Origin of the sequence: Tatumella saanichensis, from assembly GCF_000439375.1 — a bacterium.
GTDB classification, from domain to species: Bacteria; Pseudomonadota; Gammaproteobacteria; order Enterobacterales; family Enterobacteriaceae; genus Tatumella; species Tatumella saanichensis.
In genome coordinates, this window is sequence record NZ_ATMI01000041.1 from 230686 (window position 1) to 288356 (window position 57671).

Here is a 57671-nt window from a genome sequence, read left to right on the forward strand (position 1 = left end):
ACAAACACTGCAACCTCTGGTGCAGACTCCCATTCTCTGGTGTGCCTGGTTGGGGCTTATCAGTGCCATTGGCATTTTTCTGTGTCAAACAGTGTTAATGAGCGGCGAGGTAGAGGCCCTGTGGCAACCCCAAGTGTGGCAGGCAGTGGCCGGCACGCGCTTTGGTGACGTATGGGTACCAGGCATGCTGCTGGCGGTCCTTGCCGCGGCGATCGTCCGCTTTAAGCATCCAGCAGCGGTTTATCTCTTTTTTGTGATGACAATGGTGCAACTTATACTGGTGGCCGGTAGCGGCCATGCAATTGCCGGTGTGGGTTGGCGTGCTCCGCTGGGTTGGCTGCTGCAGAGTCTACACCTGCTGGCCGCCGCACTGTGGACCGGCGGCTTATTTCCGTTACTACGTCTGATGCGGGCCAGTGGCCAACAGCCTCTATCGCGTCATGCCATGCATAGCATGATCAATTTTTCTCGTGCCGCACACCTGGCAGTGATAGTCGTGGTGGTAAGTGGCGGGGCTGAGGCCTATTTGGTGGCAGGTTGGCCGCCGACGATGAGTGGCTGGTGGGGGGGATTGTTGTTCAAAACCAGCTTAGTGGCGCTGATGATTGCTATAGCGGTGTTGAACCGTTATTGGCTCGTCCCGCGTTTCACCCAGCTTGCACCTTACAGCCAACAGTGGTTTAGGCGGCTGACCCGTGTTGAAGGCGGGCTGGCGCTGATGGCGGTGGCGGTGGTCAGTCTGTTTTCGACCTTATCGCCCAACTGAATTCTGATATTTATCTGTTACTAAGGTCCTATACTGATGAAAAAAACGCTTCCTTTGCTATTACTCACCTTAATCAGTAGCTCTGCGCTCGCCGCGCAGGTCATTACCCTGAGCCGTTTTGAAACCGGTAAGGATCGCTGGCCACTTAATCGTGAAGAGATCATGCTAACCTGTGAAAAGGACGGCTCTTTATTTGCTATCAATCCTTCCACACTGATGAATTATCCGCTGAATAGCATTGCGCAACAGCGAGTCAGCAGCGGCCAATCACTGGGCGAGTCAATCACTCCGTTATTGCTGGATGATGTGGCGCATCCTGGGCGTAAAATGTCCCTGCAACCGCTGGTCGATAAAGCCCAGAGTCTATGCAGCCACTGATCTCAGTGATTGCGACGGCCTTGACTGGTATTTAGTGAAAGAGTGTCTATGATTAAATCACCAGCCGGCTTTGCTTGCTGTTGATCATTTTTAGCGCACGGCTCTGCCAGAGCCATTTCCCTGGACCGGACACAGGAGTTGTGTCCGGTCTTTTTTTATCTGTCAGCGAAACAGTCGACCATCGCGCACCAATTCTCGCGGGTAGCTGTTTTTGATACGTTGACCGACGCGTTTTGCTAGCCCCAACACCTGTCCCTGATAGATCACTAACATTTCTCCGTTCGGCACCTCAGTATCAGGATAAATATCTCGGCCACGGTACCATTCCTCGGCTTGTGTCTCACTGAGATGATAAACTGCCGTATGCTGCGGGTCTCCTAGTGCCACCACCGCTTCATACTGCCAGCGATAGCCTTTGTTAAAGGTTTCCGCTAACTTAAGTCCGATACGTGAAAAGCGTACTCGACCAAACAGCGGGACCGCAGCCTGTGGAAACAGCCATATCTCTTTATCACGATGCCAGAGTTCCGCCTGTTCTGGACAGCGGAGTCCGGATGCAGCAGCCAATTGACGGACTTCGCGGCTCAATTTGCCACTGAGCGGCGTAAAAGGGAATTTACCCACTTTATAACTCGGTACCGGTAATGGTTCTACGGCAGCGGTTTTACGCAGGCAGGCGACAAAGAAGCCTTCGCAGTTAAACACTTGCGGGAAAACATGCAGGTAGCCCTCAGGGGTTGCTACCCGTTCCGCCTCGGTAAATAACTCGTTGAGCGGAACCACTTCTACCGCCTGTGGATAGCGGTTCAGCAGTGACGCAAGCACCTGCTGGTTTTCTATGTGGTTCAGGGTACAGGTAGAATAGACTAGGGTGCCACCTGGTGCCAGGGCGTGGAAAGCGCTATCCAACAATTGCTGCTGGGTGACGGCGATCGCCTGACAGCTTTCTAAACTCCAGTTTCTCAGGGCTTGAGGATCCTTGCGGATCACCCCTTCGCCGGAACAGGGCGCATCCAGCAATATCGCATCAAACTGTTCGGGTAACGCTGGACCGAACACCGCGGCATCGAAATGTGTAATAGCCGCCTGAGTCACACCACAGCGGCTGAGGTTTGCATGCAACACCTTCACACGGCTGGCAGAATATTCATTGGCGAGGATCATCCCCTGGTTGCCCATGGCTGCAGCAATCTGGGTCGTTTTCGACCCTGGGGCCGCCGCCATATCCATTACATACTGTGGGCTATCGCTATGGGCAAACAGCGCACTAACGGGTAGCATTGAGCTGGCTTCTTGAATATAAAATAACCCACTCAGGTGTTCGGCGACGCTGCCGAGGGGCAGCGAGTCATCGGGACGATCTACCCAAAATCCTTCCGCGCACCAGGGAATTGGCGTCAGCTGCCAGTTGTAGCTAGCGACCAACTGCAGAAAATCAGCCACCGAGATTTTTAAGGTATTTACCCGCAGGCTACGGCGTAACGGCAAATGGCAAAAGGATTTAAATTCAGAAAAGGCAGCTTCATCGCTCAGCATTTGTTGCATCTGATCCAGGAAGCCAGCAGGGAAAAAAGAGGAAGTCTCGGACACAGCACAGTTCCGTCAGTAAATAATGGCAGCAGTGTAACATGATAACGGGCAGTGATTCTGCCCGTTATCCACAGTTAAGCTAGCGAGGAATGGCGGTTCCCCATTGCTGCCATTTGGCGGGTGCTTCGCTTTGCAACAGGAAATGTTTGTTACTGTCCGCTTCCGGTGCCAGCGGTACCGTCGGTGGTGTCGCAAACTCAATACCGCCGCGAATAAACTGCTGGAAGGTGCCGGTGGTGACCACACCTCCGGTAAGACCGAAGTTAAGTGAGTAACCGGATGCCAGCCAGAACACCGAGTTATTCCTCACCAGATATTGGTAACGCTGACTGATACGGAAAGCAATCTGTACGCGGTCTGCCAAGTTACCCAAGGAGGTACCGGTGACGGTGCCTACTTCTACGCCACGGAACAAGATGGGTGTCCCGATGGTTAAAGATCCCGCATCCAGCGCATCAACGAAGAAAGTCTTACCGTTCAGGTAACGAGAATCGGTAATGGTAGCTTGCTGCAGTTCAAAACTGCGCCGGGACGGACCTTTACCTGGGTCGACATTGACGTAAGGCTGCAATAACGATTCCAAATGGCTGACACCGGTAGACGATATTTCTGGGGTGATCACCGAGAAGCGAGTGCCGATGCGGGCGAAATCATTGACATATTCTGGGTAGAGGACAGCTTTCGCCAATACTTGGTTATTATTAGCACTTAGCGACAACGACTCGATCTGACCGACATTGATACCCAGATAACGGATTGGCATACCGGCTGACAGCTTGCTGGCATCATAGGTACTGAGGGTGATCTGACCACCTACTGCCCGGGCCTCGGTCTCGGTCGGGTAGAGGATCCGCGACTGTCCCTGGCGGTGGACAACCCCCTGAATATTATCGAAGCTAATGGCGCCTTTTAGCGCGCGGTTAAGCGGGGTGGCCTGGACGGTAATGCCGCTACCATTTACTTGAACCTTGGCGCCGCCTTCGGCCCAGAACACGGTATCTCTGGTGATCAGGCTTCGGTAAGCCGGATTGATGTGCACAGCTACTTCAAACCCGTCAGCCCGCGGGGTGACCGCGGTGATCTCACCCACCTGATAACGGCGATAAAGGACCACCGAACCGGCTTGAATATCTGGCAGGCTATTGGCGGTTAGGGTCAGGGTCGTGGATGGAGTATCTCCGGTAACCCCTTCTGCAGCATGTGCAGCATCTGCATACAGCGGATAGTTATTCGCCGGTTCGCCACGATCCCCGGTGGTCATGCGGATGCCGCCTTTTAACCAAGCGCCAGGGCTGGCACCGACCATTTGTACACCGTCAGGGCTGACATTGACGCGGATCTGGCTGTCAGCGATAAACTGGCTATTAGCATGGACAAAACGACGATATTGCGGGGCGATGGAGATCACGAAATTCACCCCCTTACCGGTCAGTTCACGGGTCGAGACCGTGCCAACGGTAACACCATTCAGTACTATCGGCTGCCCAGGAGCAATACCGTAACTGTCGGAGGCGGTCAGATGCAGGTTGAGAGCACCAGGCGTCACCATCAAGGTTTCGTCGGCCGGATAAACGCGGAAACGATCACGGGGCTCGCCACTACCAGGCACCAGTTGCAGGGTCGCGCCGGTCAGCAGGCTGCTGAGAGAAGGGTCGGTCAGTCCGAGTTTCGGGCTTTGTAGCTCAATACGGGTATTGGTGCGCATCAACTCTGTTACTGACGGATCGATGGTCAGTTCACCGGTGACGTGCTGCGGGTCTGCAAGGTTAACTGCAGTGAGAGTACCGACCTGTAGCCCCTGATACATCAATGCGGTTGAGCCGGCTGTCAGATTTTTACCGTCCGGCAGGTCAAGGGTAATTTTCACGCCGCGGTGGCTGTTCGCCAACGAATCATAAAGCTGATAGTGCTCATCAGGAACGGCGGGGGCACCGTCTGCCGGAGAATCGAAGGCAATGGCCCCATTGATCACCGCGGGTAAACTGTCCATACGAACACTTACACCGCTGAGGCTGAGGTGCGCATCAATACCGGAAACATTCCAGAAGCGGGTGTCTTTTTTCACTAACGGCGCGTAACGGCGGTCGATCAGTACATCGATAGTCACCCCTTGATCGCCATTATTAATGTTGTAGTTATAGACTTTACCCACCGGGATCTTACGGTAATACACCGTCGAGCCGGTGTTTAACGATCCGAGATCTCTAGCATTCAGGTGTAGCAGCAGTCCGTTGGTATTAGAACTTACTCTTGGCTGGGAATCGAGGGCGGTAAAGTTATCCTGCGGTGAGCCTTTACCGGGCATCATGGAGATATAGTTACCCCCGACTAGCGCATCCAGACCGGAGACCCCCGCTAACGAGGCTTGTGGGGTGACCAGCCAGAATTTTGTCTGCTGGCGCAGGGCATCTTTCATATCATTTTTGATGCTGGCGCGGATATGGATAGTACGATAGTCATCACTGAGAACAATGCCTTCCACCGTGCCGATCTGTACCCCCTGATAGCGGATAGGGGTACGCCCCGGCACGATCCCATCCGCAGATTGGAAGTTAATGGTAATGGTAGTGCCGCGTTCTTGGTAATTCTTCCACAGCAGCCAGCCGGTGATCAGCAGCGCAATTAAAGGCAGTAGCCAGAAAGGGGAGATTTTACGTTTTTTTGTTATCGCAGAATTAATCGGCATATTCGGCGTTTCCTGTGGCATAAGCGTCCCAAAGTAATCGGCTATCCAGCCACTCAACAGCAAGGATGGTCAGGATCACAGCAGAGCCAAAGTAGAAAGCTGCTGGTCCCATGGTAAAAGCCAGTAACTGGTCACGGTTCACCAGCGACATGGTCAGAGAAATCACAAATAGGTCAAGCATTGACCAGCGACCTATCCATTTTATTGCCCGTAGCAAACGCATGCGGGTTTTTAGGCCCTGCAGACAACGTAAGTGAATGCTGAGCAGCAGGCTCAGCATAATCAGAACTTTACTGAATGGCACCAGTATACTGGCAAAAAAGACCAGCAGCGCCACCGGCAGGTTACCTGAGCCGAGAGAGAGGATGGCCGAGAAAATGGTATCCGATTGCTCCGCACCGTTCAGGTAGATAACCGATATCGGCAGGAGGTTTGCCGGGAACAGAAACACAATCGACGCGATCAGCGCCGCCCAAGTTTTCTGTAAGCTGTAAGGACGGCGTAGGGTCAGTGGCGTGTGGCAGCGAGGACAGCGACCTTTTTCATCGGCCAGCCCACTGAAGTGACAATGCAGGCAGACGCGTAATTGATCCGCGGCCACGGCCACGGGCTTTTGCGGGTAAAAAGTTTGCCACAGTGACTGCGGGTTGAGATGGATAAGGGTCAGCACGCTGACCAGGCTTAAGGCGATCATCGCCACCAGTCCGTAACCCGGGGTCAGAGCCGCGTAGTCTTGAACTTTGATCCCAGCCACGGCAATTCCCACCAGATAAATATCCAGCATCACCCATTCTTTGATTTTCTCCAACGCCAGCAAAACCGGACGGAGATTCATCCCTAGCCAGTTTCCCAGCAGCAGGTAAATCAACATTAATGCCAAGGTCACCGGTGCGCCGATGGCACAGAAGGTGACCATGGCTGCGGTCAGCACGTCGTCACTGGAGATCATCTGCGAAATGCCGCCCAGTAAGCTGGCATCGATATTCATCCCCAACAACTGAATACTCATTAGCGGCCAGCTAAATGCGCAGGGCATCAGGATAAGCATGGTCACCGCAAGGGTGACCAGCCGTGTCAGAGACCAACTGTTAGCACTGCGAATTTTCGCCATACAGCGCGGACAATAGGCCGATTCGTGCGTTTTCAGCGCTGTTAAGCTAAAAACAAGGTCGCATTGCGGGCATCTGTGGTCCGCGGTATGTAATAATGCTGGCCTGATTGTGTTAATTTTCATAAAAGAAATTGATAGTTACCCGGTCAAGTACGTGAAATTCCCGAAAGGTGTCAGGGTGTCTGCTATATTCTGCAGACGGCGACATTGTGAATACCGGGACAACGGATGGTTTTGAGTATAGTCACTCTGCTATCGGTTTGATGAAGGTTGTGTATGTTTTTGTGCGTTTTGCAGGCATGCAAAAGAAAAAATAATAATTTGTTAATGTAAATGGTTGGTCTATGAGCAAACAAGCATTTTATGATGAGCTTAATCGCGATTTCAATGCCCTGACTTCCGGTGAGACATCCTTCTTGGCGTTACTCGGCAATTGCAGCGCTCTGTTATTTGAACGGCTAACGGAAGTCAACTGGGCCGGTTTCTACCTCCTCAGTGAACCCGAAACGCTGGTGCTGGGACCGTTTCAGGGGAAAATTGCCTGTGTGCGCATTCCCGTGGGACGCGGGGTATGTGGCACTGCTGTGGCCGAAAATCACATCCAACGAGTTGAAGATGTTCACGCGTTCGCCGGCCATATTGCTTGCGATGCGGCCAGTAATTCTGAAATCGTGCTGCCACTGACACTTAACGGTCAGGTAATAGGCGTGCTGGATATCGACAGTACGGCTTATGGCCGCTTTGATGAACAAGACGAAAAAGGACTGCGTCAGCTGGTGGATGGACTGTCTGAAGCCTTACCAGCCACTGAAATCGAAAGATTTTTGCAACTGAATGGCAGCTAATTGACAGGATGCATAGCATTTAGCAACGTTGTCATTATAATGGCGCCTGTTCATGCCCGTATTGGCCGGCAAAACCGTTGTAATCAGGAAATTTCATGGAAAATCAACCTAAGTTGAATAGTAGCAAAGAAGTTATCGCCTTTCTGGCAGAGAGTTTTCCGCAGTGTTTTTGCATTGAAGGTGAAGCTAAGCCTCTGAAAATTGGTATTTTTCAGGATATCGTGGAACGCGTTCCTGAAGGATCACAGATCAGTAAAACCCGTCTGCGTTCAGCCTTAAGACTGTACACCTCTAGCTGGCGTTACCTGCACGGTATCAAAGCTGGAGCCACCCGTGTGGATCTGGACGGTAATGCTTGCGGTCAGCTGGACGAGCAACACGTTGAACATGCTCGAAAACAACTGGAAGAGGCAAAAGCTCGCGTCCAGGCACACCGTGCCCAGCAGCGTGCTCGTAGAGCCGAAGCCGGTGACAACAGCGATGAAACGCGTAAGCCACGTAAATCGGCCCCACGTAAAGCGGCCAACGGTGATGCGCCCCGTAAACCACGTGACACTGCCAAAAAATCGTCCAGTCCGCGTCCAACTACCGCTGCAGCGCCACTGAAAGCGGTGACTGACACCTCAGTTCTGCAGACAGGCCAGGCGGTTAAAGTTAAAGCCGGTCAGAATGCGATGGATGCTACCGTGCTTGAAGTGGCCAAAGAGGGCGTTCGGGTTCAGCTTTCATCCGGTCTGGCAATGATTGTACGCGCAGAACACTTGCAGTTCTGAAACGGAGAGTGACCAGGGTATGAACACCTTTTTTAAGCTGAGTATGATTGCCGGCCTGCTTATGGCCGGCCAAACCTTTGCGGCGGATACCATCACCCGCGAAGACCAGATCCCGGTACTGCATGAAGAGCCACAGCATGTGACCGTCAGTGAGCGTGTTACCACCCGTTTCACACAATCTCATTACCGCCAGATTGACCTAAACACCGCGTTTTCAGAGAAAATCTTCGACCGCTATCTGAATATGCTGGACTATAACCATAATGTCTTCTTGGCGTCCGATATTGCGCAGTATTCAGGTAAAGCCGGTACCGTCGGTGAAGAACTGCAGACCGGTAAGCTGGATATTTTTTACGATCTGTTTAACTTGTCGCAAAAACGTCGCTTTGAACGTTATCAGTATGCCCTGCAGGTGCTGAAGCGTCCGATGGATTTCAATACCAACGAAACCATTAATCTGGATCGCAGCAAAGCACCGTGGCCGACCTCTGAGGCAGAACTGAACAGTCTCTGGGATGCGCGGGTTAAATTCGACGAGCTGAATCTCAAGCTGTCAGGCAAAACGGATGATGAAATCCGCGATACCCTAACTAAGCGTTATAATTTTGCTATCCGTCGTCTGGCTCAGACCAGCAGTGAAGATGTTTTCCAGACGGCGATGAATGCGTTTGCCCATCAGATTGACCCGCATACCAACTACCTGTCACCGCGTAATACTGAACAGTTCAATACCGAAATGAGCCTTTCTCTTGAGGGGATCGGTGCTGTGCTACAGTCGGATGATGACAATGTCACCATCAGTTCTATGGTAGCTGGTGGCCCGGCAGCCCGTAGTAAGCAATTGTCGGTGGGTGACCGTATCGTTGCGGTCGGAGAACCGGGCAAGCCGATGGAAGATATTGTCGGCTGGCGACTGGATGATGTGGTCGAGAAGATCAAAGGTCCAAAAGGTAGCCGTGTCCGTCTGGAGATCCTACCGGCAGGTAAAGGGACCAAAACCCGTATTATCACGCTGACCCGTGAGAAGATCCGCTTGGAAGATCGTGCGGTGCAGATGTCGGTACACACTGTCGGCAGCCATAAAGTGGGCGTATTAGACATTCCAGGCTTCTATGTGGGCCTGACTGACGATGTCAAAGTCCAATTGCAGAAGTTGGAAAAACAGCATGTAGACAGCGTTGTGATCGACTTACGTACCAACGGCGGCGGGGCATTGACCGAAGCGGTATCATTGTCCGGACTGTTTATTCCTTCTGGTCCGGTAGTGCAGGTGCGGGATAACACCGGTAAGATCCGCCAAGACAGCGATACCGATGGGATCGTTTACTACAAAGGACCATTAGTGGTACTGGTTGACCGGTTCAGTGCGTCGGCATCAGAAATCTTCGCTGCTGCCATGCAGGATTACGGCCGTGCGCTGATCGTCGGTGAACCGACCTTTGGTAAAGGGACCGTACAGCAGTACCGTTCACTGAGTCGTATCTATGACCAGATGTTGCGTCCTGAATGGCCGCCACTGGGCTCGGTACAGTACACGATCCAGAAGTTCTACCGTATCAACGGGGGGAGTACCCAGTTGAAAGGGGTTACTCCTGATCTGATTATGCCAACCGGCGTTGAAACAGTGAAAACCGGTGAGAAATACGAAGATAATGCACTGCCTTGGGACAGTATCCCAGCCGCGCAATACACTAAAACCGGAGACCTAAAGCCTTATCTGCCAGCATTACTGGCGGATCACGATGCGCGTATTGCCAAAGATCGTGAGTTCCAGTACATCCTACAGGACATTAAACGTTTTGATGCCATGAAGGATAAGATCGATATTGTTTCTCTGAATTATGCTGAGCGTGAAAAAGAGAACAAACAAGACGATACGATGCGCTTGGAGCGGATCAATGCCCGTCTGCAGGCCCAGGGTAAAAAACCGCTGACCAGCTTGGATCAGTTGCCGAAAGACTATAAAGATCCGGACCCGTATCTGGATGAAACGGTCGATATCGCCAACGATCTGGCACAGCTCGAAGCCAATAAAACGGCACCGGCTGCGGCCAAGTAAGGTTTGACCCCACAAAACACCGGCTAGAGCCGGTGTTTTTTTTTGCCGAAAATCCGTTGTAGTGGCTCACAAAATGTCAGTAATCGCACTAACGGGTGGAGAAATGTCTGTCAAAATGTAAAGTTATGTCGTTTCAGAGGTTTACAAGGGTTCGTCACTTGAAAACCGCGCTAATGCACATAGGATAGTGACAGATAAACTGCGTTAATGATGAGGAAAATAAACGTTTATGATGCGTATCGGGCTTTTCTTACTGACTAACCTGGCTGTGATGCTGGTGTTCGGGCTGATTTTGAGCCTTACCGGCATTCAGTCAGCCAGTGTTCAGGGACTGATGATCATGGCCGGTCTGTTCGGTTTCGGTGGTGCTTTTGTCTCCCTGCTGATGTCGAAGTGGATGGCACTGCGCTCTGTCGGAGGGGAGGTGATAGAGCAACCCCGTAATGCCACCGAGCAGTGGCTGATGAATACCGTTGCTCAGCAGGCAGCGCAGGCAGGTATTGCTATGCCGCAGGTAGCTATCTACCATGCGCCAGATATCAACGCCTTCGCGACCGGGGCCCGCCGAGACAAATCGCTGGTCGCCGTTTCGACTGGACTGCTGCAAAATATGAATCGTGATGAAGCGGAAGCGGTACTGGCTCATGAAATCAGCCATATTGCTAACGGTGATATGGTGACCATGACCTTGATACAAGGGATTGTGAACACCTTTGTGATTTTTATCTCACGTATCATCGCCCAGATCGCCGCCGGATTTCTTTCGTCGGATCGTGATAGTGAAGAAAACAGCAATGGTAATCCGCTGGTTTACTTTGCTGTTGCAACGGTACTGGAGTTGGTATTCGGTATTTTGGCGAGCATTATCACCATGTGGTTCTCTCGCCACCGTGAGTTTCATGCAGATGCGGGTTCGGCTCGGCTGGTAGGTCGTGAAAAAATGATCGCCGCTTTACAGCGGCTGAAAACCAGCTATGAACCGCAAGAACCTGGTAATATGATGGCATTCTGCATCAACGGTAAAGGCAAATCCTTGAGTGAGTTATTTATGTCTCACCCACCGCTGGACAAACGTATTGAAGCCTTACGCCGAGGCGATTACCTTAAATAAAGCCCTGTGACCGCCGATTTTCGGCGGTCATTTTCTTTCCGGAAGATAGTCACTGCCAAATAACAGGTTGTCACGCTTACTGAACCACGGACATTCTGTCACGCCGGTGATACCGCCGCGGGAATGTAGATAACGTGACACTGTCACTCCTTTGGCCGTCAAATACTCACACCGTAACCCTAGGCCCATAGCAATACTTTGGCTGCCGGTCAGGACACCGTATCCGGTGAATAGCATAACTAGCCAGATACCCGCCAGTATCAGAATGCTGCGCAATACCATTTTGTTATTCTCCTTGTAGAGTCAGTTCAACCTTGAACATTGTGATAGCCCTTGACAGCATGCCTGTCTGACTTTTAAAAAAGCATCGGAGATAACTGAAAGTTTTTTGAGCAGTTGCGAGGGGAACGGTGAACATCTGGTGAACATTTCCCGTTCCGAGAGTAGAATCACAGCTCTGATTATTTGCAGTGATACCGGATGTGGTGAGGCAACGATATGAATGATATGGCATCGGGCATGGGAAGCTTTATTCTCCCTGCATTAGTAGCGGCAGCAGTGATTTTTGCGCTGATCCTGTGGTTTTTTGTTAACCGTGCCAGTGTCCGTGCCAGTGAGAAAGTGGCACTACTGGAAGCGCTGCTTCACGAACAGAAGAAACAGAATGCGCTGTTGAAACGTCTGCTTGAAACCCAGTATGTTGAGGATGGGGTTGCGGCGCCTACCGCACCGATTGCTGAACCAGCGGTTGAAGAGGTGCCGGAACCGGAAAATCCTTACCTAAAATTTGTCCCTGAGCGTTAATTTTGCAAGGCCTCCTGCACAGGTTTCTTCTGCGCGGGAGATAAGAAAATCAGATTACCCGATTCAATTCGGGGGGCGAGTTAACAGACGGTGAGCATCAGCCGTAGTAGAGGCGAGCCGATGGTGACTCCTGTAATGGCGAGCGGAATCATCGCTAAACTGATATTCCTTCGGGTGCTTCGCTGTTTCGTCCATAATCTCATGTCGGTTGGCAGTGGCAGGCAAAATCATCGTTAGTTTTTTTTATCTTTTATTCATAATAAAAAGATATAACTTGCTGATTTATTCAAGTGAGGTGCGAAAATAATCGCAGCCGAAGGAGTAAATAAGCCGTAGACAAAGTCTGTTCGGCTAAACGATGCACTTCAGTGGCAATAAATCGACAAGTAGTCAGGCAACGGTATTATTGAACCTTGAACAATGAAGTGATAGCATTTTCAGGATCCATATTCCGGCAACAAGGGTATCGAGCCTGCTGAAAATGCGGGTGAAAGCCTTTGCTGCAGGGCAAGTACAAGATGCAGGTCTGTGTTGCCGGTCACTAATTGTGTCTTCAGTCTCACTTACCGGTTAAAAATGGCTTGCCATTAATTAAGGGATATGTGATAACAATTAACAGATTAATCGAGGTACGAATCTGTTTATGCATGGCATTATCAGTAAAGAAGATTTGAGTAAAGACGTTAACGTTAGAACTGCTTCCTTTGCCGAAACTAATATTAGTGCCTCATGCAGTCTGTTCCGCGTTTTTCTGTAACATCGCCTTCGGGCAAAATAAACAATTAAAGGAATTTGCAAAATGGCAAAGATCAAAGGTCAGGTTAAGTGGTTCAACGAGTCTAAAGGTTTTGGTTTCATTACTCCTGCTGACGGCAGCAAAGACGTGTTCGTACACTTCTCTGCAATCCAGGGTAACGGCTTCAAAACTCTGGCTGAAGGCCAGAACGTAGAGTTCGAAATTCAGGACGGCCAGAAAGGCCCTGCAGCGGTTAACGTAACTGCTATCTGATAAGCGACTCTTCTCCGGAAATGCGTCCGGTGTCATGAATTGCAAAACCCCGCCCATTGAGCGGGGTTTTTTCTTTCGGCAATGCTGGTGAACAGGTACACTGCCCGCTGATTTATTTCACGGAGTTTCTGCAGTGTTTATATGCCCGTTATGCCAGCAGCCTCTGCATCAGCAGTCCGGAGGCTGGCGATGTGCCGCCAATCATCAGTTTGACCAAGCCCGTGAAGGCTATGTCAACCTCCTTCCAGTACAGCACAAAGGGTCCAAAATTCCCGGGGACAGCCCAGAGATGATCCAAGCTCGGCGACAGTTCCTTGACCAAGGCCATTATCAGCCGTTACGCGATGCTGTGGGTGATATGCTGGCAGAAGTGGTTACCACGGAACAAGCTAAGGTTCTGGATATCGGCTGTGGGGAGGGGTATTACACAGCGGGTATCGCCGCACGACTGGCGGAACAGCCTAATGGTCAGGTATTTGGCCTTGATGTGGCTAAGGTTGCGATACGCTATGCGGCCAAACGCTATAAGGGTATCCATTTCTGTGTAGCGTCTAGTTACCGCTTGCCATTCGCTGATAATAGCCTGTCAGCGATACTGCGCATCTACGCCCCCTGTAAAGATGAAGAATTGGCACGAACCCTGAAACCAGGGGGATATTTACTGACCGTGACGCCAGCTCCGCGCCACTTGATGCAGCTAAAAGCGCTCATTTATCAGGATGTGCAACTGCATGAAGAGCACGAGCATCCGTTGGAAGCCTTTGAATGTGTGACCGAGCAGCGCCTTAGCTATCCTATGCACACCGAGGGCAATCATGCGCTTGCCTTACTGCAAATGACGCCTTTTGCTTGGCGAGCCAGTGAGCAGGTTCGGCAGACCTTAGCGGCCAGTACGCAGTTTGACTGCGAAGCGGACTTCCGTTTGCGTCTCTGGCGGCGGAAAGCAGACTGAGTCGCAGAGATGTCAATTGGTATATAAATGTAAAATTATTTTTGACGACGTTACGGTAACTGATACATTAGCACTCTGTTTATTATTCAGGAGTAATGGGCTTAAGCCCGGGTTATGGATCGTCACCGACGTCGTTCAATTTTCACATTAGGGTTGCTTGGCAACACCGTCTCTATGCTGGTCTCATTTTGTCCGGTTCTGTCTCCGGTTCAACACAAGGTTTCACACCGGCCGTCCGCAGTTTCCACACTCTGTTTTGCAAGGGGTAACTAATGGAAATGTTAATGGATCCCTCCGTTTGGGCAGGGCTGGTCACGCTTATCGTACTGGAAATTGTTCTCGGTATTGATAACTTGGTGTTTATTGCCATACTCGCGGACAAACTGTTGCCAGGGCAGCGTGATAAAGCGCGGATAATTGGATTGAGTTTGGCGCTGGTCATGCGCTTGGGACTGCTTTCTCTGATGTCGTGGCTGGTTACTCTGACTAAGCCGCTGTTCCAGATCAGCGATTTTGCCTTCTCCGGCCGCGACCTGATTATGCTGACCGGCGGGATATTCTTGCTGTTTAAAGCCACCACAGAATTGCACGAACGTTTGGAAAACCGGCCAGAGAGCCATAACAGCAATAAAAACTACGCCAGTTTTTGGGTGGTAGTAGCGCAGATAGTGGTACTGGATGCAGTGTTTTCACTGGATGCCGTGATCACCGCAGTTGGCATGGTCAGCCATTTGTGGATCATGATGACGGCGGTTGTGATTGCGATGGGCATCATGCTGCTGGCCTCTAAACCGCTGACCCGTTTTGTCAACGCTCATCCGACGGTTGTTGTGCTCTGTCTCAGCTTCCTGCTGATGATTGGTCTTAGTCTGGTGGCAGAAGGCTTCGGTTTCCATATTCCCAAAGGCTATCTGTATGCGGCCATTGGTTTCTCGATCATTATCGAGTTGTTTAACCAGATTGCCCGCCGTAATTTTATTCGTCATCAGTCGCGGCGTCCGATGCGTGAGCGCACTGCAGAAATAATCCTACGTCTGATGGGCGGTAAGCGTAGCCAGCAGCCTTCAGAACAGACGTCCCAACCGGGCCACGATTTACCGCTGACAGAAGCGTTCAAGGATGAAGAACGCTATATGATCACCGGGGTACTGACCTTGGCATCACGTTCAATCCGCAGTCTGATGACGCCACGTGGTGAAATCTCTTGGGTCAATGCAGAAGATCCTGCCGATGAGATCCGTCAATTACTGCTGAATACGCCACACAGCTTGTTCCCAGTAGGGCGTGGTGAACTTGATGAGATCATCGGGGTGGTATGGGCCAAGGAGTTATTGGTGGCGTTGGATCACGGCGTTGATGTGGCTGAGTTTGCTGCGGCTACGCCGGCTATCATCGTTCCAGAAACCCTCGACCCTATCAACCTGCTGGGTGTGTTACGTCGTGCTCGCGGTAGCTGTGTTATCGTCAGTAATGAGTTTGGGGTGGTACAAGGGCTTATTACGCCACTGGATGTGCTGGAAGCGATTGCCGGTGAGTTCCCAGATGAAGACGAAACCCCAGACATTACCCCGGACGGTGACGGCTGGTTGGTGAAGGGCGGAACCGATCTACACTCACTGGAGCATCGCCTGGATGTCCATTGTCTGGTAATGCCGGAAGAAGATCATGCGTCACTGGCTGGGCGGTTAATCAGCCTTAAAGGGCAGATCCCGCAGGTGGGCGAGGTGATCGATATTGAGAACCTGCATTTTACCATCGTTGAAGCCACTGATTATCGAATTGATCTGGTGCGGGTCACCCGTGACCAAGACAACAATCCCTCACAGGGTGATTGAACCCGCGGTTGAGCATGAAACAACGCCTGATTTTATCAGGCGTTTTTTTTAACCGGTACGCAGAGGTAAACGCTGGTTAATCACATTGTACTTTAATGGCTAATCCGCCACGGGACGTCTCGCGGTATTTAGCATTCATATCTTTGCCGGTCTCATACATGGTCTCGACCACTTTATCTAAGGACACCCGCGGGGCACTGGTACGGCGCAGGGCCATACGGGCAGCGTTAATTGCCTTGACCGAAGCGATAGCGTTACGTTCAATACAAGGGACCTGCACCTGACCGGCGACCGGATCACAGGTCAGGCCGAGATTGTGCTCCATACCAATTTCAGCGGCGATACACACCTGTTCAGGGCTGGCACCTTGCAGTTCTGCCAGACCTGCTGCCGCCATCGAGCAGGCTACGCCCACTTCACCCTGACACCCGACTTCCGCACCAGAAATCGATGCATTCATCTTGTATAAAATCCCGATGGCTCCAGAAGCCAGGAAGTAACGCAACGCTACATCGGGCGTGACCGGCGCGACGAACTGATGATAATACGACAGAACGGCTGGGATAATGCCACAAGCACCGTTAGTCGGGGCGGTCACCACACGTCCGCCGGCCGCATTTTCTTCGTTGACCGCTAAGGCAAACATATTTACCCAGTCGATGACATTCATCGGGTCGGTGGAATGTTGACTGCCGGAAATCAGCAAGCGCCGTAGGGCTGCTGCACGACGTGGCACCCGCAGAGGGCCAGGTAGAACCCCTTCGGTATTCAAACCACGATCAATACAGGCCTGCATAGTCTGCCAGACATGGGAAAAATACGTGTCGATTTCCTCACGGCTGTGTAAGGCCAATTCATTTTTTAGCATCAATCCTGATACTGACTGCCCGGTCTGCTGACAGTGGTCCAACAGTTGCCGAGCCGTGTTCCAAGTATAAGGCACTTGCACACTGTCTAATGGCGATTGGCCGAACTCTTCTTCACTGAGAATAAAACCACCGCCTACCGAGTAGTAGGTTTTTTGTAATAGGCAGAAATCGTTTTCCCAAGCTGTCAGGGTCATGGCGTTTTCATGTAACGGCAATACCTCGCTGCGGAATACCATGCCACCTTCGCGGGGAAAATCCACCTCATGACGACCATCAGCTAACGGCAGACGTTGGCGCTGATTGACATCGGCAACAAAGCCAGGGATAGCATCGATATCGACGCTTTCTGGAGAGGCGCCAGCCAGACCCATAATAATGGCAATATCCGTATGGTGGCCATGACCGGTCAATGACAGAGAGCCATAAACATCCACCGAAACGCGGGTGGCTCGTGTCAGCATATTTTCCTCAATAAGCGTGCTGACAAATTGTCTGCCGGCTTTCATCGGACCGACGGTATGTGAGCTCGAAGGGCCGATACCTATTTTAAACATGTCGAAAACGCTTATCACAAAAAACTCCACAACTCAGGGACATAAAGGGGCAGGAATAGCCTGTAGCGATACTGTCAGGTTGACCTCGTCCAACAGAAAGGCGGTAATAGTCGCACTTCGCCGTAGGATCTTCCAAGAAATATCAGAATAGCACGATTTTAACGTATAAAACGGATATTAACCGAGTATCTGTTTACCGAGTTGGCGAATAATACCTGCAGTCATGCCCCAGATAAAATGCTTTTGATAGTCACAGACCCAGATTTGCTGAATTTCTCCATGACGTTTGATCTGCAGGGGTAAAAAGTGGTCTTGTTGTAGCAATGGCAACAGTGGAACTTCGAAGCTGAGCGCCACTTCATCCGGCGCGGGTCGTGGTTTGACGTTAGCAGGTAGCAAGCCGACAAAGGGAGTGACCGCGAAGCCAGTGCGGCTAGCCACCACCGGTAACCGGCCAATGATCTCAACGTATTCCGCAGGGATAGCCAGTTCTTCTTGAGTTTCCCGCAATGCGGTGTGGCACAATGTCAGGTCTGTCGGGTCCGCTTTGCCTCCTGGGAAAGCCACCTGTCCTGGATGATGGCGTAAATGGCTGGCGCGTAAGGTCAGTAACAGGCAGGGCTGCGGGTAATCAATTACCGGTACCAGTACTGCTGCCTGGCGGCCTATGCAAGAGGGGGCAGCCTGTTCGGTCTCAGGCAGATGTAACATAAAGCGCTGGCGGAACTGTTCAGTATTCATCAGTGGCCTGCGCCGATAACCCTTCTAACACCGGCAGAATGCGTGACAGTTTATGAAAGGTTTCCTGATATTCGTCATCGACCTGACTATCTGCGACGATCCCGCCGCCAGCAGTGCAATACAGTTTTCCCTCTTCAGCGGTCAGGGTACGGATGCTAATGCTAGTATCCATGGTCCCACAACAGCTGAGGTAACCAATACTACCACACCATGCGTGGCGGCGATGGGGTTCCAGTTCATCGATAATCTCCATGGCGCGTATTTTTGGCGCCCCGGTGATCGAACCGCCAGGAAAGCAGGCCCTCAACAGATCGGTATTGTCGAGGGCAGCGGGCAGGCGGCCGCGTACGGTGCTGACCAAATGATGGACTGCCGGGAAGGGCTCCACCACAAAGAGTTCGGGCACCGACACACTGCCGGGTGCAGCGACTCGGCCAATATCATTACGTAACAGATCGACGATCATCAGGTTTTCGGCACGATCTTTCTCCGCTGCTGCAAGATCTGCTGCCTGGCGGGCATCCTCAGCCGGATCCGCCGATCGCGGGCGAGTGCCTTTGATCGGACGGGTCTCTATTTCTCCCTCGCTAACCTTGAGAAAGCGTTCCGGTGATAGGCTAAGCAGGCAACTGTCCGGCAGGCGGATAAAGGCCCCGAATGGCGCGCGATTCTGTCGGCTCAATGCCAACCAGGCCTGCCATTCGCAACCCTGATAACCGGCACTGAAGCGCTGGGCTAAGTTTATCTGATAGCAGTCACCGGCGCGGATATAGTCCTGTACCTGATGAAAACGCTGCTGATACTGCGATGGGCTTAGGTTACTCTGCCAGTCCGAGGTTAAACGGAATGCCGAGCCAATGATCGGCTGCTGTGCCATCAGCCACTGATAGCGCAGTTGTGCATCAGTTAGACTGACCAAGGTGAGACGTTTCAGCTGGTGATCTGCTATCATAGCCCAGTCATAAATCCCAATGGCCATATCCGGGGTATGCAGATCAGCCATAGCCTGTTGTGGCAGAGTTTCGAAGCGTCTACCCAAGTCGTAGCCAAACAGACCTAAAGCTCCACCGACAAACGGCAGCCCATCAACGGTTTTTTCCAGCTTTGGCAGTTCGCCCAGGGCTTCTTTCACCAAGTGTAATGGGTCGTCTTGAACGATGCGGCAACTGGTACCATCGGTGACAGTGGTTTCGGCATCGCGGGTGGTGAGTGTCTTTAGAGGCGCGGCGCTAAAAATATCGTAGCGGTTGTCCGGATGCTGGGCGGCACACGAGCTTAGTAGCATCGCCCAGGGCTGATGCGCCACTTTGGAAAATAGAGCGGTGAGGGCATCAGGGGTATAGGGTAGAGAAAGCGTTTTCAGTGTCATAAACATCAGCGGGTCAGCATAGACTGACGCTAAGCCTGACACATTTTTTTACTGCTGGCATCCCTTATCTTCACCGCCATCCACCGCAGTCTAACAGAGGTTTCTATGTTTAAAGGTTTACCGGCACTTTCCGTTCAGCAACAGCAGCAGGCTGTTGAGCGTATTCATCAGTTAATGGCAGAAGGAATGGCCAGCGGGGAAGCAATTGCGATAGTGGCGGCAGAAATACGTGAAACGCACCAAGGCGGAGAAAGCCTGGCACGTTTTGAAGAAGACGAAGACGAGGCAGAAGAGGAAGAGTAACTGTCCTTACAGGGCAGCAATAACCTTAATCTCTACTTTGAACTTCGGATGCATCAACCCAGCCAGTACTGTACAGCGCACCGGTGCATTGCCAGGGGAAACCCATGCATCCCAGGCTTGGTTCATGGCCTCAAAATCCGCTTTATCTGTCAGAAAAATTGTGGCATCGAGAATTTTGCTTTTGTCGCTGCCGACTCGGGTCAGAATACGGTCGATAACCGCCAGGGCATCGGCGGTCTGGGCAAAGGCATCACCGTCCAGATCTTCGGGCACGCTGGTGTAATAAACGGTATTGTCATGGATGACGGCTTCTGACATACGGTGTTCGGCATCGATACGGGTAATGGTCATAACGGCTCCTTAATTTATCCGGCAGCCAGCCTGCCACAAGCGGCTTGTGTTGTCATCCCTGTTGGTCGTTAACGGGGATTACTGACATAATGGCAGCAGTAATCTATCTAATGAGAGGCGATGTGACTGACGACTTTTCTCCCGGCGGCGTACTGACCGGGGCCATTCCGGGCTTCCGGCCGCGAGCGGCTCAGCAACAGATGGCGGAAGCTGTAGCAGAGGTGATCCGTCAGGGAGGGGAGCTGGTTGCTGAGGCGGGAACGGGAACCGGTAAAACCTACGCATATTTGGTGCCTGCCCTGCGTGCAAACAAAAAAGTGATTATTTCCACTGGATCGCGGGCGCTACAGGATCAGCTCTATACCCGTGACCTACCAGCCATCGTCAATGCGCTGCAATTTAAAGGTAAAACCGCCATCCTTAAAGGGCGGTCAAATTATCTATGCCTCGAGCGGATGGATCAGCAGAACATGTCCGGCGGGGATCTACCGGTACAGGCCCTGACGGATCTGGTGAGTGTCCGGGGGTGGTCGTCACAGACGGTCGATGGCGATATCAGTCAGTGTGGCAGTGTCGCCGAAGACAGTAGCCTATGGCCTCTCGTCACCAGCACAAATGACAATTGTCTTGGCAGTGACTGCCCACGCTACGGTGATTGTTTTGTGGTTAAAGCACGTCAGCGGGCAATGGATGCAGATGTGGTGGTGGTTAACCACCATCTTTTTCTGGCGGATCTCGTGGTTAAAGAGAGCGGTTTTGCTGAACTGATCCCCGATGCAGATGTGATGATCTTCGATGAAGCCCATCAGTTACCAGATATTGCCAGTCAGTATTTCGGCCAACAGGTCAGCAGTCGGCAGTTACAGGATCTGGCCCGCGATATTATGATCGCCTACCGTACTGAAGTCCGCGATATGCAGCAGCTGCAAAAGTCGGCAGATCGGCTCAGTCAGGCCAGCCAGGATTTCCGACTAATTCTCGGTGACCCCGGTTTCCGTGGTAACTTGCGCGAGTTGTTGCAGCGCAACGATGTCTCGCGGATGTTGGTGTTACTCGATGATGCGTTAGAGCTTTGTTATGACGTGATCAAGCTCAGCCTCGGACGTTCCGCACTGCTAGATGCAGCTTTTGAACGGGCGGCCCAATACCGTACTCGGCTAAAAAGGATCAGTCAGACCAGAGAAGCTGGATTCAGTTATTGGTATGAGTGCCATGCCCGGCACTTTACCTTGGCGCTGACACCGTTGTCGGTGGCCGAGCGTTTCCGCGAAGTGATGGATGCCCGTAAATCATCTTGGGTATTCACCTCTGCAACCTTATCGGTTAACGGTAAGATGGATCACTTTGCACATCGACTGGGAGTGAATGCTGCTCGACAGCTGATCCTCAGCAGTCCTTTTGATTATCAGCGCCAGGCGCTACTCTGTGTGCCCCGTAACTTGCCGGAAAATCAGCGGCCTGGGGCGGCACGGCAATTGGCTACCCTGTTGGCCCCGTTAATTGAAGTGAACCGCGGGCGCTGTTTTTTTCTCTGTACCTCTTACCAGATGATGCGTGAACTGGCGGCAGAATTCCGCGAACGCCTGACCCTGCCGGTATTATTACAGGGTGAGACCAGTAAAGGGCAGATCCTGCAGCAGTTTATTGAAGCCGGGAATGCCTTGCTGGTGGCCACCAGTAGCTTTTGGGAGGGGGTGGACGTCCGCGGTGATGCGTTGTCCTTGGTGATTATTGATAAACTGCCATTCACCTCTCCAGAAGATCCGTTACTGAAAGCCCGTATGGAAGATGCTCGCCATCGTGGCTTGGATCCCTTTGATGAGGTTCAGCTTCCGGATGCGGTGATCACCCTCAAGCAAGGGGCAGGACGCCTAATCCGTGATGTCACCGACCGCGGAGTGCTGGTGATTTGTGACCAACGATTGGTATCGCGCCCTTATGGTGGGCTGTTCCTGAACAGTCTACCGGATGCGCCTCGTACCCGCGACTTACAGGTTGCTGAAACCTTTATTCGTCAGGGTAAGGTTCTGGTGGAGAACGGTGATAATTAATTGTGTATCTGCCTGTGAAACTTCCAGCGGATGCATATCTCTGCCCTGCGGGGCGGTGTATAATTGGTAGGTCGGAGCCTCCGGCCGGAATGCTTTCTTTTTTATCTGATACGAAAAATTATGCAAGATATCTCAAAACTGAAATTACTCGCCTTGGACACGGCCACTGAAGCCTGCTCAGCGGCCATTTATAACCAGCAACAGCAGGATGCCCGTTTTGAGATTGCGCCTCGTGACCATACCCGCAAAATTCTCCCTCTGGTAGCCGAGTTACTGGCCGGGCAACAGCTAATGCTGACTGATCTGCATGCGCTGGTGTTCTGCCGCGGGCCCGGCAGTTTTACAGGAGTACGCATCGGTATTGGTATCGCGCAGGGATTAGCCTTGGGGGCAGAATTGCCGATGATTGGCGTATCCACCCTGGCGACGTTGGCACAGGGGGCCTGGCGTCGTAGCGGTGCCTGCCGCGTACTGGCCGCTATCGATGCACGTATGGGTGAAGTCTACTGGGCCGAATATCAGCGTGATGAGCAGGGGATTTGGCAAGGTGAGCACAGTGAAGCGGTATTGAGTCCACAACAAGCGCTGACACGCATGCAAGCGCTGGAAGGGGAGTGGGCCATCGCCGGTACTGGCTGGCAAGCGTATCCGGAACTGCGCACCGGCCATAGCCTAATATTGACTGAGAGTGGCTGTGAGCTGCCTGCGGCGGAAGATATGTTACCGCTGGCGTTTACCCCTTGGCAGCAGGGCCGAGTATCTGCTGCCATAGAGATTGAGCCAGTGTACTTACGTAATGAAGTGACATGGAAAAAATTACCAGGCCGTTAAGCCTGATCGGAACTGCCTCTCGCTGGCGTGGTCTTACTGTCATAATCAAGGAGAATATTATGCTCAGAATGCTGAAAGCCGGACCGCTGCTGCTTACTGCAGTGATGCTGTTAAGCGGCTGTGTCACGGTGCCACAGAGTATTCGCAGTGTGTCACCGATGCCTCAGCAAAACCTGACGCGGGTGATGACTAATCCGCAACTGTTTATCGGACAGGAATCACGTTTTGGCGGTCGGGTGATGAATGTGACCAACAACAATGGCCTTACCCGCATTGAGTTGGCGGTTCAGCCGTTGGACGATTCTGCCCGACCAATACTCGGTGCGGCGACCCAAGGACGTATCTATGCAGATGTACACGGTTTCGTTGATCCGGTGAACCTGAATAATCAGTTCCTAACAGTATTGGGTAACATCAGTGGTACTGCAGAAGGGAAAATCGGCAATGCCCGCTACCAGTTCCTCGTGATTGATGTAACAGGCTATCAGCGCTGGCATCTGGTCCAGCAAGTAGTGACCGACCCAATGCCGGGCGGTCCATGGGGCGGTCCGTGGATGTTTTATGGTCCCCCAGGGCCGGGCCGTTTCCGTCATGGGCCTCCGCCGATGATGGCTCCGTGGGGTGGGTTTTATGGCCCAGGAGCTTCGACGGTACAAATGACGTTGGTTGAATAATGACAAAAAGGTCCGCTCAGCTGGCGGACTTTTTTGATCCACCGGTGGTGGAGCAGATAACATTTCTACATCTTCGGTAATGCCCTTATGAAAACCTTGGCGGGGCTATGCCCCGTCAGCGCCTGTACGCCGATTTACCGGCGTCTAACTACCCAGCGCTGTGATGTATTTCCACAGTAAGAGAGAAGACTATTTTGAATTACCAGCTTATTACTACCAGCCAGCAGTTGGCTGAGGTTTGCAGTGCTGCCCGTGAAAAAAGTGCCGTGGCATTGGATACTGAGTTTGTCCGTACCCGCACCTATTATCCACAATTGGGCCTGATCCAACTGTTCGATGGAGAACGATTGACACTGATTGATCCCCTGAAGATTGATGACTGGACATCCTTCAAGGCGTTACTTACCGACCACCAGGTGATTAAGTATCTGCATGCCGGTGGCGAAGATCTCGAAGTGTTTCTTAACCGCTTTGAGGTCCTGCCAGAGCCGATGATTGATACCCAAATCCTGGCTGCATTTATCGGCTATCCGCTATCGTTAGGTTTTGCCGCAATGGTCGCTGAGTTCGAAGGCATTACCCTCGATAAGAGTGAATCCCGTACCGATTGGCTGGCACGTCCGCTGAGTGAGCGACAGTGTGATTATGCAGCGGCAGACGTCTGGTACCTATTACCCATCGCACTTCAGCTTCACCAGCAGGCGGCAGAGAAAAATGTCCTAGACTACGTCCTCAGTGAGTGTCAGATGCTGTGTGAACGCCGTCGTGACAGTCTGCCTGCAGAGTTGGCTTGGGTAGAAATTGGCCAAGCATGGCAGTTACGTCCGGCTCAGCTGGCGGCGCTGAAGTTATTGGCAGCATGGCGTCTCAACTGTGCACGACGCAAAGATATGGCCGTTAATTTTGTGGTCAGAGAAGAGCATTTGTGGAAAGTGGCTCGCTATCAACCGGGAACTCTCGGTGAACTCCATCATCTTGGTTTAAGTGGTCCAGAGATCCGTTTTCATGGTGAGACCATGCTGAAACTGGTGGCCGACGCGCAGCAGCTTCCTGCAGAGGAGTACCCGCAGCCACTGACCAATCTCATCGATTGCCCAGGCTATAAGACACTGTTTAAAGAACTGAAAGCCTGCATTAAAGCCGTCAGCGATGATACCGGTTTTAGCCAAGAGCTATTAGCTTCTCGTCGACAGATAAATCAAGTACTGAGTGAGCATTGGCATCTGAAGCCGGTCAGCAAAACGCCGGAATTACTGAAAGGTTGGCGGGGTGAATTAATGGGGGCGGAGATCACCGCCATCATTGCTGGCAAGTAACCGCAATTCAATGCCGCAGACAGGCTGCGGCATTTATCCGGAAACGAAGATCACTTGGCAGCTTCTTCCGCTTCCGGCAACGTTACGTTCAGTTCGAGGATAGAGATATCCTCTCCCTTCTGATCCAGCTGGACAGTGACCATATCTGGATCTATTTTGACGTATTTGCAAATTACTTCCAGAATGTCACGTTTCAGTTGCGGCAGGTAGTGGGGCTCACTGTCCCCACGACGACGCTCGGCAACGATAATCTGTAATCTTTCTTTGGCGATATTTGCGGTACTTTTCTTACGGGATAAAAAGAAATCAAGTAATGCCATGGTTTATCCCCCGAACAGGCGTTTTAGGAAACCCTTCTTCTCTTCTTCAATAAAGCGGAAGGGACGTTCTTCACCGAGTAAGCGATCGACGGTGTCAGCATAGGCTTTACCTGCATCGGAAACGGTATCCAGGATAACCGGCTCCCCTTGGTTGGATGCCCGTAGAACAGACTGGTCTTCTGGGATCACGCCTACCAGCGGGATACGCAGGATTTCCAGCACATCTTCCATGCTCAGCATGTCACCGCGGTTGACACGGCCTGGGTTGTAGCGTGTCAGCAGCAGATGTTCTTTGACCGGTGTTTCACCTTTCTCGGCACGGCGTGATTTAGAGGCAATGATCCCTAGAATACGGTCCGAGTCACGTACCGAAGACACTTCGGGGTTAGTCGTGATGATCGCTTCATCGGCAAAATAAAGTGCCATTACAGCACCGGTTTCGATCCCTGCCGGGGAGTCACAGACCACAAAATCGAAATCCATGGCTGATAACTCATCCAGTACTTTCTCAACGCCTTCGTAATTCAGGGCGTCTTTATCCCGAGTCTGAGAGGCCGGCAGGATATACAGATTGTCGGTGCGCTTATCTTTGATCAGCGCCTGATTCAGGGTAGCATCGCCCTGAATAACATTCACAAAGTCATAAACGACGCGGCGTTCACAACCCATAATTAAATCCAGATTACGCAGACCGATATCGAAATCGATAACGACAGTTTTTTTCCCTTTCTGCGCTAAACCGGTAGCGATGGCCGCGCTTGACGTGGTCTTGCCAACGCCCCCTTTACCAGATGTAACTACAATAATGCGTGCCATATATGATGATTTCCTTAACAATAGAAAAGGGGTCTAACTAAGTGTCTGAATAGACAGTACACCGTCGGTAAGTGACAGGCGTGCCGCCTGTTGAAAAAATTCTGACGGAATCTGATCCATAATCCAGTATTCACCGGCGATGGAGACCAGTTCTGCCGCTAAGTGGGTACAAAAAATCTCGGCGCTCTGTTCACCACTGGCACCGGCCAAGGCACGACCACGCATCATTCCATAGATGTGAATATTTCCGTCAGCAACGAGCTCCGCTCCAGCACTGACACTGCTGGTGACAATCAAGTCTGCATTTTTAGCATAAATCTGCTGCCCGGAACGTACTGGCGTATTAATAATGCGGGTGCGGGCAAATTTTTCAGTCACCGTCACCGACTCAGGTTCCTCAGAGGCTGCCGGTTCAGGCTGTGGTTCGACAGCCGACGTTGGTATCGGAGCCGCTTCAGGGGCTTTGCGAACGTCTTTGCCTTCGGTCAGTACCGGTAACCCGCTAGCCAGTATCTGTTGTTTAAGGTGTTCATCTTTACACCCACTCACCCCGACAACTCGCAGGCCGGTGGCAGTCACCGCCTGTTGCATTTCCAGCCAGTTAAGGGCGGGAGGTAATGCGGCGATATTCAGTACCACCGGAGCATTTTTTAGAAATGCCGGTGCTTGTTCAATTTTTTCCTGAAGCGCCTGACGAATCACCCCGGGCTGTGAATGGTGAAGATGGATAACAGACAATGTAAAGCTGCTACCTTTGAGTTCGATTGGCGTTTGCGACATCTGTCCTGACTCAGTCCTGTTTTAGCAGTTTTATTTCTGAACAAGCGTTTAAATATCCGCCGTTGGCCCAGAAGCTTCAATATTCGAATGACTGCTGCCATGTTATAGTTACCGTATTATTCAGGCAAGTCACCATAGAGATTAATTCGGAGAAAAATATGTACTGTGCCATCTACAGAAGTACTTTGCGCGACCAGACCTACCTGTATATTGAAAAAAAAGATGATTTCTCTCGTGTGCCGGAAGAATTACTCAAAGGGTTTGGTAAGCCGGTGCTGTCGATGGTGATATCCCTTGGCGGACGGGAAAAACTGGCCACCGCTGATATTCACAAAGTGAAGCAAGAATTAGAAGAAAAGGGCTATTATTTGCAAGTGCCGCCTCCACCCGAGAACTTACTTAAAACACATTTGGCAGCGACCAAAAATAATGATTAAGATTACTCTGTAAATATATCCAGTATTAATTGCGGGGTGTTTTTTCATCCCGTTGCCAATTATTGCCCGTCAGCAATTCCTGCTGATCACTCACCAACAGTTTTGTTCCGCTGCGAGACATTCTCTGTAGGTAAAACTTTGTTACTGAATCCTCGACTGCCAGCCTACTGCTGGCGCAGTTGGCAGTTTTCTTTTACCCAGATTCTTGCTACTTATAACGGAGTGTCTGTTTATTTTATGTTAAACGAGGGCTCCACATGTATCAGCATCGCAACTGGCAGGGTGAACTGCTTAACTTGCCGAACGGTAAAGTCGTCTGTGTTGGCAGTAATTACGCAAAACATATCAGTGAAATGGGCAGTATCACCCCGGAAGAACCAGTAGTGTTTATTAAACCTGAAACCGCCTTATGTGAATTGGGGCAGCCGCTGTCATTGCTTCAGGGGTTCGGTGAAATCCACCATGAAACCGAGTTAGCGGTACTGATCGGACATCCTTTACAGCAGGCTACTGAGCAGCAGGTGTTAGCGGCAATTGCTGGCTACGGCATTGCGCTGGATCTGACCTTGCGTAGCGTACAGGCGGGTTTGAAGAAAAAAGGACAGCCGTGGGAAAAATCTAAGGGGTTCGACAACTCATGTCCGGTGTCTGGGTTTATTCCTGTCTCTGAATTCATTGGTGACCCACAACAAACCGACTTACGCCTTGAGATCAATGGCGAAACCCGTCAGTCAGGAAATACCCGCGATATGATCCATAAAATTGTGCCGCTGATTGCCTACATGTCTCGCTACTTTACCCTGCGACCTGGAGATATAATCCTTACGGGAACGCCGGAAGGGGTGGGGCCGCTCAATAGCGGTGACCAGCTGAGGGTCTCTTTTGCTGACCACAGTATTGAGACACAGGTTGCATAATACTTGCATAACCGGCAATGACTCTTTATAACGGGCGGCTGATTTAACCAAGAGAGTAACACCATGACAACACAGCCTCCTTTCTGGGAAACCAGGCGCCTTGAAGAAATGACTGATGAACAGTGGGAATCCGTCTGTGATGGTTGCGGGCAATGTTGTCTGAATAAATTACAGGATGCAGACACTGATGAGATTTACTTCACTAATGTGGCCTGTAATTTACTGAATATCAAGAGTTGCCGTTGCCGGCATTATGAAAACCGTTTCGATTATGAGCCGGACTGTATCAAGCTGACGCGTGAAAACTTACCGACCTTCTCCTGGTTGCCCCGCACTTGCAGCTACCGGTTGTTAGCCGAAGGCAAGCCATTGCCGGCTTGGCATCCGTTAATCACCGGTTCAGCCAAAGAGATGCATGCGAATCGTATTTCGGTACGTTATATTGCGGTAACAGAGAGTGAAGTACAGAACTGGGAAGATCATATCATCGATCGTCCAGACAAAAACGGCGGCTGATGCCGCCGTTTAAGCTCAGACTGTCAGCGTGAGCGGAATCGCGGCAGCTGGGCAATCAGTACCAAGATAGCGACCAGCATATAGACGACAAAAACCCCTAGCAGCCATTCTGGCATACTAAGATTTAGCAGCGTCCAGCTGCGGTCCAAGCAGTTACCATTGGCGACAAACATCCCCGGGAACCATTGATCTAAGGGCAGCCAACTAGGAAAGCGGGCTTTAAAATCGCAAGTGGCAAATAACGGCGGATTAATCTGCAACATAGTGTGCTGCCAGGTCAGTTTCAGGCCTTCTGCAGCACCGGCCAGCCAGATTAGGATGGCGATAAAGCGCAGCGGCGTGGCCGGTGCAATAGCCCCGACAATCCCAGCCAGTAATACACCCAGTACCGCGCAGCGTTCATAAATACACATCACACAAGGTTTTAGACCGATTACATGCTGAAACCAGAGGGCGGTTGCTTCAAAGGCAAACGCACTCAGAGCCAGCAATAGCCAGGCCCCACGTCCTCTGGAACAGCGATTTAACATTCCTAACATGCTGTTTTCCTTATTTAATTGCTACGAACTGAAGTGTAAACTAAAACCCCAAGGGATCCATCATCTTTACACCTCATTATCCGCTGAAACCGTCTGGCGGTGAACAAAAATTTTGTCTGCGAGATGAACGACGGAGTAAACACCCTGTGAGAATGAAAAATATTGATATTGATCGTCTTTTAGCCAATCTGGGAGCTATTTCACCTTTCAGGCATTTGATATGATGAGATTTCCCTGACAAAGTCAGAGCAGAGATTGAGAATTATGGTTATCAAGGCACAAACCCCTGCTGGATTTGCTGAAGAATATATCATTGAAAGTATCTGGAATAATCATTTCCCTGCTGGCTCGTTTTTACCGGCCGAGCGAGAGTTAGCAGAACTGATTGGTGTCACCCGAACCACGTTGCGTGAGGTGCTGCAACGGCTGTCTCGTGACGGTTGGCTGACCATTCAGCATGGCAAGCCTACCAAGGTAAACAATTTCTGGGAAACCTCGGGATTAAATATCCTTGAGACCTTAGCGGAATTGGATCATGGCAACGTGCCGCAGATGGCTGATAATCTTTGGTCGGTTCGCAGTAGCTTGGCAGCTATCTTTATCAGCAGAGCACTGCGCCATGATCCGCAGACCTCACAACAGGTACTGGCAGAAGCTTTTGATGGGCTTAAACAGGGGGTCGAGTTTATCGACATCGATGAAATGGTGTTCCGCAGGCTGGCTTTTGCGTCAGGTAACCCCATTTACGGGTTGATTATCAATGGCCTGAAAGGGCTGAATACTCGGGTGGGTAGACACTATTTCACGTTACCTGAAGCCCGCCGCCTAGCGGGTGATTTCTATCAACGCCTGTATGAGTTATGTAGCGTGGAAATCAGCAGTACTCAGATCAGCGAAACGGTACGCGACTATGGGCGCAGTTGCAGTCAGCTGTGGCGAGCCATGCAACAAAGCCTTAGCGCTGAAGGGCCGGCCACTTCTTGAAGCGGACTGCCAAGTGCTATGGCTAGACCGGGCAGTGTAGGCCAAAGAGAGTGACTTGCTTACCGGGGTTCGGCCTTGATAAGTGACGGCCACGCGCTCTTCTTTTATTCAGCGATTAGGCCGTGGGGGGCAGCGCTCCAAGATTTCTGTTGAACCCTCATCATTAACCTGTTCCAGGATCACATCAAACCCCCATAACCGATGAATATGCTTCATCACTTCGCGACGGCTGTCGGCCAGAGTGGCACGATTATGAGGAACATAGCGTAACGTTAACGAGCGGTCCCCGCGTAAATCAACGTTCCACACTTGAATATTGGGCTCTATCTGGCTGAGGTTATACTGGGCAGATAACTGCTGGCGCAGATTTTGATACCCTTCCTCATCATGGATAGCAGAAATTTCCAGATAATTTTTGCGGTCATCGTCGGCAACCGCGAAAAACCTAAAATCACGCATCACCTTTGGTGACAGAAACTGACTGATAAAACTCTCATCTTTGAATTCACGCATGGAAAAATGCAAAGTTTGTAACCAGTCTGAACCGGCGATGTCAGGGAACCAGTGTTTATCCTCTGCTGTGGGTTGTTCACAGATACGGCGAATATCTTTGAACATGGCAAAACCGAGGGCGTAGGGATTAATACCGCTGTACCACTGACTGTTATAAGGGGGTTGAGCCACGACGTTAGTATGGCTGTGCAGAAACTCCATCATAAAACGGTCGGTGATTTTGCCCTCATCGTAGAGATGATTGAGCAGGGTGTAGTGCCAGAAAGTGGCCCAACCTTCGTTCATCACTTGTGTCTGTTTCTGCGGGTAAAAATACTGGCTGATTTTACGGACGATACGCAAAATTTCACGCTGCCACGGTTCCAGCAGGGGGGCATTTTTTTCCAAGAAATAGAGCAGATTTTCTTGAGGTTCCGCAGGGTAGCGAGGCTGAGAGGCTTGGGCAGACTCTTTCTCCTGACGCGGTAACGTGCGCCACAGGGTGTTGACCTGACTTTGTAGATAGGCCTCACGATTTTGCTGGCGAGCTTTTTCTTCCTGTAGGGAAATCTTCTGCGGACGTTTATAGCGATCAACCCCATAATTCATCAGTGCATGACAGGAATCCAGTAACTGCTCCACGGCTTCAATGCCGTACTTTTCTTCACAATCTGAAATATAGTTCCTAGCAAACAATAGGTAATCGATGATTGATCCGGCATCGGTCCAGCTACGGAACAAATAGTTATTTTTAAAAAACGAATTATGCCCGTAGCAGGCATGGGCCATCACCAGCGCCTGCATGGTCAGGGTATTTTCTTCCATCAGATAGGCAATACAAGGATTGGAATTAATCACGATTTCATAGGCCAGCCCTTGCTGACCTTGCTTATACAGTTGCTCGGTTTCGATAAATTTTTTACCGAATGACCAGTGAGCATAATTGATAGGCATTCCAATACTGGAATACGCATCCATCATCTGTTCAGAGGTGATCACCTCAATTTGATGGGGGTAGGTGTCCAAATGGTAGAGTTTTGCTACCCGGTCTATTTCCGCCAAGTAGGTTTCCAGCAGTTCAAATGTCCAGTCCGGACCATCGCTCAAGCGTTGTTGCTGTTGTGCTGCCTCGTCGAAAAAGGGAGTCATAGCGCACCTCGTTTTTATGAAAAACGTTTTAGCCGGTCACCGCGGGGACTCTCATCCTGATAAAAATCACCCGTGCTCTACGTACAGAGTCATTATTTAAAGATAGTCGATAGTCGGCAGATGCAAACGTTTTCTGTCTGAAAAACGGAGACAAAAACAGTGCATAGCTTGTTACGGACGATTTTAGTGTTTAAAAGCGAAATAACCACCTATTTTTCAGGATAATATCCTGTATATAAGCTAATTTTATGGCAACATTTAAAAATTCTGGCAACCCATAAAAAACGGCCTTTTCGGCATAATTAACTACTGAAATTCCATTTTAAACCGCTTTAACTACTGAATATTAAAGGCGGTGCGAATTTCTGTTACCAAAACAGTAAAAAAAAGGTGAAATAGACTGAAACGGCGATCAGCGGGTAATTAGTGGATAACACTGCTCTGATGGTTGATATCAGGTTTTTTATGCTGTAGGGGGTGTAATGAAAGTTTTGATTCTCGGAAGTGGGGTGGTAGGGGTGACCAGTGCCTGGTATTTGGCGCAGGAGGGGCATGAGGTCACCGTGATTGATCGCAGCAGTGGCCCTGCAGAAGAGACTAGCGCTGGGAATGCTGGGCAGATTTCACCAGGGTATGCCTCGCCTTGGGCTGCCCCAGGGATCCCGCTGAAAGCGGTAAAGTGGATGTTCCAGAAACACTCACCGTTATCGATTCGTCCAGACGGTACCCGCTTTCAGCTGGAGTGGATGCTGCAGATGCTAAAAAACTGTACGCTGCCACACTATCAACAGAACAAAGAGCGCATGGTGCGCATTGCCGAATACAGCCGCGATTGCCTTAAAGAGTTACGTGCTACCAGCGGCATTCACTATGAAGGTCGCCAGGGAGGCACCCTGCAGTTGTTCCGCAGCGAACAACAGTATGAGAGTGCCTTCAAAGATATCAAAGTGTTGGAAGACGCGGGTGTCCCTTACCGACTACTGACCTCGGCAGAATTGTCCTCGGTTGAGCCAGCGCTGGCAACCACGGCCCATAAACTCAGCGGAGGGCTACAGCTACCTAATGATGAAACCGGTGACTGTAAACTGTTTACTCAGCGCCTGGCCGAGATGGCGACACAGGCTGGAGTGACCTTCCGTTACAACGTACAGGTCGATCAGTTAATCCGTGAAGGTAACAGCATCAGCGGAGTGCGCTGCGGCAGCGAAACCTTGACTGCGGACCGCTATATTGTGGCCTGTGGCTCCTATTCCACCGCATTACTGAAAGACATCGTGCAGATCCCTGTGTATCCGCTGAAGGGATACTCGTTGACCATTCCGATCAAAAATGCCGATGGTGCGCCGGTGTCTACCATCCTTGATGAAACCTACAAAGTGGCGGTCACCCGTTTCGATAACCGTATACGGGTCGGTGGAATGGCTGAAATTGTTGGTTTTAACACCGACCTGCTGCCTGCCCGGAGAGAAACACTGGAGATGGTGGTCAGAGACCTTTATCCTGAAGGCGGACATGTAGAGCAAGCCAGCTTCTGGACCGGGTTGCGTCCGATGACGCCGGACGGTACGCCAATTGTCGGACGAACACCGCTGACCAATCTGTATCTCAATACCGGTCACGGCACTCTCGGCTGGACAATGGCATGTGGCTCCGGCCGGCTGATTGCCGATATTATATCCGGTAAAACACCGGACATCGCCATTGATGACTTATCGGTCATGCGTTATCTGCCGGGGTTTGCGCCCCGAGCGGCACGAAATAATGCCGGTGTTACGGGTTAAGGTTTCAAGGAGAGGGGAATGTCACGACCGATTATCGCCACAGTAGATCAACAGGCGTTGCAGCACAATTTAGCGGTGATCCGCCAGCAGGCACAGGGCGCAAAAATCTGGAGTGTGGTAAAAGCTAATGCTTACGGGCATGGTATTGAACGCTGCCTGGCCGGTTTGAGCGCGACCGATGGTTTCGGACTACTCAATTATGAAGAGGCCATCCTACTGCGTGAAAAAGGCTGGCAGAAACCGATTCTACTATTGGAAGGTTTTTTCAAGGCCAGCGATTTGGCACTGCTGGATCGCTACCGGCTGACCACCAGTGTTCACAGTGAATGGCAAATCGAGGCGTTGGCCAATGCCAAGCTGTCGGCACCACTCAATATCTACGTGAAAATAAACAGCGGTATGAATCGCCTCGGTTTCCGTCCACAACAGCTAAAGGCCGTTTGGCAACGTTTGGCTGCGTTACCTAACGTGGGTGAGATGACGCTGATGACGCATTTCGCTTGTGGTGAAGACCCGCAAGGTGTGGTGGAACCGCTGGCGTGTCTTGATGACGCGGCACAAGGTATGAACATATCCCGCTGTTTTGCTAACTCCGCCGCGACCTTGTGGCACCCGCAAACCCATCACCAGTGGGTCCGTCCGGGCATTATCAGCTACGGCGCTTCGCCGTCGGGGCGTTGGCAGGATATTGCGGGTACGGGACTGAAACCGGTTATGCAGTTGCGCAGTGAAATTATCGCTATTCAGCAACTGAACAGTGGCGATGGTGTCGGCTATGGTTACCGTTACCATGCCAGCGGTGAGCAGCGTATTGGCGTAGTGGCTTGCGGCTATGCAGATGGTTATCCACGTCATGCGCCAACGGGTACGCCGATTGCGGTGGACGGGATCATGACTCGTACCGTGGGCCGAGTATCGATGGATATGATTATGGTAGACCTGACACCTTGCCCGCAGGCAAATATTGGTTCTTCGGTGGAGCTGTGGGGCCAGCAAGTAAAAATTGATGATGTGGCGCAGCCATGCGATACCGTGGGGTATGAACTGATGTGTGCTGTGGCACCACGGGTGCCGTTCCATGTGATCTGAAGCGATCCTCGGCAGTTCATTGCCGAGGTCGCTGGTGGCCGGATCAGTCCGGCCGATTTACGCTATTGACGTCCAACAACGCTTATTTGGCAATTTCGGTAACCGTGCCTTTCACGTAACGGGTGCAACGCCAAGCGGCTAGCGCCAGTAGAGCCCCTATTAACATCATCCAAGCCAACGCATGTTGCGGACGTAAGGGTAACGCCAGCATCATCAGACTCCCTGCAGCACCGCCAGCCATCTGAATAAATCCTTGTAGCGCTGAGGCCATTCCCGCTTGTTGCTGATAAGGCTCTAAGGCATAGCTGGTGGCAGGGCCAATAATGAATGCCAGTCCCGCCACGGCAATAGCCACTGGCAACATATAACTTAGCCAATAGACCTGTGCTTCATGACTAAACAGCATTGATTCGCTGCTCAGTAGTGCGGCCGCCACCAGCATACAGACACAGCCGGTTAGCAGGCAGAACGGCCGCCCGGCTTTACGGATCACATAACTGACAATACTGCTGACCAACATGATCCACAGCCCGTTGGCACCAAATGCAAGGGCAAATGCGAAGGTCGACAGTCCCGCCTGCTCCATCAGCACCTGCGGCGCCAGTGAGACATAGGTCAGTACCATTCCCAACGCTCCGGCATTAGCCAGTGAAAAGAAGATAAAGCGCGGTGATGATAGGATTGCCGCATAGGATTTCACAGGAAAAAAGGAGACCTTTAGGGTATTTTCCGGACGGGTTTCTGGTAGAAAGAGCAGGATCAGGATACCGATAAACACCGCATATAAACATAGGAAAGCGAAGGGCGCCCGCCAACCCCAGAACTCAGCCAAAGTGCCCCCGAGCAGCGGTGCCAGTGCTGGCACAATATTCAGGGCACCATTAAGAAAACCGAAGGTTTTAGCCGCTTCATCTCCGCTGAGACGATCTCTCACACCACTGAACGCCACAACCGCAGTGCAGCAGACCGCACAGCCTTGAATAATTCGCGCTGCCAAAAATAGCGGCCAGTGAACGGACAGTGTGGCAGTCAGGCTGCCTGCGGCATAGAGGATCAGTCCAGCCATCGCCACCGGTTTGCGGCCAAAATTATCCACCAGTGGACCGGTGACTAATTGACCGAGTCCCATCACCAACAGGAACAGAGGGATTGTCGACTGGACATTACTGACCGGAGTCTGCAGCCCGGCTGCGACCTGAGGTAAGGTTGGCAGATACAGGTCAATACCTAACGGTGCAAGCAGCACCAAGCTCAGTAGTAACAGAGTGTATTTATTCATAAAGTGCAGAGGACCTGAAAAAAAGCGGACAAGGTTACCCTGTTTCGCGAACAGCGAACAGCCCCGCAGTGATAATTTTTTAGCAGCTGGGGGAGCTGGCAGGGCGGGGAAATGTGGGTTTGCCGGGTGGAGGGCGAAACGCTACCCGGCAACGGTATTCAGGCATGCTGTTCCGGCATTCTGACCCCAATTTTTAGGATCTCATTGCCCTCTTTCTCAGCGACCGTCCAAATTACATGCAGCCATTCCAGTTGATCGCCGACCACTGGGGTACCTCCCAGTTGTTGGGTGATTAATTTACCCAGCGGCTGGTGTGCATGGGTCTCTGGATCCAGTTCAAGTCCGTAAACTTGGGCGACATCGTAAAGTTCAGCGCTGGCATCGAGGATAAAATCTCCGAAGAAGCGCTGCTCTAACGCGACAGGAGGACTCTGGCTGAACATTTTACCTAACGCGGGCAGGTCTTTTTCGCGGCCAATGACGCAAAGGATATCGCCTTCCTTTAGTCGCGTCGATCCGGACGGGTGCATCAGGGTATTCGCACGGAACAGTGCAGCAATACGGGTGCCATCCGGCATTTCCAATTCACGTAACGCGGCACCGACACACCATTTATCGGCATTAAGCTGATATACGAATTCTTCCCACGGGCTGTCGGGATGGATATCTAAACCGATGCGCTGGATTGGGGCGGCGGTAGGCGGAATAACCACTTTGGCGATCTTGGCGGCCTTACCAAGAGTTGTACCCTGTAGCATAAGAGAAACCAGCACCACAAAGAAGGCGATATTAAAAAACAGCTTGGCATTATCCAGTCCGGCCATCATCGGAAATACTGCCAAGATAATCGGCACCGCACCGCGTAATCCCACCCAGCTGATAAAAAAGCGCTCGCGCAGGGTAAAGTTACGAAATGGCAACAGTCCGGCGAATACCGACAGTGGCCGGGCAATAAAAATTAGCCACAGGGATAATAACATGGCCGGTACGGCGATATGCCATAGATCGGTCGGCACCACCAACAGGCCCAACACAATAAACATGCCAATTTGGCTGAGCCAGGCCATGCCGTCAAAGGTTTGCAAGATACCGTGGCGGTTACGTACTGGGGTATTCCCCAGCCAGCACCCGCAAAGATAGACAGCCAATATACCACTGCCTTGCAGTAATGTGGTCAGGGAGAACACGAGAATACCGCCACTGACCGCCAGCAGAGGATAAAGACCTGCTGGAACAGTAATTCGGTTAATGAGTTGCTGAATAGCGAAACCACCACCGATACCAAATACAATTCCCAGCCCGAACTCCTGTACCAGGTGTACTAGAAACATCATATCCAGCCCGCTTTGGCCTTTCTGGATCATATCGATTAGGGTGATGGTCAGAAACACCGCCATCGGGTCATTACTGCCGGATTCGATTTCTAAGGTGGAGCTGACACGTTCATTCAGCCCTTTACCGCCAAGTAGTGAAAACACCGCTGCAGCATCGGTAGAGCCGATGATGGCACCAATCAGAAAGCCCTGGATCAGATCAAGATGAAATAACCAGGCTGCCATCATTCCGGTCAAACCCGCGGTAATCAGTACGCCGACGGTAGCCAGCGACAGTGAGGGCAGCAAGGCGACTTTCAGGGAGCCTACTTTGGTACGCATCCCACCATCGAGCAGGATCACCGCCAGTGCCAAGTTAGACACCAGATAGGCGACAGGGTAGTTATTAAAGACTATCCCGCCGATTCCATCCTCACCCGCGAGCATACCGAGAGCGAGGAAGATGACTAGGATGGGAATACCTAAACGGGAAGAAAAAGCGCTTAACAGAATACTTGATGCTACCAGTACGGAGCCAATAACAAAAAGACTATAAATCGTGCTGGTTTCCAAAATAGCGGCTCCCCGAAGAATAAATTGAGGGTAAATGTCGTAGCCGGACGGCATTTTGCCAATCCGCTGGCACAAAGGGGTGATAAATAAGGAACCACTGTACGCTATTTTTAATGGTTTAGGGGAAAAAAAATCATCGTTTTTTTCTGAGATTAGTCAGATTTTCAAAGGTATAAACGATGTATTGATAGAAATGGAGTCTTTTATTAGGTATCTGGATGATTACCGCACAATTAATCCGTGAATATATCGGAAAAACAGAAGATTACTGACCGGGGATCCAAGTACCGCTGGCAATAAACCAAATCAAAAAGCCAAAGCCAGCAACAATGATAGCCAATGGAAAAAGATAACCGATCTTCATACTGTTTTCTCTCATATACATGGTGATGTTGGCGAAGTGAGGTGGTCGAGACCTTGGAGGTTCAGACGTTTACTGAGTTTTCTCACCCAAGAACAACGGACGATCACGGGCATTAAATCACTGCAGGCCGGTAGAAAACTGTGATCAATATTGCATTTCAGCGCAGAAAGTCTGGCCAGTCAGTTGCCGGCCAGACACTGGGTCATGAGGAGGTTACTTGGCGCTGAAAAAGCTCACGAAATATCGGGTAGATATCACCAGGCTCACGGATCTGCTGAATGGCGAAGTTATCAAACTGACGCTGTAGCTGCTCATACTCACGCCACAGGGTCTGATGGGCACGGCGGGTGATTTCAATGTAGCTGTAATAACGGACAACCGGCAGTAATTGTGTTGCCAGCAACTGATGGCAAAGGGGGGAATCATCCGCCCAGTTGTCGCCGTCAGAGGCTTGAGCAGCGTAGATGTTCCACTGCTGTGGGTCATAGCGCTGTTTAATCACTTCATCCATCAGTTTGAGGGCACTGGACACAATAGTGCCACCGGTTTCTTGTGAGTAGAAAAACTCTTGTTCATCCACCTCTTTAGCCTGAGTGTGGTGGCGAATATAGACGACCTCAACATTTTTGTAGCTGCGGCTGAGGAACAGGTATAACAGGATATAAAAACGTTTCGCCATATCCTTAGTGGCTTGATCCATTGAGCCTGAGACATCCATAAGGCAGAACATAACCGCCTGGCTGGAGGGCTCAGGACGTTTTTCAAAATTCTTGTAGCGCAAATCGAAGGTATCAATAAACGGCACCCGAGCAATGGCCGCTTTCAATTCCGCCATTTCACATCGTAACTGTTCCTGCTCGAGTAACTGCGCCGGTTCTTGATGTTGCAGGGCCTCTAGCGCCTGTTCGAGCTCTTTTAGGCGACGGCGCTTGGCCGCTGTCATCGCCGTACGACGCGCCAAAGAATTCTGTAGGGATCTGACCACACTGATATTGGAAGGGACGCCGTTGGCCGTATAGCCAGCACGATGTACTTTGAACTCTGTCAGTTGCGGCTGGTGAGTTTTTTGCAGATTCGGTAGTTCCAGATCGTCGAATAACAGATCCAAGTACTCATCTTTGGAGACAGAGAAACTGAAGCCATCTTCACCATCTCCCTGTTGACTGGCATCCCCTTGTCCGCTGCCGCCACTGCCTCCCGGCGGGTTTCGCTCAATGCGGTCACGGGTGATAAATTGATCGTTCCCCGGATGGACACGGGTACGATCTCCACCGCCACCTTGATGGAAGGCAGGCTCACGAATATCGTCGATAGGGATAGACACCGACTCACCGTGGCCGATATCGGTCACCGAACGTTTATTGATCGCCTCGGAGAGCGACTTTTTGATCTGTGCTTTATAACGGCGTAGAAACCGCTGCCGATTGACAGCACTTTTGTTTTTACCGTTAAGTCGTCGGTCAATAAAATAAGACATAGCTGCTCCCGGACATCACTGTTAAACGGGAGGCCAGCGGGAACCGGAGTTCCCGCTGTCCCGGTGACGGATTATGAAGACTTACGCACCCGTAGGTACCACTCACACAGCAGGCGCACCTGCTTACGGGTATAGCCTTTTTCCATCATACGGTCGACAAAATCGTCGTGTTTTTTCTGTTCATCCGTGGAGGTTTTAGTGTTAAAGGAAATGACCGGTAACAACTCCTCGGTATTGGAGAACATTTTTTTCTCAATGACGGTTCTCAGTTTTTCGTAGCTGGTCCAGTTAGGATTACGGCCACCATTTTGTGCTCGAGCACGCAGCACAAAGTTAACAATTTCATTGCGGAAATCTTTAGGGTTACTGATGCCCGCCGGCTTTTCGATTTTCTCCAATTCGGCATTGAGCGCTTCACGATCAAACAACTGGCCAGTGTCAGGGTCGCGATATTCCTGATCTTGGATCCAGAAATCCGCATAGGTGACATAGCGGTCGAAGATATTTTGGCCATATTCTGAGTAGGACTCCAAGTAAGCCGTTTGGATCTCTTTGCCGATAAACTCTGCGTATTTGGGGGTTAAATACCCTTTAAGGAACTCCAAATATCTGTCTGCGGTCTCCTGGGGAAACTGTTCCCGCTCGATCTGCTGTTCAAGCACATAAAACAGATGCACCGGGTTGGCGGCTACCTCAGCATGGTCGAAGTTAAATACCCTTGAGAGGATCTTAAAGGCAAAACGGGTCGATAGACCGTTCATTCCTTCATCTACCCCAGCGTAATCGTGATACTCTTGCCAGGATTTGGCTTTCGGGTCGGTATCTTTTAGGCTCTCACCATCATAGACCCGCATTTTTGAATAGATGCTGGAGTTTTCCGGTGATTTCAGTCGCGACAATATAATAAAGCGGGACAGGGTTTCCAGTGTTCCCGGCGCACAAGGGGCCTCAGCTAATTCACTATTGGACAGCAGTTTGTCGTAGATTTTGATCTCTTCCGACACCCTTAGGCAGTAAGGCACTTTGACGATATAGACGCGGTCCAAGAATGCCTCGTTATTTTTGTTATTGCGGAATTGTACCCATTCAGATTCGTTGGAGTGAGCGAGGATGATACCGTTAAACGGCAGGGCGGAGATCCCCTCGGTACCGTTATAGTTACCTTCCTGAGTGGCGGTCAGCAACGGATGTAGCACCTTAATGGGGGCCTTAAACATCTCAACAAACTCCATGATCCCTTGGTTAGCTCGGCACAGGGCACCGGAATAGCTGTAAGCATCGGGATCATTCTGCGCATAGTGTTCCAACTGACGGATATCGACTTTACCCACCAGAGCGGAAATATCTTGGTTATTCTCATCCCCAGGCTCAGTTTTAGCAATCGCCAATTGTTCGAGGATAGATGGCCAGACTTTTACTACCTTAAAGCGTGAGATGTCGCCACCAAACTCATGCAGTCGTTTTGCGGCCCAGGGCGACATGATGGTTCCAAGATAGCGGCGCGGAATACCATATTCCTGCGCGAGGATCGCGGCATCTTCCGCTGGGTTAAACAGGCATAATGGATGATCGTTGACGGGGCTACGCTGACCGTCGGCGGTCAGGACATAGATGGGGACCCGCTGGATCAGCGCCTTGAGACGTTCTGCTAACGATGATTTACCCCCACCCACAGGGCCGAGCAGGTAGAGGATCTGTTTCTTCTCTTCTAGTCCTTGAGCCGCATGTTTTAGATAGGAAACGATTTGCTCAATAGCGTCTTCCATACCAAAAAACTCTTCAAAGGCCGGGTAGCGGGGCACCACACGGTTTGAAAAGATACGGGACAAACGTGGGTCCTGCGCGGTATCCACCATCACAGGCTGGCCGATGGCGGTGAGTAGCCTTTCGGCCGCATTGGCGTAAGCACTGCGGTCCTGTTTACAGATTGAAAGAAATTCTTGCAGGGTGAACTCTTCGTCTTTGGCCGCTTCGTAGCGCTGCCGATAGTGATCGAATATATTCATAACGATGCCCGTCCTTTCATTTTTTAGCACAGGTAAAGGAGCAAAGTTCCGGCAGAATTCGCTCCGAGAATGAACGACTCTTATCTGATACAGCAACCCTTATGCCAGATTGGGTTGAGAGAAAAAACAGCCAAGGTGAGGAATATTGTGTTGAGCCGCTATGATTAACTGTAGTCAGAGATCGACAATCCAGCACTGGTATTTTTCAGGTTTTCACAAGATATCAATAACAAACCGTGCTAAGCCTGCACATAACCGCTATAACAGCTCGCAGGGATTGGGATCATCTGATGTTGTCCGCAATGAATAATGCTGATAATGGAGGGCTTTACACCCTCAGTGAAAAGGAAATTTTATTGTGAGAAAATGTCTTCTGATGCTGGGTATGATTGCCCTCGCCATCAGTTCAGCCACCGTTTCAGCCGCAGAAAATCTACTGACGCTGGGCATCTCTGGGCTTTATGTTCAGTCACCCTACCAAGGGGGAGATAACCGTGTTTATCCGCTGCCGCTGGTTAACTATCAAGGTGATAACTTCTTTGTTAATGGTTTGCAGGGCGGTTACTACCTGTGGAAAGGCAGTGAAGACCAATTCTCTGTGATCCTCACGACGTCAGGCCAGGAGTTTAACCCTAGCCGTAGTGATGATCCGGCAGTTAAGCAGATGAATAAACGTCATTTAACCATGATGGCCGGGGGAATGTGGCAGCATCAGGCTGACTGGGGGATCTTTAAGACCTCGCTGGTTGGGGATTTGCTCAATCAGAGCAACGGCTTTATCTGGAACAGCAACTGGCACTATCCGTTAATGCTGGGCAAGGTTGCTGTGAATCCGGGACTGGGGCTAAGCTGGAATAGTGCCCATCAGACTGATTATTACTATGGTATTTCCGGGCAAGAGTCCGCCCGCAGCGGCTTGGCAGAATATCAGGCGAGTGATAGCTGGCTCCCCTATGCGGAGCTGAGTGCGGTCTATCCGCTCTCCAAGCGTTGGCGGTTGGCAGCTGGTGCGCGTTATCAATGGTTCAGCAATCAAGTCAAAGACAGTCCGCTGGTGGCGCGTTCTGGGCAAACCATGCTCTGGACCGGCGTCAGCTACACCTTCTAAGCAAGCTGTGTTCAAGGGGCGCGGGGCGTATGCTCCCCGCGACACCCAATAGCCTTTCGCGGGGAGGCGTTCAGGCCGTAGCCGCCACGACCCTAATGATCACACCCATCTTCGCCGGTGCTTCAGCTTTGCTGACTAGCAGTCGATTGATACGGGCCGTTTCGACACACACCATAGTACGGTATCCATTAGCAGCCATATCTTCCATGCTGGAGGAGAGTTCCGGGCCTGGATTCCAAGTGACAACGTCACTTTTATACTGGTGACTTACTTCGATGTGGCGTTGCCCAACGCTATCGTCGATAACATTGAGATTAGCCGCGTCGGTGAAAATACGATCCACTCGACCAGGATAGGTTTGTGGCCCCTGCAATTCACCTAGCGCATCATTAAGGACTTTATCAGTATAGGCGCTGCCCAAACCGTTAACGGACACCCCAGCAATATCCTCTACTTCGAAGTAGCTGTGCAATGCTCCCGTGGAAGTGTGCTTACCATGCGCTTCCAGCTCAATTTCACAGTGTTCCCCCAAGCGGAAGCGGGCAATCAGTGAGAACTCATGGGGCCACAACCTAAGGGTCTGTGGTGAGCTTTTCAGTTCAAAGGTCAGCATCACCCCTTGTGGACTTTCATCATGGGCCATCAATGTCCAAGGCAGAGTACGGGCAAAACCATGGGAAGGTTTACCTTGACCACCAAACCAGGGCCAGCAGACCGGGACACCCCCGCGGATGGCAGTCCCGTTCTGGAAAAAGCTGTTGTCACTGAGCCAAATCACCGGTTTCTGGCCAGCAGGTTGCCAGGAAATTAGCTGTGCTCCCTGTAGGGCAATGACCGCCCGTAGCCGTGGATGGTTAATCACCAATAGCGGTAACTCATCTTTCTGTCGGATAGAAAGGCAGGGGCTTAACTGTCTTGTGACCGGCAATTTGTATAAGGAGTCTTGCAACTTACACCTCCACAGCGTGTTCAAAAACAAAAAAAGGGCGACCGTAGTCGCCCCTGAGAATATCCAGACTTACTGTAGAATTATTTGGCCGCAACCAGTGCGATCAGGTCAAGCACTTTGTGTGAATAACCGGTTTCGTTGTCGTACCAAGAGACCAGTTTCACGAAGTTATCATTCAGTGAAATACCGGCTTTTGCATCAAACACAGAAGTGCAAACTTCACCGTTGAAATCGGTAGACACAACATCATCTTCGGTGTAACCCAGTACACCTTTCATGTCGCCTTCAGCCGCTGCTTTAATCGCGGTCTTGATCTGCTCGTAAGTTGCCGCTTTGTCCAGACGGACAGTCAGGTCAACCACAGAAACGTTAGGGGTTGGGACACGGAATGACATACCGGTCAGTTTACCGTTCAGTTCTGGCAGTACTTTACCGACCGCTTTCGCAGCACCGGTAGACGATGGGATAATATTCTGAGAGGCACCACGGCCGCCGCGCCAGTCTTTGTGAGACGGGCCATCAACGGTTTTCTGGGTAGCGGTAGTCGCATGGACAGTGGTCATCAGACCTTCGATGATACCGAAGTTATCGTTGATCACTTTTGCCAGCGGTGCCAGGCAGTTAGTGGTACAAGAGGCGTTAGAAACGATATCTTGTCCGTTGTATTTATCGAAGTTAGCACCACGAACAAACATCGGGGTATCGTCTTTAGACGGGCCAGTCAGTACCACTTTTTTAGCACCGGCTGTGATGTGTTTACGCGCGGTTTCATCAGTCAGGAAGATGCCGGTCGCTTCAGCGACAACATCAACACCCACTTCGTCCCATTTCAGGTTAGCAGGGTCTTTTTCGCTGGTGACACGGATTTTCTTACCGTTAACGATCAGCGCGCCGTCTTTCACTTCTACGCTGCCGTCGAAACGACCGTGGGTGGAGTCATACTTCAGCATGTACGCCATGTAATCTGCGTCTAGCAGGTCGTTGATGGCAACGATCTCGATGTCTGAACGCTGTTGCGCAGCACGGAAAACAATGCGACCGATACGGCCAAAACCGTTGATACCTACTTTGATAGTCATATATTCCACCAGCTATGGGTTATTGAATAAGAATGAAAGCTTGGCTGTAAAATTACAAAAACCACCTGAATCGTCAAGCTTAATCGTGTCAATCCTTGTGGCAGATCAAGTGTCGAGCAGAGTTTAACGGTTTGGAATGTTAAGGATTATTCATCATCTCGTTCCGTTCAAGCTGATGGCCACGAGATAGACTAGGCTAAAAATGGGATTCAGATCACGTTAAATAATCGTCAGCGCTTTTTTCCAAGGCTAAGCACAAAATAGCAGCCATTATTGTTACTCAGTTGTTATAATATGCGCTATCTCATTTTCAGACAAAAAGCAGGTATTTGATGTCGAATGATAAACCTTGGGGAAACACTGCTTCCCGACCTCTGACCGAAATGCAGCGTTACGTGACCGGCGAACGGGGCACCGAACCCCCTTTCAGTGGTGCTCTGTTGCACAATACTGAAGAGGGGATTTATCACTGTCTGGTGTGTAATGCGCCGTTATTTTATTCGGACACTAAATTTGATGCCGGGTGTGGCTGGCCGAGTTTCTGGCAGCCGGTTTCGCCGGAAGCGATACGTTATCTGCAAGACAGTTCACATGGGATGCAACGTACCGAAATCCGGTGTGGGCAATGTGACTCCCACTTGGGACATGTATTCCCCGATGGTCCACAACCCACCGGTGAACGTTATTGTGTGAATTCTGCCTCATTAAGTTTTACTGATCCACAGGGAAATAATACGCCGGGGTAACTGAATGCAGAGTTTAGAGAATGTGCTGGCGGGTATGACACCTGAATTGTATCAGCGTTTACAGACTGCTAGCGAAACAGGTAAGTGGCCGGATGGAACGCCTCTGACCGCGCAGCAGCGTGAGCACAGTTTGCAACTGGTCATGCTGTGGCAGTCGAAATTTAACCACACCCCTGAGCATTTGAGCATCGATCAACAGGGGCGAATGGTGATCAAAAGTCGCCGCGAGCTGAAGGAAGAGCTAGGCATTGACGACAGCCATATCCCATTGAGGTTTAACAAGACCCATTAATGGACAACAGCGGCCCGAAAGCGGGCCGCTAGTAGGCTCAGTCGCGGGTCAATTCACCGCGCAGGTTGCTCTGCATCAGTTCACGGATTTCGTTGGTCTGATAGCCCGCAGACAACAGGTAATGTAACTTGGTCAGGGCAGCCTCGACAGTCAAATCAAATCCACTGATCACTCCAGCACTTTCTAATGCACTGCCGGTCGCATAACCGCCCATATTGACTTTTCCGGAAATACACTGCGTCAGGTTCACGACGACGATACCGCGTTCGGATGCTTGTTTCAGTACTGTTAGAAACTCGCGATTTTGCGGCGCATTGCCGACACCGTAAGAGCGCAGGATCAGTGCTTTGACCGGTTGTCTGAGGAAGTTACTGACCACATCTGCCGAAATACCCGGATAAATGGTCACTACACCGATAGGTTGTGGTGTGATGTTGTGTACTTTGAACGGACCGTTAGCGGCCGGTGCCGGTGGGGTATGCAGGCGACGAATATGAATACCGGCTTCCAATAGCGGAGTCAGATTCGGCGAGGCAAACGCATCAAAGCCATCGGCATGGGCTTTGGTAGAGCGGTTGCCGCGAAATAGGGTGTTATTAAAGAACAGCGTCACTTCATTGACTGGGGCATTGGCCGCCACATATAAGGCATTCAGCAGGTTCTGCTGACCGTCAGAACGCAGTTCAGCCAGTGGGATCTGTGAGCCGGTGACAATCACCGGCTTGCCGAGATTTTCCAGCATAAAAGAGAGTGCAGAGGCGGTGAAGGCCATGGTGTCAGTGCCATGCAGGATCACAAAGCCGTCGTAATCTTGATAGTTTTTATAAATATCATCGGCAATCACCTGCCAGTCTTGGGGAGTCATGTCCGAGGAGTCCATCAAGGGCTGGTACTCATGAATGCTGAAGGCCGGCATCTCTGGGCGATGGAATTCCGGCATCGCCAAGAGTTGTTGCTGTAAATGGCCTGAAACTGGCACATAGCCCTGAGCAGAACGCTGCATACCAATGGTTCCGCCGGTATAAGCGACATAAATATTTTTTCTTTGCATGGGCACGGGGTATCCGATTAATAAACGAAGCGTAATAGGCCAGCAGTATAAAAGCTATTACGATGAAAAACAGCCCCCGGCTTGCGGGGGCTGTACGGGAAGGAACCGGTGTAATGACTGGCGATCAGTTCATCACGCCGCAGTTCATACAAAATGCATAGCGGCTTTGAGGGTCGCTGGTCTGTGCACTGAGGCCCGGCTGTTTCTGCAGGTCGGTCATCACTTCTGCCAGTGGTGCAGGGAGAAATGCTTTGACACTAGCAGGTAGTACTACGCTGACAGAGCCGGTCATCTGATCGATAACTTGGTCGACAAAGGTGGGTTGTTCCTGATACCACTCCAGCTGTGGCTGGCTCACGCCTGCCAATTGTGCTGCTTTATTAATGGCATCATCAAAATCGCCGAGCTGGTCGACGAGACCGTTGGCCTTACCATCGCTGCCGGTCCAAACATGACCTTGGGCAATTGCATCGATCTGCTGCGGAGTTTTATGACGGGACTGCGCCACCAGACTGACAAAGTTACGATAGCCGTTTTCGATACTGATCTGCATCATCTGCTCAACCTGCGTTGGGAGAGCCTTAGTCATCGTCACATCTGCCAGCGGGGAAGTGGACACACCGTCGGTGTGGACACCAATGGTCGATAAGCTGTTCTCGATGGTATTGATCACCCCAAAGATACCGATAGAGCCGGTTAACGTCGTCGGGCTGGCAATAATATAATTGCCTGGGGTAGAAATCCAATATCCGCCGGAGGCGGCGACGCCACCCATGGATACCACAATCGGTTTACCGGCTTCACGGGCAGCCATTAACTCCTCACGGATGGCTTCAGAAGCGGTGACGCTACCTCCTGGACTGTTTACCCGTAAGATAATCGCCTTGATGTGTTTATTCAGACGGGCAGCACGGATTTGGCGGACCAGTGTGTCGCTGCCAACATTGCCAGAGGCTGATTCACCATCAACGATAGCACCATTTGCAACCACTACCGCGATATTAGCGGGTTTGCTGTTTTGTGTGCTGTCCAACGGATAGTTATAGATACTGACATTACGGTAATCTTTGGTCTGTCCATCCCAGCCAAATTTTTTGGTAAGGATCTGATCAACTGCTGCACGGGACTCCAGGCCATCAACCAACCGGCTGTTCAGCGCATAGGTTGCGGTGTCGCCATTTACCGCTTTGAGCGCAGTGATCAAAGCATCCGCCCCTGGGAACACTTGTTGAGGTGTCAGCTTGCGGTTCGCCGCAACGGTGTCTAGGTAGTTATCCCATAGTTGGCCAATCCAACGACTGTCGGCGTCACGGGCGGCTGGCGACATATCATCGCGCAGATATGGCTCTACCGCGGATTTATAGGTACCGACCCGGAACACGTGAGAGGAGACCTTAAGGGTATCTAGCAGTGATTTATAATAGAGGCTGTTGGTCGCCATCCCGTGAATATCCACGGCCCCTTGCGGGGAGAGATACAGGGTGGTGGCGAAGCTTGCCAGATAATACTGTGCTTGGCTGTAATTATCACCGTAGGCATACACCGGCTTACCGCTTTCACGGAATTCTTGTAATGCCTTACCGATGTAGCGCAGCGCCGGTTGGTCGCCACCAGAAAAATCCCGCAGGTCTAAGACAATACCGGTTATTTTGCTGTCATTTTTTGCCTGACGGATCGCATCGACGATATCAAATACTGAGTTCTGTTGCAGCGTTTCGCTGCGTGAACCCAATAACTCGCGGCCGATTTTTCCGAGGCGGTTCTGTGAGGAAGGCTGATCGACCACACTACCGTTTAGATCGATTTTCAGTGCACCGCCGGTCAAGGTTTTGGCTGATGAGCTGCTGCCTCCGCCACTGACCTGCAACCAGATACCGATACCGGCAATGATCAGTACGAGTAAAAACAGGTTGAGGATAAACTCCCTGATAAAATTAATGACCCGCCAAGCCACCGAAAACAGCCGGCTGATCAATCGCCACAATGTGCGCATAATTTCTCCGTTAAGTGTCAGCAGGCTGGGTGACAGCCTGAATTCTGATGGATTCAGGGCACATCCTAAAGAGCAGCGCTGTAAAAGTCAGCAGGAAATCACCGCAGACTGTTACAAATCACATTGTTATGCCAGACTTAGCTGATATTTATCGCACAAGAGGTGGTTATGGACGCATTGGAAATATTACTGCAACGTCGCTCGTCGGCACGTTTAACCGAACCTGCGCCACAGGGTGATGCGCGTGAGAACATCGTGCAAGCGGCGCTGCGTGCACCTGATCACGGCACCCTCAGGCCTTGGCATTTTGTGATGATTGAAAACGCAGGACGTGATCGATTTAGTGATTTGTTGGTCAGTGCTGCACAACGTCAGGGACTGGATGAGAAGGCGATCGACAAAGCGAAAAATGCCCCGTTCCGGGCACCGTTAATTATTGCAGTGATCGCCCGTTGCGAGGAACATCCGAAGGTCCCACACTGGGAGCAGGTTGTCTCTGCTGGCTGTGCGGTGATGGCGATGCAGATGGCAGCTCAGGCCCAAGGCTTTAACGGTATCTGGCGTAGTGGTGCCTGGACCGAAGACAGCATGGTCTGCGAGGCATTGGGTTGTCGTCCTCAGGACAAGCTGGTGGGCTTTCTGTATCTGGGTACCCCTCAGTTAAAAGCAGCACCTGTAGCGCCTCTGGACAGTACCCCGTTTGTCAGCCATTTCTGAGAGAAAGGGGCTACCCTTTCTGGCATGATGGCCCCTCGGCGTTCGCGGTTACTCGCTAGCTGACAAGGATGCCATACACCGGCATGCCGGTAAACCTCCAGTGGGAGGATCAAGTTTTTATCCCCGGCAGCCGGTTGTCCATGTCGGGAACTATAGGAAGATAGCGGTTAATGCGTTTGTTTATTGCCGAAAAACCCAGCCTTGGTAGGGCCATCGCCGAGGTATTACCTAAGCCACACCGCCGCGGACAGGGATTTATTGCCTGCGGTGATAATCAGATCGTCACTTGGTGCGTTGGCCACTTGCTTGAACAGGCGCAGCCAGAAAATTATGACCCCAAATTCGCCCGCTGGTCTTTAGCTGATCTGCCAATCGTGCCTCAAAAGTGGCAGCTTAAGCCGCGCCCTGAAGTGGCAAAGCAACTGAAAGTCATCGAAGAACTGTTGAGTCAGGCTAGCACAGTTGTCCATGCTGGCGACCCGGATCGAGAAGGGCAGTTGTTGGTCGATGAAGTCTTGGACTACCTCAAACTAAGTCCTGAAAAGCGACAGTCTGTACAACGATGCCTTATCAATGACCTTAACCCCCAGTCGGTTACTCGCGCGATCGAAAAACTGCGCGATAATCGTGACTTTGCGCCACTGTGTATATCTGCCCTGGCTCGAGCGCGGGCTGACTGGCTCTATGGTATTAACATGACCCGCGCTTATACCTTGTTTGGCCGTAATGCGGGTTATAACGGAGTACTTTCTGTAGGACGCGTACAAACGCCGGTCCTCGGCCTAGTGGTTAAGCGTGATGCCGAAATCGAAAATTTTGTGGCAAAAGATTTTTTCGAAGTAAAGGCGCATATTCTGGCGGCGGACGAACAGCGTTTTACAGCATTGTGGGTGCCCAGCGATGCCTGCGAGTCTTGGCAGGATGAAGAAGGGCGCTTACTCAACCGCTCGCTGGCGGAGCATGTCTGCAAACGGATTGCGGGTCAACCTGCGACCGTGACCGATTATCAGGATAAGCGTGAGCAGGAAACGGCACCGCTGCCTTTTTCTTTATCAGGCTTACAAATTGAGGCAGCACGCCGCTTTGGGCTGAGTGCCCAGACTGTGCTGGATGTCTGTCAGCGGCTGTATGAAACCCATAAACTGATCACTTATCCCCGTTCGGACTGCCGTTATCTGCCAGAAGAGCATTTTGCTGACCGGCATGCTGTTTTAGACGCAATCAGCAGCCATCTGGCTGATCAGCCAGCTCCCAAAGAACTGGATACTGACCGACGTAATCGCTGTTGGGATAATAAAAAAGTCGATGCGCACCATGCCATTATTCCTACCGCCCGTCGCGGGCAGGTAAAGTTGACGGAAAATGAGCGTAACGTCTACAGCTTGGTGGCACGTCAGTACCGGATGCAGTTTTGCCCAGACGCGGTGTTCCGCAAATGTGTGATTACCCTTGAAATAACCGGCGGTAAATTCGTGGCTAAAGCCCGCTTTTTGGCGGAAGCTGGCTGGCGGGTGCTGCTTGGCAGTAAAGAACGTGATGAAGAGAATGACGGTACGCCGTTACCTGAAGTCAGTCGCGGCGATGAATTGCTGTGTGAACATGGTGAAGTGGTGGATAAAAAGACCCAGCCGCCACGCTATTTTACCGATGCAACTCTGCTGTCAGCGATGACCGGCATTGCCCGTTTTGTACAGGATAAGTCGTTGAAAAAGGTCCTGCGTGAGACTGACGGACTTGGCACTGAAGCAACACGTGCTGGCATCATCGAATTGCTGTTTCGCCGAGGTTTTCTGGAAAAAAAAGGACGTTATATCCAGTCGACAGTGGTCGGTAAGGCACTGATCAACGCATTGCCACAACCGGCAGCCAGCCCAGATATGACCGCACATTGGGAATCTCAGTTGGGCGCAATCTCGGAGAAACGCATGAACTACGGTCAATTTATGCAGCCAATGCAGGAAAGTCTCGGCTCATTGATCAACCAAGCAAGACAGATGCGTTTCGACGGTCTACGAGGGCTTGGGAAAGTACCTGACCGTAAAAAAAAACCAGCACGTAAACCTCGCAAGGCCTGAATACACGCGTTGATATTACGGTCCGCGATGGCGGACCATAAATATTTATTTTCTCCTAATATCTCCACTCTTCGCAAATTATTTATCTCTTTTATTCCAATCATTATATTGTGAAGAGTGTTTAACTGCTGTCTGCGACGCTCTATACGATAAATTTATCCACTCGCACCTTTACCATTATTTTCTTATGCTCATAATTTACTGTCTGAAATTTTTTAAAATATCGTAAAATCTAATGAAATATTTTATTTAAATCCTGGTTTTTTTAATGTAGGGTCTTCCTGATAACAATGATGTGGATGGTGATTTTATATATATAAAGAAAGGAGTATAGGGTGAATAAAAAGATTAGCTTGTTAACTTTATGCATGGCAATAATATCAGCACCTATCGGTAATGTATTTGCTGCGGGCAGTGGTGGTTTTTCAGATACGACGGGAGGGGATTCTTACAGTGCCGTGACGGTCACGACTTTAGCTGAATTAAAATCCGCGGTGAGTAGTGGTCAGCATCATATTATCATCAGTGGTGCTATTTATGGTGGCAGTGGTTTGACGACGTTGAATTTCACTTCGGCAAATAACAACAATACCACGATTGAAGGTGCTTCTGGTGGTCATGCGTCCTTGGAAAATATCCAGCTAAAGTTTGACGGTGAGTTGCTGTCTTCCGGCACTAATATCCAAAATGTTAAAATTGCTAACCTTACCTTTTTTGGTAGCATCGCAGATCTTCAAGCTATGCCCACTCAGACGGTTGGCGCGACAGATACGACCAAGACTGCCGGTATCAATTATGAGGGTATTTCTTTAAGGCGTGTCACTAATGCGTTAATCACCCATTGTACTATTTATGATACTAGTGATGATTTGATGAGTGTCACCCTGAGTTCTGACAAAGTTACGCTCTCTTATAACCATTTCTATTTCACTGATAATTGGGTCAGTATGCAGCCTGACCCGGTATGGAATTGGGTTGGATATAACACCGATTTGGCCGGAGAGCGATTGGCTATGGTGATCGGTGCCAATTCCTCAGATTCTTTTGTTGCGACCCAAAAACTTCACGTGACCTTACATCATAACTGGATTGGGCCTAATGTCCGCGGCCGCCCGTTGTTCCGGGGTTGGGTACACCTTTACAGCAACTATTTTGATGGCAGTAAAACCTATTCTGATAATGATACCAATACGGCTGAGGATGGTAACGCGTACACCAAGAAACAGTATGAAGCTATGCAGATCAACAGCGGTAGTACGGTATACTCAGAGTCTAACTATTTCCTGTCGACCAATAACACGAATACCATTTCGCAAGACAGTAGTGGCTATGCCTATAATTTTTATGAAAAAAATAACACTTATGATCAGACGACAGGGACATCAGCAACCGGCAAAACCTTCTCCTCCCCAGTATCCTACAGTTATACGGTTACAGACAGCCAGGATGTCCCCGGTGACGTAACAACTAATGCCGGCCCGCAATAATCTCGACCCTACAAGATACATTTCTCAGGCTTAGCACCGGCAGCCACTGCCGGAGTTTAGTAGATGGCGAAGGAGGCACCTTCGCCATTTTTTTGAGGTAGAAAACCCTGTAGCCTGTCAACCCATGCCAGCGGATCTGTGCCTTGTGCTCTCTATTTCCGCGAGACCCACCTACACCCTTCTAGTCTGGTTAACGCTTTTACTGCCTGAAATCCGCGACCTGCCTGCTGACTGCGATATTGTGATTTAGGCTATTCATTTAGTACCTATCTATTACAGGGCCTCAAATCAGTTAATTCTCGGCGTAAGAGAAAAGGTGAAATGGCGAGCTTAGCCTGAACAATTCAGAGGATAGTCTTACCATTGTGGATTTCTTCACTCATTTCCCCTCATGAAAAATATGCCAGGCAGTTTATAATTGATATTTTTAATCGACAAGATCTTATTTTCTAATCAAACGCTGTTTTTTATTTCAGTATGTTCAAAAAATATAAAATAAGTTAATTTAAAATTAAATCAAGATAGGGAGGGTATACTTATCTCTGGCATTTATTCTGACCATGAAAGTTAGCTACCTAACGAGGTTCTTATCTCTGTATCATGGGTTGATTAACGTCTATTCAGCTTTTTGGGTGGGTTTTCTTGAGGTGTTTTGGAGTAATAAGCTTAATTAGCCCATAACGTAAAGATAAGGTAATTTTTTGTTTGATTAAGTAAAGACATCTCTTTATGATGAATTAAATGGCTTAGCAATTAGTGCTATTAATTATCTTTTATACAAAAGAGAAATAACTTGTGCTGGGAAAATTATTAATTTCACTTATGGCGACCATAATCATCTCCTTTAATTTTTCGCAAGCTAGCCAGGTATCTTCAGGTGACCTTAACGGCATGCTTCCCTCTCCAGAAATTACTCTTTACCAGATGGTTCCGGGGATCACGCTTAAACAAGGACTCAGCCAATGGGCGTTGACAACATCGTGTCAGATTAGTCATGTGCCGCACTGGCAAATTTACTGGCAAAGTAATGTCGATTACTCGGTGGATGCACCGTTGATCTTCCATCAAAATTTCCTTCAGGCCATTAGTAATATTATTCACTTATACGCTCGGGCACAAATACCTTTATATGCGCATATCTATCAGCAGCAATGCCTGATAGTAATCGATACTCGCTAGGGCAGAACGATGATTTATTACTGGTTGCTGTCGGTATTTATCGGCGGGTTAATGTTGTTCGATTATACCCCTACGCAGCAGTTTGCTGGGAAAATTGATGCCAATAATTGCCAACGGCAAGCGAACGATTTCCTGAAATGGGTTGCACTCTGGCAACAACATGAGGGTCAGAGAATCGGAAGTGTTCATGATATTCATTTTAGTACCCTTGCAGACACTCATTTTATTTGGACTGCGGATACTCCCGGGTTAGCAGGGTGTCTGATGGTACAGAGTGCACATAGCCGATTGATCGTGCGCCTACATCAGGGGCAACTGATAGACCCTGAAGGGGTTACGGTAGCGCTGACATTACCCGCCGATATCCCTGACGGCAGCCTTATCTATTACTATCAGGAATGAAATAGGCATGAAAATAAAGAAGGTTTCCGCCCCAACACTGGTAGCACTTTGTCTGATTCAGCTTTCAGGTTGCAGTAGTTGGCAGAGGATCAACAATGTTGGTAATGATAACGTCCGCATCACTGCGCAGACAGATGCATTGCTGATGGCTGGAGAGCATCCTTCATATGTGATAGATGAAAAAAGCCAGTGGATCAATCCCGAGCCCCTGCATAGGACGCTTTCTGCAGGCAATCATCAGCAACTTCCTTATTGCCAGCTTACCTACAACCACCCGGGAGCGAGTAATCTGAATGATCTGGCTGCACTGATCTCCTCGGAATGTCAAATCCCGGTGACGGTGACGTCAGATGCCCTAAGCCAGGCCCAGAATAGTAAGGCTGACAGCAGTCAGGATCCGACCTTAAGTGACCCCTTACCGGAGGGGGCTAGCGACCAACTCAATCAAGGTGCCGGCAGTAGTGGAAGTAGTTTGCGTGATCTCTTTTGGCAGGGACCGGCTTCCGGACTACTGGACATGATTACAGCACGTCTGGGGCTAAGTTGGGAATTTGTAGACCATCGGGTAGTGATTTCCTATTTGACGACTCGAACCTTCCCGATCCTGTTTATGGATAATAATGCCAGCTTTTATGCCCGTACTGCCAGTGGCACGACTTCATCGCAGGATAACGCTAGCAGCCTTTCCGCGGCTAATAGTTCTGCGACCGGGAATGCTGACAGTGGGAAAGGTCAAGGGACGACCTCACAGGCGACGACCATGGAAATAAAATCCGGTCTTTATAAAGATATCGCCAGTACGGTTACCATGATGCTCACCCCAGGGAAAGGGCGAATGAACCTAACTGACGGTGAACTGACGGTACGTGACACGCCGCGGGTACTGAGTGATATAGGGCGTTACATTGATGATCGTAATATTCAGCTCAATCGTCAGGTAGTCTTTAATGTACAAGTTTATACCGTAGACAATAAGGACAATGATCAACTGGGCATAGACTGGAAAGCCGTCTTCAATAACAGTAGCTTGGGACTCTCTCTGACCTCCCCTTATGCGGATGCTGCCAGTGAAATGATGAGCAGTGGGATTTCGATCCTTGACGGTAAAGGCAAAGGTAGCACAGCGCTGGTACAGGCGCTGGCAGAACAAACACACCTCAGTGTGGTCACCCAGGTTTCCAGTATGACCACCAACCTGTCTGCAGTCCCCGTACAGGTCGCCCTTCAACAGGATTATGCGTCAGACTCCAGTACTGAAAATACCGCTAATGTTGGGTCTTCAAGCAGTGTCAGTAAATCGACCATTACCACGGGGCTAAATATGACGATATTGCCTTATCTGATGCCCGACTCAACGCGTATGCAATTGCAGTTCGCTATCAATATGTCAGATGACCCGACGTTCCGTACATTTACCAGTCAAAGTTCGTCCATTGAATTAATGAAAACTCGGATGAAAACATTTACTCAACGGGTGCTGATGAACTCTGGGCAGACGTTAGTCCTTAGCGGTTATCAGTCGGTCAGTAATAGCGATGACCATCAGGGCGTTGATCACTCGCATTTCTTCTTGTTGGGAGGGGGAGCCAGCGGAAGTAAAAGTAAATCGACCTTGGTTATCCTGATCACACCTGTGTTGATGGGGTAACGGAAATGACTGGCAGTACGGCTTTTTGCGTTCACCATCGCGGCGGGCAGTGGGTACTGGGGCTCGAGTGGCGTTATTTACCGGTCAGGGGGCGACGGAAAATCCGTCAACGGCTTTCCCGAAGCGCAGATATCTATCAGGTTAATTTGCCTCAGGAGTTTGGCGGCGAGCAGGGTTGCCTGCTGGGTACGACGCGCCTCAGTGCAGAAAATAAACGGCGGGATAAGAGCTACTCATTGGCGCTGGCGGTTTTACAGCAGTTACCGGCCAATAGCTTTGCGGTATATCGAGTTGATTCGCATAGTTACTGGTTTGTCGCCCGAATCGGTAACAGTTTATCCCCTTTCAGTGATTATCTGGGCGATGCTGAGGAAATGCTTCGGCATATCCGTCAGTTTCGGATGTTGAGTCCACCGGAGATCGTTTGGGACCAGCATCTGAGCCATCCTCGATCTGATGAGCAGGCGATAACTGAAGCGTTAAGCTTGGACACCCTATTACCGCAACATGATCCTCTGCCACGTAAGTATCGGCTAAGCCAAGTGGCTAACCATCGACGCCTGAGGCTGCCTGGCGCGTTGATATTACTGGCGGCTTTCGCGCTGTCTGCCTGGCTGTGGTGGAATAATTATCAGCAGCAACAACGTATTGCCGCCGCACAGCAGTATTTACTGCAACAGCAGCAGTTGATGGCGGCTCGTCAGGGGGCTACCCCTTGGCATAATTCCCCCTCGTTGGCTGACACACTTCAGCGCTGCCAAGGTGAAAGTGAGCCGTTGCCGCTATTTATAGCTGGCTGGGCATTGACTCAGGTCCAGTGCTATCCCCAAGGGGGGACGCTAATAGTCAGCTATCGGATGCATGATGCAGACACTATAGATGATTTCATTCGTCAATTACATCGAGCACATCTACCGGTGACTGAACAGCGCTTTAACCTTCCCGGTGCCGGAGATGAGGCCAGGTTACAACTGAGTTTCCTTGGCACAAAATTTAGCAGCCATGACAGCCCAATGGGAATCACTTTAACCGGACTTGTGAGTTTGGCACAACGCACTCGCGGCGAGTTGCAGCTATCACAGGCGATGAAAGTCCCGGGTGGCGGAGGTTATAGGGAGTATAGGTTTACGTTACT

The 57671-nt window shown here is 50.6% G+C and carries 54 protein-coding genes (2 of these 54 only partly in view); 32 read left to right on the forward strand and 22 right to left on the reverse strand.

Going from position 1 to position 57671, the window contains the following annotated elements:
* Positions 1–766 carry the 3' portion of a copper homeostasis membrane protein CopD gene (gene copD / locus DW47_RS0112655; RefSeq protein WP_051150950.1) on the forward strand. 107 nt of this gene lie to the left of the window's left edge, so only the last 766 of its 873 coding nucleotides appear in the window; its start codon lies off the left edge, out of view; it ends in the stop codon at positions 764–766.
* Between the two features lie 30 nt (positions 767–796).
* Entirely contained in the window at positions 797–1144 is a 348-nt protein-coding gene (locus DW47_RS0112660; RefSeq protein ID WP_029686779.1) for a YebY family protein, read from the forward strand.
* A 162-nt stretch (positions 1145–1306) separates the two neighbouring features.
* Here DW47_RS0112660 and rsmF read toward each other — a convergent pair whose 3' ends face one another.
* The 3 genes from rsmF to yebS all read right to left on the reverse strand — a co-directional run bounded on the left by rsmF (position 1307) and on the right by yebS (position 6654).
* On the reverse strand, positions 1307–2734 hold the full coding sequence (rsmF, locus tag DW47_RS0112665) for a 16S rRNA (cytosine(1407)-C(5))-methyltransferase RsmF (RefSeq protein WP_029686780.1): 1428 nt from the start codon (positions 2732–2734) through the stop codon (positions 1307–1309).
* Positions 2735–2813: 79 nt separating this feature from the next.
* Positions 2814–5441, reverse strand: coding sequence for a PqiB family protein (locus DW47_RS0112670; RefSeq protein ID WP_029686781.1), 2628 nt, complete (start codon positions 5439–5441; stop codon positions 2814–2816).
* Complete coding sequence (yebS, locus tag DW47_RS0112675) at positions 5410–6654, reverse strand: membrane integrity lipid transport subunit YebS (RefSeq protein WP_029686782.1); 1245 nt, start codon at positions 6652–6654, stop codon at positions 5410–5412. Before yebS ends, DW47_RS0112670 begins: the two co-directional genes overlap by 32 nt.
* A gap of 221 nt (positions 6655–6875) precedes the next feature.
* Between yebS and DW47_RS0112680 the strand changes: the two genes are divergently transcribed.
* From DW47_RS0112680 to htpX, 4 genes are all read left to right on the forward strand, one after another.
* Positions 6876–7376 carry a GAF domain-containing protein gene (locus DW47_RS0112680; protein ID WP_029686783.1) on the forward strand — a complete coding sequence of 167 codons (501 nt, stop codon included), beginning with the start codon at positions 6876–6878 and terminating at the stop codon, positions 7374–7376.
* Positions 7377–7471: 95 nt separating this feature from the next.
* Positions 7472–8149, forward strand: a complete 678-nt coding sequence (proQ, locus tag DW47_RS0112685; RefSeq protein WP_029686784.1) for an RNA chaperone ProQ — start codon at positions 7472–7474, stop codon at positions 8147–8149.
* A 19-nt stretch (positions 8150–8168) separates the two neighbouring features.
* Positions 8169–10208: a carboxy terminal-processing peptidase gene (prc, locus tag DW47_RS0112690; RefSeq protein WP_029686785.1), complete on the forward strand. Its 2040-nt coding sequence runs from the start codon at positions 8169–8171 to the stop codon at positions 10206–10208.
* A gap of 229 nt (positions 10209–10437) precedes the next feature.
* Entirely contained in the window at positions 10438–11319 is an 882-nt protein-coding gene (gene htpX, locus DW47_RS0112695; protein WP_029686786.1) for a protease HtpX, read from the forward strand.
* A gap of 27 nt (positions 11320–11346) precedes the next feature.
* Here htpX and DW47_RS0112700 read toward each other — a convergent pair whose 3' ends face one another.
* Positions 11347–11601 (reverse strand): YobH family protein, encoded by a 255-nt coding sequence (locus DW47_RS0112700; protein WP_029686787.1) that lies wholly within the window; start codon positions 11599–11601, stop codon positions 11347–11349.
* A gap of 216 nt (positions 11602–11817) precedes the next feature.
* Between DW47_RS0112700 and DW47_RS0112705 the strand changes: the two genes are divergently transcribed.
* The 5 genes from DW47_RS0112705 (at position 11818) to DW47_RS0112720 (ending at position 15919) form a co-directional block, all read left to right on the forward strand.
* Positions 11818–12123: a YebO family protein gene (locus DW47_RS0112705; RefSeq protein WP_029686788.1), complete on the forward strand. Its 306-nt coding sequence runs from the start codon at positions 11818–11820 to the stop codon at positions 12121–12123.
* A gap of 643 nt (positions 12124–12766) precedes the next feature.
* Positions 12767–12880, forward strand: a complete 114-nt coding sequence (locus DW47_RS17755) for a DUF2627 domain-containing protein (RefSeq protein WP_241430745.1) — start codon at positions 12767–12769, stop codon at positions 12878–12880.
* 42 nt (positions 12881–12922) lie between these two features.
* Positions 12923–13132: a transcription antiterminator/RNA stability regulator CspE gene (gene cspE, locus DW47_RS0112710; RefSeq protein ID WP_001062678.1), complete on the forward strand. Its 210-nt coding sequence runs from the start codon at positions 12923–12925 to the stop codon at positions 13130–13132.
* A gap of 133 nt (positions 13133–13265) precedes the next feature.
* Positions 13266–14084 carry a 23S rRNA (guanine(745)-N(1))-methyltransferase gene (gene rlmA / locus DW47_RS0112715; RefSeq protein WP_029686789.1) on the forward strand — a complete coding sequence of 273 codons (819 nt, stop codon included), beginning with the start codon at positions 13266–13268 and terminating at the stop codon, positions 14082–14084.
* Positions 14085–14356: 272 nt separating this feature from the next.
* Entirely contained in the window at positions 14357–15919 is a 1563-nt protein-coding gene (locus DW47_RS0112720) for a TerC family protein (RefSeq protein ID WP_029686790.1), read from the forward strand.
* A 76-nt stretch (positions 15920–15995) separates the two neighbouring features.
* On the opposite strand, the gene DW47_RS0112725 is transcribed toward DW47_RS0112720, so the two are convergent.
* The 3 genes from DW47_RS0112725 to pabB all read right to left on the reverse strand — a co-directional run bounded on the left by DW47_RS0112725 (position 15996) and on the right by pabB (position 19452).
* The gene (locus tag DW47_RS0112725; protein WP_029686792.1) at positions 15996–17360 is read right to left on the reverse strand and encodes an L-serine ammonia-lyase; all 1365 of its coding nucleotides are present in this window, start codon (positions 17358–17360) and stop codon (positions 15996–15998) included.
* A 159-nt stretch (positions 17361–17519) separates the two neighbouring features.
* Positions 17520–18083 carry a CoA pyrophosphatase gene (locus tag DW47_RS0112730; RefSeq protein ID WP_029686793.1) on the reverse strand — a complete coding sequence of 188 codons (564 nt, stop codon included), beginning with the start codon at positions 18081–18083 and terminating at the stop codon, positions 17520–17522.
* The gene (gene pabB, locus DW47_RS0112735) at positions 18073–19452 is read right to left on the reverse strand and encodes an aminodeoxychorismate synthase component 1 (RefSeq protein WP_029686794.1); all 1380 of its coding nucleotides are present in this window, start codon (positions 19450–19452) and stop codon (positions 18073–18075) included. Before pabB ends, DW47_RS0112730 begins: the two co-directional genes overlap by 11 nt.
* Before the next feature lie 105 nt (positions 19453–19557).
* Here pabB and DW47_RS0112740 point away from each other — a divergent pair, with 105 nt between their 5' ends.
* On the forward strand, positions 19558–19755 hold the full coding sequence (locus DW47_RS0112740) for a YoaH family protein (RefSeq protein ID WP_029686795.1): 198 nt from the start codon (positions 19558–19560) through the stop codon (positions 19753–19755).
* A gap of 6 nt (positions 19756–19761) precedes the next feature.
* Here DW47_RS0112740 and DW47_RS0112745 read toward each other — a convergent pair whose 3' ends face one another.
* Complete coding sequence (locus tag DW47_RS0112745) at positions 19762–20106, reverse strand: RidA family protein (protein ID WP_029686796.1); 345 nt, start codon at positions 20104–20106, stop codon at positions 19762–19764.
* 122 nt (positions 20107–20228) lie between these two features.
* Here DW47_RS0112745 and DW47_RS0112750 point away from each other — a divergent pair, with 122 nt between their 5' ends.
* The 4 genes from DW47_RS0112750 (at position 20229) to rnd (ending at position 24978) form a co-directional block, all read left to right on the forward strand.
* Positions 20229–22157, forward strand: coding sequence for a DNA repair helicase YoaA (locus DW47_RS0112750; protein WP_029686797.1), 1929 nt, complete (start codon positions 20229–20231; stop codon positions 22155–22157).
* Between the two features lie 138 nt (positions 22158–22295).
* Complete coding sequence (gene tsaB, locus DW47_RS0112755; RefSeq protein ID WP_029686798.1) at positions 22296–22988, forward strand: tRNA (adenosine(37)-N6)-threonylcarbamoyltransferase complex dimerization subunit type 1 TsaB; 693 nt, start codon at positions 22296–22298, stop codon at positions 22986–22988.
* 59 nt (positions 22989–23047) lie between these two features.
* Complete coding sequence (locus DW47_RS0112760; RefSeq protein WP_029686799.1) at positions 23048–23662, forward strand: Slp family lipoprotein; 615 nt, start codon at positions 23048–23050, stop codon at positions 23660–23662.
* Positions 23663–23856: 194 nt separating this feature from the next.
* The gene (rnd, locus tag DW47_RS0112765) at positions 23857–24978 is read left to right on the forward strand and encodes a ribonuclease D (RefSeq protein ID WP_029686800.1); all 1122 of its coding nucleotides are present in this window, start codon (positions 23857–23859) and stop codon (positions 24976–24978) included.
* A gap of 50 nt (positions 24979–25028) precedes the next feature.
* On the opposite strand, the gene minE is transcribed toward rnd, so the two are convergent.
* From minE to minC, 3 genes are read right to left on the reverse strand one after another with little or no spacing between them, the layout of a single operon-like run.
* Positions 25029–25298, reverse strand: coding sequence for a cell division topological specificity factor MinE (gene minE / locus DW47_RS0112770; protein ID WP_029686801.1), 270 nt, complete (start codon positions 25296–25298; stop codon positions 25029–25031).
* Between the two features lie 3 nt (positions 25299–25301).
* A complete protein-coding gene (gene minD, locus DW47_RS0112775; RefSeq protein ID WP_029686802.1) occupies positions 25302–26114 on the reverse strand; it encodes a septum site-determining protein MinD in 813 nt (270 codons plus the stop codon).
* A gap of 33 nt (positions 26115–26147) precedes the next feature.
* Positions 26148–26894, reverse strand: coding sequence for a septum site-determining protein MinC (gene minC, locus DW47_RS0112780; protein WP_029686803.1), 747 nt, complete (start codon positions 26892–26894; stop codon positions 26148–26150).
* Positions 26895–27052: 158 nt separating this feature from the next.
* Here minC and DW47_RS0112785 point away from each other — a divergent pair, with 158 nt between their 5' ends.
* The 3 genes from DW47_RS0112785 to DW47_RS0112800 all read left to right on the forward strand — a co-directional run bounded on the left by DW47_RS0112785 (position 27053) and on the right by DW47_RS0112800 (position 28764).
* Positions 27053–27331 carry a YcgL domain-containing protein gene (locus tag DW47_RS0112785; protein WP_029686804.1) on the forward strand — a complete coding sequence of 93 codons (279 nt, stop codon included), beginning with the start codon at positions 27053–27055 and terminating at the stop codon, positions 27329–27331.
* 257 nt (positions 27332–27588) lie between these two features.
* Positions 27589–28248, forward strand: coding sequence for a fumarylacetoacetate hydrolase family protein (locus tag DW47_RS0112795; RefSeq protein WP_029686806.1), 660 nt, complete (start codon positions 27589–27591; stop codon positions 28246–28248).
* A 63-nt stretch (positions 28249–28311) separates the two neighbouring features.
* On the forward strand, positions 28312–28764 hold the full coding sequence (locus DW47_RS0112800; protein WP_029686807.1) for a YcgN family cysteine cluster protein: 453 nt from the start codon (positions 28312–28314) through the stop codon (positions 28762–28764).
* A gap of 23 nt (positions 28765–28787) precedes the next feature.
* On the opposite strand, the gene dsbB is transcribed toward DW47_RS0112800, so the two are convergent.
* Positions 28788–29303, reverse strand: coding sequence for a disulfide bond formation protein DsbB (dsbB, locus tag DW47_RS0112805; RefSeq protein ID WP_029686809.1), 516 nt, complete (start codon positions 29301–29303; stop codon positions 28788–28790).
* A gap of 264 nt (positions 29304–29567) precedes the next feature.
* On the opposite strand from dsbB, the gene fadR reads away from it, so the two are divergent.
* A complete protein-coding gene (gene fadR, locus DW47_RS0112810; protein ID WP_029686810.1) occupies positions 29568–30287 on the forward strand; it encodes a fatty acid metabolism transcriptional regulator FadR in 720 nt (239 codons plus the stop codon).
* A 108-nt stretch (positions 30288–30395) separates the two neighbouring features.
* Here the strand turns inward: fadR and DW47_RS0112815 are convergent, their stop codons facing one another.
* On the reverse strand, positions 30396–31928 hold the full coding sequence (locus DW47_RS0112815; RefSeq protein WP_029686812.1) for a SpoVR family protein: 1533 nt from the start codon (positions 31926–31928) through the stop codon (positions 30396–30398).
* Between the two features lie 482 nt (positions 31929–32410).
* Between DW47_RS0112815 and DW47_RS0112820 the strand changes: the two genes are divergently transcribed.
* Positions 32411–33709: a D-amino acid dehydrogenase gene (locus DW47_RS0112820; RefSeq protein WP_029686813.1), complete on the forward strand. Its 1299-nt coding sequence runs from the start codon at positions 32411–32413 to the stop codon at positions 33707–33709.
* An 18-nt stretch (positions 33710–33727) separates the two neighbouring features.
* Entirely contained in the window at positions 33728–34798 is a 1071-nt protein-coding gene (dadX, locus tag DW47_RS0112825; RefSeq protein ID WP_029686814.1) for a catabolic alanine racemase DadX, read from the forward strand.
* A gap of 82 nt (positions 34799–34880) precedes the next feature.
* Here dadX and DW47_RS0112830 read toward each other — a convergent pair whose 3' ends face one another.
* From DW47_RS0112830 to DW47_RS0112855, 5 genes are all read right to left on the reverse strand, one after another.
* Positions 34881–36077: a multidrug effflux MFS transporter gene (locus tag DW47_RS0112830; protein WP_029686815.1), complete on the reverse strand. Its 1197-nt coding sequence runs from the start codon at positions 36075–36077 to the stop codon at positions 34881–34883.
* A 158-nt stretch (positions 36078–36235) separates the two neighbouring features.
* The gene (locus DW47_RS0112835) at positions 36236–37963 is read right to left on the reverse strand and encodes a potassium/proton antiporter (RefSeq protein ID WP_029686816.1); all 1728 of its coding nucleotides are present in this window, start codon (positions 37961–37963) and stop codon (positions 36236–36238) included.
* Positions 37964–38228: 265 nt separating this feature from the next.
* Positions 38229–38327, reverse strand: a complete 99-nt coding sequence (locus DW47_RS17430) for a YoaK family small membrane protein (RefSeq protein ID WP_152473173.1) — start codon at positions 38325–38327, stop codon at positions 38229–38231.
* A gap of 202 nt (positions 38328–38529) precedes the next feature.
* Entirely contained in the window at positions 38530–39804 is a 1275-nt protein-coding gene (locus DW47_RS0112850) for a YeaH/YhbH family protein (protein WP_029686819.1), read from the reverse strand.
* Positions 39805–39875: 71 nt separating this feature from the next.
* Positions 39876–41810, reverse strand: coding sequence for a PrkA family serine protein kinase (locus tag DW47_RS0112855; RefSeq protein WP_029686820.1), 1935 nt, complete (start codon positions 41808–41810; stop codon positions 39876–39878).
* A gap of 358 nt (positions 41811–42168) precedes the next feature.
* On the opposite strand from DW47_RS0112855, the gene DW47_RS0112860 reads away from it, so the two are divergent.
* Positions 42169–42918 (forward strand): MipA/OmpV family protein, encoded by a 750-nt coding sequence (locus DW47_RS0112860; RefSeq protein WP_241430746.1) that lies wholly within the window; start codon positions 42169–42171, stop codon positions 42916–42918.
* 70 nt (positions 42919–42988) lie between these two features.
* Here DW47_RS0112860 and DW47_RS0112865 read toward each other — a convergent pair whose 3' ends face one another.
* Together DW47_RS0112865 and gapA are read right to left on the reverse strand one after the other, a co-directional pair.
* Positions 42989–43867 (reverse strand): D-hexose-6-phosphate mutarotase, encoded by an 879-nt coding sequence (locus DW47_RS0112865; protein ID WP_029686822.1) that lies wholly within the window; start codon positions 43865–43867, stop codon positions 42989–42991.
* Positions 43868–43947: 80 nt separating this feature from the next.
* A complete protein-coding gene (gapA, locus tag DW47_RS0112870) occupies positions 43948–44946 on the reverse strand; it encodes a glyceraldehyde-3-phosphate dehydrogenase (RefSeq protein WP_029686823.1) in 999 nt (332 codons plus the stop codon).
* A 332-nt stretch (positions 44947–45278) separates the two neighbouring features.
* Between gapA and msrB the strand changes: the two genes are divergently transcribed.
* Positions 45279–45692, forward strand: coding sequence for a peptide-methionine (R)-S-oxide reductase MsrB (gene msrB / locus DW47_RS0112875; RefSeq protein ID WP_029686824.1), 414 nt, complete (start codon positions 45279–45281; stop codon positions 45690–45692).
* Positions 45693–45696: 4 nt separating this feature from the next.
* Positions 45697–45984, forward strand: coding sequence for a YeaC family protein (locus tag DW47_RS0112880; protein ID WP_029686825.1), 288 nt, complete (start codon positions 45697–45699; stop codon positions 45982–45984).
* A gap of 37 nt (positions 45985–46021) precedes the next feature.
* Here the strand turns inward: DW47_RS0112880 and ansA are convergent, their stop codons facing one another.
* Positions 46022–47035 (reverse strand): asparaginase, encoded by a 1014-nt coding sequence (ansA, locus tag DW47_RS0112885; protein WP_029686826.1) that lies wholly within the window; start codon positions 47033–47035, stop codon positions 46022–46024.
* Between the two features lie 124 nt (positions 47036–47159).
* Positions 47160–49028, reverse strand: coding sequence for a signal peptide peptidase SppA (sppA, locus tag DW47_RS0112890; RefSeq protein ID WP_029686828.1), 1869 nt, complete (start codon positions 49026–49028; stop codon positions 47160–47162).
* 168 nt (positions 49029–49196) lie between these two features.
* Here sppA and DW47_RS0112895 point away from each other — a divergent pair, with 168 nt between their 5' ends.
* The 7 genes from DW47_RS0112895 to pilO2 form a co-directional block, all read left to right on the forward strand.
* On the forward strand, positions 49197–49745 hold the full coding sequence (locus DW47_RS0112895) for an NAD(P)H nitroreductase (protein WP_029686829.1): 549 nt from the start codon (positions 49197–49199) through the stop codon (positions 49743–49745).
* A gap of 170 nt (positions 49746–49915) precedes the next feature.
* Positions 49916–51820: a DNA topoisomerase III gene (locus DW47_RS0112900; protein WP_029686830.1), complete on the forward strand. Its 1905-nt coding sequence runs from the start codon at positions 49916–49918 to the stop codon at positions 51818–51820.
* Positions 51821–52155: 335 nt separating this feature from the next.
* Entirely contained in the window at positions 52156–53307 is a 1152-nt protein-coding gene (locus DW47_RS0112905) for a pectate lyase (protein ID WP_029686831.1), read from the forward strand.
* A 795-nt stretch (positions 53308–54102) separates the two neighbouring features.
* Complete coding sequence (locus tag DW47_RS16480; RefSeq protein ID WP_038027553.1) at positions 54103–54486, forward strand: toxin co-regulated pilus biosynthesis Q family protein; 384 nt, start codon at positions 54103–54105, stop codon at positions 54484–54486.
* A 9-nt stretch (positions 54487–54495) separates the two neighbouring features.
* Positions 54496–54888: a type IV pilus biogenesis protein PilM gene (gene pilM, locus DW47_RS16705; RefSeq protein WP_051150952.1), complete on the forward strand. Its 393-nt coding sequence runs from the start codon at positions 54496–54498 to the stop codon at positions 54886–54888.
* A 7-nt stretch (positions 54889–54895) separates the two neighbouring features.
* Positions 54896–56536 (forward strand): PilN family type IVB pilus formation outer membrane protein, encoded by a 1641-nt coding sequence (gene pilN / locus DW47_RS0112920; RefSeq protein ID WP_029686833.1) that lies wholly within the window; start codon positions 54896–54898, stop codon positions 56534–56536.
* A gap of 5 nt (positions 56537–56541) precedes the next feature.
* Positions 56542–57671, forward strand: the 5' portion of a protein-coding gene (gene pilO2, locus DW47_RS0112925) for a type 4b pilus protein PilO2 (protein WP_029686834.1). Its footprint extends 139 nt past the window's final position; the window shows 1130 of its 1269 coding nt (coding positions 1–1130); the start codon lies at positions 56542–56544; its stop codon lies off the right edge, out of view.

What these genes read in the sequence shown, in the direction of transcription:
- DW47_RS0112670 (WP_029686781.1), bottom strand. Translation starts at nt 5,441, where the DNA reads ATGCCACAGGAAACGCCGAATATGCCGATTAATTCTGCGATAACAAAA.
- yebS (WP_029686782.1), bottom strand. Translation starts at nt 6,654, where the DNA reads ATGAAAATTAACACAATCAGGCCAGCATTATTACATACCGCGGACCAC.
- DW47_RS0112680 (WP_029686783.1), top strand. Translation starts at nt 6,876, where the DNA reads ATGAGCAAACAAGCATTTTATGATGAGCTTAATCGCGATTTCAATGCC.
- proQ (WP_029686784.1), top strand. Translation starts at nt 7,472, where the DNA reads ATGGAAAATCAACCTAAGTTGAATAGTAGCAAAGAAGTTATCGCCTTT.
- prc (WP_029686785.1), top strand. Translation starts at nt 8,169, where the DNA reads ATGAACACCTTTTTTAAGCTGAGTATGATTGCCGGCCTGCTTATGGCC.
- htpX (WP_029686786.1), top strand. Translation starts at nt 10,438, where the DNA reads ATGATGCGTATCGGGCTTTTCTTACTGACTAACCTGGCTGTGATGCTG.
- DW47_RS0112700 (WP_029686787.1), bottom strand. Translation starts at nt 11,601, where the DNA reads ATGGTATTGCGCAGCATTCTGATACTGGCGGGTATCTGGCTAGTTATG.
- DW47_RS0112705 (WP_029686788.1), top strand. Translation starts at nt 11,818, where the DNA reads ATGAATGATATGGCATCGGGCATGGGAAGCTTTATTCTCCCTGCATTA.
- DW47_RS17755 (WP_241430745.1), top strand. Translation starts at nt 12,767, where the DNA reads ATGCATGGCATTATCAGTAAAGAAGATTTGAGTAAAGACGTTAACGTT.
- cspE (WP_001062678.1), top strand. Translation starts at nt 12,923, where the DNA reads ATGGCAAAGATCAAAGGTCAGGTTAAGTGGTTCAACGAGTCTAAAGGT.
- DW47_RS0112720 (WP_029686790.1), top strand. Translation starts at nt 14,357, where the DNA reads ATGGAAATGTTAATGGATCCCTCCGTTTGGGCAGGGCTGGTCACGCTT.
- DW47_RS0112730 (WP_029686793.1), bottom strand. Translation starts at nt 18,083, where the DNA reads ATGAATACTGAACAGTTCCGCCAGCGCTTTATGTTACATCTGCCTGAG.
- pabB (WP_029686794.1), bottom strand. Translation starts at nt 19,452, where the DNA reads ATGACACTGAAAACGCTTTCTCTACCCTATACCCCTGATGCCCTCACC.
- DW47_RS0112740 (WP_029686795.1), top strand. Translation starts at nt 19,558, where the DNA reads ATGTTTAAAGGTTTACCGGCACTTTCCGTTCAGCAACAGCAGCAGGCT.
- DW47_RS0112745 (WP_029686796.1), bottom strand. Translation starts at nt 20,106, where the DNA reads ATGACCATTACCCGTATCGATGCCGAACACCGTATGTCAGAAGCCGTC.
- DW47_RS0112760 (WP_029686799.1), top strand. Translation starts at nt 23,048, where the DNA reads ATGCTCAGAATGCTGAAAGCCGGACCGCTGCTGCTTACTGCAGTGATG.
- minE (WP_029686801.1), bottom strand. Translation starts at nt 25,298, where the DNA reads ATGGCATTACTTGATTTCTTTTTATCCCGTAAGAAAAGTACCGCAAAT.
- minD (WP_029686802.1), bottom strand. Translation starts at nt 26,114, where the DNA reads ATGGCACGCATTATTGTAGTTACATCTGGTAAAGGGGGCGTTGGCAAG.
- minC (WP_029686803.1), bottom strand. Translation starts at nt 26,894, where the DNA reads ATGTCGCAAACGCCAATCGAACTCAAAGGTAGCAGCTTTACATTGTCT.
- DW47_RS0112785 (WP_029686804.1), top strand. Translation starts at nt 27,053, where the DNA reads ATGTACTGTGCCATCTACAGAAGTACTTTGCGCGACCAGACCTACCTG.
- DW47_RS0112795 (WP_029686806.1), top strand. Translation starts at nt 27,589, where the DNA reads ATGTATCAGCATCGCAACTGGCAGGGTGAACTGCTTAACTTGCCGAAC.
- DW47_RS0112800 (WP_029686807.1), top strand. Translation starts at nt 28,312, where the DNA reads ATGACAACACAGCCTCCTTTCTGGGAAACCAGGCGCCTTGAAGAAATG.
- dsbB (WP_029686809.1), bottom strand. Translation starts at nt 29,303, where the DNA reads ATGTTAGGAATGTTAAATCGCTGTTCCAGAGGACGTGGGGCCTGGCTA.
- fadR (WP_029686810.1), top strand. Translation starts at nt 29,568, where the DNA reads ATGGTTATCAAGGCACAAACCCCTGCTGGATTTGCTGAAGAATATATC.
- DW47_RS0112815 (WP_029686812.1), bottom strand. Translation starts at nt 31,928, where the DNA reads ATGACTCCCTTTTTCGACGAGGCAGCACAACAGCAACAACGCTTGAGC.
- DW47_RS0112820 (WP_029686813.1), top strand. Translation starts at nt 32,411, where the DNA reads ATGAAAGTTTTGATTCTCGGAAGTGGGGTGGTAGGGGTGACCAGTGCC.
- dadX (WP_029686814.1), top strand. Translation starts at nt 33,728, where the DNA reads ATGTCACGACCGATTATCGCCACAGTAGATCAACAGGCGTTGCAGCAC.
- DW47_RS0112830 (WP_029686815.1), bottom strand. Translation starts at nt 36,077, where the DNA reads ATGAATAAATACACTCTGTTACTACTGAGCTTGGTGCTGCTTGCACCG.
- DW47_RS17430 (WP_152473173.1), bottom strand. Translation starts at nt 38,327, where the DNA reads ATGAAGATCGGTTATCTTTTTCCATTGGCTATCATTGTTGCTGGCTTT.
- DW47_RS0112850 (WP_029686819.1), bottom strand. Translation starts at nt 39,804, where the DNA reads ATGTCTTATTTTATTGACCGACGACTTAACGGTAAAAACAAAAGTGCT.
- DW47_RS0112855 (WP_029686820.1), bottom strand. Translation starts at nt 41,810, where the DNA reads ATGAATATATTCGATCACTATCGGCAGCGCTACGAAGCGGCCAAAGAC.
- gapA (WP_029686823.1), bottom strand. Translation starts at nt 44,946, where the DNA reads ATGACTATCAAAGTAGGTATCAACGGTTTTGGCCGTATCGGTCGCATT.
- msrB (WP_029686824.1), top strand. Translation starts at nt 45,279, where the DNA reads ATGTCGAATGATAAACCTTGGGGAAACACTGCTTCCCGACCTCTGACC.
- DW47_RS0112880 (WP_029686825.1), top strand. Translation starts at nt 45,697, where the DNA reads ATGCAGAGTTTAGAGAATGTGCTGGCGGGTATGACACCTGAATTGTAT.
- ansA (WP_029686826.1), bottom strand. Translation starts at nt 47,035, where the DNA reads ATGCAAAGAAAAAATATTTATGTCGCTTATACCGGCGGAACCATTGGT.
- sppA (WP_029686828.1), bottom strand. Translation starts at nt 49,028, where the DNA reads ATGCGCACATTGTGGCGATTGATCAGCCGGCTGTTTTCGGTGGCTTGG.
- DW47_RS0112895 (WP_029686829.1), top strand. Translation starts at nt 49,197, where the DNA reads ATGGACGCATTGGAAATATTACTGCAACGTCGCTCGTCGGCACGTTTA.
- DW47_RS0112900 (WP_029686830.1), top strand. Translation starts at nt 49,916, where the DNA reads ATGCGTTTGTTTATTGCCGAAAAACCCAGCCTTGGTAGGGCCATCGCC.
- pilM (WP_051150952.1), top strand. Translation starts at nt 54,496, where the DNA reads ATGATTTATTACTGGTTGCTGTCGGTATTTATCGGCGGGTTAATGTTG.
- pilN (WP_029686833.1), top strand. Translation starts at nt 54,896, where the DNA reads ATGAAAATAAAGAAGGTTTCCGCCCCAACACTGGTAGCACTTTGTCTG.